This window comes from Streptomyces roseofulvus (assembly GCF_039534915.1).
Classification (GTDB): Bacteria; Actinomycetota; Actinomycetes; order Streptomycetales; family Streptomycetaceae; genus Streptomyces; species Streptomyces roseofulvus.
The window spans coordinates 7894437-7949657 of record NZ_BAAAWE010000001.1 but is presented as its reverse complement, the minus strand read 5'-3'; the positions used below and the strand labels follow the sequence as shown (position 1 = coordinate 7949657).

Here is a 55221-nt window from a genome sequence, read left to right as displayed (position 1 = left end):
GACGCTGTCGTGGCCCTGGTGCGCGGCGAAGGTGCCGGCCCACCACCGCTCCGCCTCGTCGAGGTTCGCGAGCCGTTCCTGCACGGCCTCCGCGAGGAGGTGGTCGGGCAGGGACTCGTCGAGGCGCGACCGCACGGTGTACCCGGCGGCCAGCCGGGCCTGCCAGTGCGCCCGTTCCGACGGGTCGGTGAGCAGGAACGCCCAGCCCTCGCGCTCGCCGGCGCCGATGCGCCCGGCGCGCCCGAACATCTGCTGGACCATCGACACCTCGACGCGGTCCAGGCCGAGGGTGGTGTCGCGGACGATCACCGCGCGGGCGGGGAGGTTGACGCCGGCCGCGACCGTGGAGGTGGCGACCAGGATCTCCGCCTCCCGGGCGCGGAACGCCTGCTCGGCCTCCCGCTTGTACGGCCAGTCCCGGTAGTGGAGCCGTACGCCGGCCTTGGTGCAGAGCCGTTCCACCTGTTCGGCGTCGTCGGCGTCGACGCCGGTGGTGGGCACGCCGCGGTCGGCGGCCAGCGCGAGCGCCGTGGCGCGGACCCCGCGCTTGCTGCCGCAGAAGACCAGGACGCTGCCGCCGTCCTCGGTGACCTGCCGGGCGATGCGGACGGCGGCCTCGGTGCGGACGGCGACCCGGGCCGCCCAGTCCGTCTCGTCGACCGGGGGCAGGTGGGGCAGTTGCCAGGTGAGCCGGGTGGGCCGCCAGGTGGTGCGGACGAGCCGGGCGCCCAGCCAGTCCGCGACCTCGTCGGCGTTGGCGACCGTCGCGGACAGGCCGACGATACGGGTGGCCGTGGCGTCCTCCCGTACGCGGGCGAGCAGCGCCTCCAGGACGGCGCCGCGCCCCGGGTCGCCGAGCAGGTGGATCTCGTCGACCACGAGGCAGCCGACCTCGGCGAGCGCGTCCCGCAGCGAGCCGGCGCGGCAGATCGCCTCGAACTTCTCGGTGGTGGCCACCCAGACGTCTGCCGTCCGGATCAGCTCGGTGTCCACGGCGGCCTCACCGGACAGGCGCACCACGCGGAGTCCGTGGCGCCGCCACAGCCGGAGTTCGCGGTCGAGTTCGTCGGTGAGCGAGCGCTGCGGCACCAGCCAGGCCGCCTTGCGTCCGCGGGCGTGCGCCGCGAGCGCCGCGACCATGCCGATGGGGGTCTTCCCCGCGCCCGTCGGCGCGACGACGACCAGGTGCCCGGTCTCCTCCAGCACCGCGGGCACGGCGGCGGCCTGCACCGGGTTGAACGTCGGGTGCGGGAGCAGCCCCGCCCACGCGGCCGGCACCAGTTCGCCGACGGGCACGTACGCGTTCCCGTCGGCGTCCGCGTCGGGGAGGTCCTCCAGCGCGTCCCACTGGGCGGCGAAGGCGTCCCGGGCCGCGACGGCCCACGGTCCGGCGGCGGGCGCCGCGCCGTCCGGACCGGACGCGACCAGTTCCGTACGGCCGCCGGTGTCGCCGACCGTGCCGACCTGTCCGGCCTCCTCCCAGTAGCGGCTCACCCGGTACGGGACGCCCCGCTCCTCCAGCCACGCGCGCAACGCCTCGTACCCCGGTGCGTCGGGGAGGATCACCCGCGCGTCGTCGGCGGCGGCGAGCGCGGCCTCGGCCGGGCGCCACGCGGGGTCGGCGGTCGTGCACCAGAGCAGGGCGCGCCGCTCGGTCCCGTCGGGTACGACCAGGTCCTCGGGCCACGCCGGTCCCCGCTCGGCGCGCTGCCCCGGGAGCCGGACGCGCGCGGTCACGGTCGCGGCGGGCCGCCGCCGGTCCGGCCGGGGCTCGCGCGGTGCGGGCGCGGGCGCCGGGGCGCTCCCGCGCGAGGCGGCGCCGGTCAACTCGTCGTACCGCCGCGCCCCGAGGTCCGCGAGGGTGAAGGCGGTGGCGCAGGCGGGACAGACGAGCGCCGTGTACCGGTAGGTCCGACCCTGCGACTCGTACGGCCTGCGCAGGGCGTGCAGGGTGCCGTCGCAGCCGGGACACCGGCGCTTGACCGTCTCCCCGTAGCTCCACCCCGGCTCGGCGAATCGCGCGGGCAGCTCTCCGCCCAGCGTGATCTCCCACCGGTCCCGGGCCAGGTCGGCGACGGTTCCCTGCTCGACGGTCTCGTCACTGCGCATGGCACGACTGTCTCAGACCATGATCATGATGCGCTCGCGAATCCCGCGTCTGCCCCGGGACAGGGTGTGGCGGCGACGACCGCGACGAACCGAAGCCCGTTCAGGAGGTCGCGGGTGGGGCGGGACCCCTGTCGATCCGCGTTCCGGTCGGGGAAGGCGTCTCAGGAGGTGGCGGAGAGCAGGTCCACCACGAAGACGAGCGTCGAGTGCGCGGGGATCGACGACGACGGAGACTGCTTGCCGTAGCCGAGCCGCGGCGGCACCACGATCTCGCGCCGGCCGCCCACCTTCATCCCCCGGATCCCCCGGTCGAAGCCCTTGACGGCCCGGCCCCCGCCGAGGGCGAACTTGAACGGCTCGTCCCGGTCCCAGGAGGCGTCGAACTCCTTCCCGGACGCGAAGGTGACCCCGACGTAGTGGACCCGGACGACCATGCCGGGCTTCGCCTCGACGCCGTCCCCGACGACCAGGTCCCGGACGGTCAGCTCGGTCGGAGCCTCCCCCGCCGGTACGTCGACCTCGGGCTTCGTCGGTTCGCTCATCGTGCCTCGTCACTCTCCGCGGGACGCCCGCACGCGGACCGCCCGGGCCCATGGACGCTCCATGCGGCGGACTCCCACGCTACCGAGCGCCCGGCTCCCGCGGCACATCGGAGTCCTCGCGCGGGGCCGGCAGGACGGGGCCGGTGAGCCCCGCCGCCGCGACGCCGGGACGCTCCTCCGCGGCGGGCGGACGGCGGACGGTGATCCCGGCGTCGGTGAGGATGCCGAGATCCAGCTCCCACACGAGCCGCGAGCGGCGCCGCCACGTCGCGAACGCGGCGTCGACGTGGCCGCGCGCCGTCGGCCCGTCCATCCCCGTGACCCGGGACAGGTGGGCGAAGGCCTGCGCCTCCAGGCCGCGCACCTGCGCGTACCCGAAGTGGGTGACGGTGTGGCAGTCCGTGCAGAGGCAGATCAGCCGCCGCAGCCGCTGGACACGGGCCGGCTCGTCGTACACCCACCGCTCGTGTGCCTCCAGCCACCTCCGGGCCTGCCGGTCCTCGCCGGCGCCGCACGCCTCGCAGCGCCTTCCGGCCCGCCGGGTGATCATCCGGCGGAGCCGTTCCCAGTCGCCGGGGGACACGCAGGACCGGACGTTGGTGAACCAGCAGCTGGACGGCACCAGATCGACGAACAGGCCGTCGCCGAGCGTGCGGTCCTCGCCGGGCAGCAGCTCCGGTACGTCCGGGGCCGCGGCCCACGGCTCCAGCGCGGCGATGCCCGCGCGGGGTGCGTACCAGCGCTTGGCGGCCGGATCCCAGCGCGCCCCCGCCGCCTTCGCGCGGTCCTTCTCCGCGTACGAGACGTCCAGCCAGATCCGCTCGGCCACCGCCGCTCCCCTCCCCGTCCTGCGCGGCGCCACGGGGCCACCCCGCGGCACGGGGCGACGCTACAGGCCGCTCCGCTTCTCCGTCCCCGTCCCTGATCAGCGAGGGCCCGGGCGCTGCCCCCGCTCCGCACGTCGGCGCTCGCGGAGCCCGCAACCACACCTACCACAGGGGCAGTTGAGGCCCGCGACGAGACCGTCCCCTCGCCCCCTCCCAGGTCTGGTAGGAAACCTGACCATCGGCTAGCATCCCCGCAGCGGCTCGGCGCGGCGGACTCCTGTGGAGGACGTGACGCGCTCAGCGAGAGCTCTGACCCGGCCGCCGTGCACCACCCCGATCGTCCGCGCGTGACGCGGCCGGTCCGTGGCGTGGTGCTCCGCGCCGGTGTCCAGCTCTCGCCCGTCTCAGGCCAGGGAGCCCAGGTATGCGTCCCTTCGCATCCGTCCCACCCCGCCGCACCACCTCCGCCTCCCCCTCCCCCACGACCACCACCTCGCTCTCCCTCCTCCTCGCCGTCGTCCTGCTCCTCGTCGGCGGGCTCGCCCTCGGTCTCCCCGACCGGGCGGGCGCCGGTGTCCTCGCCGACTCGCTGATCTCACAGGGCCGTCCGGCCACCTCGTCGTCCGTCGAGGACAGCACCTTCGGGCCGGAGAAGGCCTTCGACGGCCTCGCCACCACCCGCTGGGCCAGTACCGAAGGCGTCGACCCGCAGTGGATCCGGGTCGACCTCGGCCCGTCGGCGACCGTCTCCCGCGTCAAGCTCGTCTGGGAGGTCGCCTACGCGAAGGCGTACCGGGTCGAGATCTCGTCCGACGGCACGACCTGGACCCGCCTCGCCACCGAGACCGCGGGCAACGGCGGCACGGACGACTGGACCGGGCTGACCGGCACCGGCCGCTACCTGCGCGTGTACGGGACCGCCCGGGGCACCCCCTACGGCTACTCGCTCTGGACGGTGGAGGTCTACGGCACCACCTCGACCACGCCCCCGCCCGGCGGCGCGTTCACGGTCGTCGCGGCCGGAGACATCGCCGCCCAGTGCACGGCCTCCAGCAGCTCCTGCGCCCACCCCAAGACCGCCGCGCTCGCGCAGCGCATCGCACCGTCCTTCTACCTGACCATGGGTGACAACCAGTACGACGACGCCCTGCTCTCCGACTTCCGCGCCTACTACGACAAGACGTGGGGCGTCTTCAAGGCGAAGACCCGGCCGGTGCCCGGCAACCACGAGACGTACGACCCGGCGGGTCCGCTCGCCGGCTACCAGGCGTACTTCGGCGCGATCGCCTATCCGCAGGGCAAGCCGTACTACAGCTACGACCAGGGCAACTGGCACTTCGTCGCCCTGGACTCCAACTCCTTCGACGACCCCGCGCAGATCCAGTGGCTCAAGGACGACCTCGCCCGGAACACCAAGGGGTGCGTCGCCGCCTACTTCCACCACCCGCTGTACTCCTCCGGCGGCCACGGCAACGACCCGGTCTCCCGCCCCGTCTGGCGGATCCTGTACGCCGCCAAGGCCGACCTCGTCCTCAACGGCCACGACCACCACTACGAGCGCTTCGCCCCGCAGGACCCGGACGGGCGGGCCACCGCCGACGGCATGGTCGAGATCGTCGGCGGCATGGGCGGCGCGGAACCGTACGACATCGAAACCGTGCAGCCCAACAGCCAGAAGCGGATCAGCGGCACGTACGGCGTCCTGAAGCTCGACCTCACCGACACCACCTACACCTGGCAGTACGTCGGCACCGACGACCAGGTCAAGGACTCCGCCCCGACCTACACCTGCCACTGATGTACGTCGCGACCACCGGTCGCCCCGACGCGCCGCCCGCCCCCTCGGGGGTCCGGCGGCGCGTCCCCGGCACCGTCCTCGCGCTCGGCACGGTCAGCCTCGTCGCCGACGTCTCCTCCGAGATGGTGACCGCCGTCCTGCCGCTCTACCTGGTCCTCGGACTCGGCCTCTCGCCCCTCCAGTTCGGGCTGCTCGACGGCCTGTCGACCGGCGCCACCGCGCTCGTGCGGCTCCTGGGCGGCGCCACCGCCGACCGCGGCGGGCGGCACAAGGCGGTCGGCGGACTCGGCTACGCGCTCTCCGCCCTCTCCCGGCTCGGTCTGCTGCTCGCGGGCGGCGCGACCGGCTGGATCGCGGGGGCCATCGGCGCCGACCGGCTCGGCAAGGGCGTGCGCACCGCCCCGCGCGACGCGCTCATCACGCTGCACAGCCCGCCCGAGGACCTGGGCCGCGCCTTCGGCACGCACCGCGCCATGGACACCACCGGGGCCCTGCTCGGCCCGCTGGCGGCCTTCGCGCTGCTGTGGGCTACGGCCGACGCGTACGACGCCGTCTTCGCGGTCAGCTTCTGCGTGGGGGCGTTCGGGGTGGTGCTGTGGGTGCTGTGCGTGCCCGGCCGAGGGCGCACGCCCTCCGCCGGCGGGCCGGAAGGTCGCACCGCGCGGCGCGCGCGGGGCGGGCTGCTCGCCGGGCTGCGCTCGCCCGGCTACCGGCGGATCGTCGGGTGCGCGGCGCTCCTCGGCGCGGCCACGATCGGCGACTCCTTCCTGTACCTGCTGCTCCAGCGCCGGCTCTCCTTCGACGCCACCTGGTTCCCGTTCCTGCCGTTGGGCGCCGCCGCCGTCTTCCTGCTCCTCGCCGTGCCGGCCGGCCGGCTCGCCGACCGCCTCGGACGGCGACGGCCCCTCCTGTACGGGCACGGGGCCCTGGCCCTGGCGTACGGGCTGCTGCTGACGCCGCTGCCGGACATGGTCGTCCTGCTCGGCGTCCTGGCCCTGCTCGGCCTGTTCTACGCCGCGACCGACGGCGTCCTCATGGCCCTCACCGGCCCGTATCTGACCGAGGGGCGGCAGGCGGGCGGGCTCGCGCTCGTCCAGACCGCGCAGGCGCTCGCCCGGCTCGGCTCGGCGGTCGCGTTCGGCGCCCTGTGGACGGCGACCGGCCCGGAGACCGCGCTCGTCGCCGCCCTCGTCACCCTCGCCGCCGCCGTCTGCTGCTCCGCGCGCCTGCTCCCCCGGGGCGTCGCGGCTCCCGCCGGGCCGAACGCCCCCGAGCCCTCCGAGAGGACCGACTGACCCATGCCCGCCCTGACCGGTGCCTCCACCCGTACCCGCGTCTGGATCATCGTGCTGGCGCTGCTGCTGCTCGGCGGCGGCGCCACCGCCTACACCCTGCGGGCGGCCTCGGGCCGCGACGCCGCGGCCGCCGGCACCGCCGACCCCCGCTTCGCCCTCGCCGCGGGCGGCGGCGCGCTGTACGCGCGGGACACCGCGACGGGGCGCGTCGCGCGCGTGGATCCCGCCGCGCCCGGCGGACGCGTGGCCGGCGGCCCCGTCTGCGACCGCTTCCACGCGGCCGGCGACACCGCGCTCTGCCTGCGGCGCCGCCCCGGCGTCCCGGCCCGCTCGTACGTCATCGTGCTCGACCGCGAGCTGCGCGAGGTGCGCCGCATGAGCCTGCCGGGCATCCCCAGCCGGGCCCGCGTCTCCGCCTCGGGGAACATGCTCGCCTGGACGATGTTCGCGACCGGCGACTCGTACGCCCGCTCCTCCTTCTCCACCCGCACGTCCGTCCTCGACCTGCGCACCGGCTATCTGGTGAAGAACATCGAGCAGATCCCGCTGACCCTCGACGGGCGCCGCTACCACGCGCCCGACGTCAACTACTGGGGCGTCAGCTTCGCGGCGGACGACAACCGCTTCTACGCCACGGTCTCCACGAACGGCCGCACCCACCTCGTCGAGGGCGACATGGCCACCTGGTCCGCCCGGACCCTGCGCGCGAACGTGGAGTGCCCGTCCCTCTCCCCCGACGGCACCCGGATCGCCTTCAAGAAGCGCGTCTCCGACGGCCCGCGCGAGCCGTGGCGGCTGTACGTGTACGACCTGACGACCGGCCGCGAGCACCCCGTCGCGGAACGACGCGGCATCGACGACCAGGCGCTGTGGACGGACGGCGAGACCCTGGCGTACGGATACGGCGGCGGCATCTGGTCGGTTCCCGCCGACGGCACGGGCGCGCCCCGACAGCTCGCCCGGGGCGCCTCCTCCCCGACCCTCGCGGACTGAATCCTCCGGCGCGTGAGGCGGCCTGCGGCGGCGCGGGACCGATGAGTCCGCCGTCCTCGGACGGTCTACCCGGCGAAGCGATCCGTTCCCGTGCGAGGAGTGCCCATGTCGACCCTTCAGCCCGTGATCCTCACCGCCGACCTGGACGCCCTGCGCGGCTTCTACACGCGGTTGTTCGGAGCCGAGGAGATCTTTCGGGTCCCGGAGGAGGGCCCGGTCTTCTACCTCGGCCTGCGCATCGGCGACACCGACCTCGGGTTGGTGTCCAAGGAGGACGCGCAGGTCGGCGCGGCGGCGCCGCGGATCCTGCTCAGCGTCGCCGTCGACGACGTCGACGACGCACTCGGGCGGGTCGAGGCGTTGGGCGGCGCGGTCAGCGGTGGCCCCGACGACATGCCGTGGGGGCAGCGGGTCGCTCACGTCCGGGACCCGGACGGCAACCCGCTGAACCTCACCCAGCCGGTCCCTACCCGGTGACGCCGTCCCGTGCCACCGCCGCCGACGCCGTGCCGGCCCGAGCGTCGACGAACGGTTCGGTCAGGTGCGGCGTGGCGAGGTGGAGGGTGTCCGCGGACCGGCCGCGGCGCAGCAGCCGTTCCCTGGAGGTCCTCGCCCGGGCCGGGTCCGTCTCGTGCGCGTAGGCGAGTTCGGGATGGAGGAGTTGGATCGCGTGCACGAGCAGGTCTCCCGTCACCGCGACGAGTTCGCGTCCGGCCTCGACGAGCACGCTCTGGTGTCCGGGCGTGTGTCCGGGCGTGGCGAGCACCCGCTCGCCGCCGCGCAGTGCGGCTTCGCCGTTGAGCAGCCGGAGCCGATCGCTCGCCCGGAGCGGGTCGATCAGGCTCGACCGCAGCTGCGGGTTGAGCGCCTCGATCGCGTCCGACTCGGCTCGCTGCAACAGGTACTCGGCGTTCGGGAAGTAGGGGCGTGCCTGCTCGCCGCCGACGACCGCCCAGCCCACGTGATCGGTGTGGAGGTGGGTGAGGACGACGGTGTCCACGTCGGAGGGTGCGATGCCCGCTGCGGCCAGCGAGGCGGGGAGCACCCCGGGCACGGGCGCCCAGGAGGCCGCCGGGCCGTCGGCCGGGCCGATCCCCGCGTCGACGAGCGTCACGCCCCGGTCGCTGCGGATGGCGAAGGCCCGGAACTGGAGCCACCAGCGCCCCTCGGCGTCGAGCGCACCGGGATCGAACCGGTCGGCCGCCGCCCATTGTTCGCTCGTGGCGTCGGGGAACGCCTCGGACCGGGCGGAGAAGAAGGGCCCTTCGCCGTCGGCGAGCGCGATGACGGTGTACGGGCCGACCTGGAGGGTGGGGAGCATGCCGCCGATACTGCCACCGCCGGGCGCGCCTCGACCACCGCGTCAGGGATGCCGGCGGTACGCCGGCCTCCCCCCGTCGGCCGTGAGTTCCATGCTCAGCTGGGAGCCCAGTTCCGCGAAGCCCAGCGAGGCGGCGACGCGCCGGGACGCCGGAGGCCGCGCCCGCCACTGGGGCAGGAGCCCGGCGGCGAGGGCGTGTGCGACCGCCGCCGAGCCCGCCACCCGTGCCAGCCCTCGCCCGCGCTCGGCGGGCGCCGTCAGGACGCTGTGGTGGGCGGTCCGGCTCGGCCACGCCCGGTATCCGGCGGCGGCGACGACCCGCCCCTGCCGGCGGACGACGAAGGCGGGGGAGGTGATCTCGTCCAGCGCCGCCTCCACGGCGTCCTCGTCGCCGGCCGACTCCTCCAGCCGGCCCAGCTCGGCGTGCCCGGCCGGCAGTCGTTCCACCGCAGGCGCGCCGGCGTCCGCCGGCCGGAACCGTCCCGGGGACACGTACGCCAGCGCCGCGGGCCCGAGCGTCGCCGCGACGGGCAGCACCGCGCGCACCGAAACGCCGTCCACGAGCGCCTCCACGGACAGGTGCGCCAGCGCGTCCCGTACGACCGTGGCGGTGTGCGCGTCCGGTACGGTCACGAGCGCCGCGTCGCCGAGGGCGACCGCCCCGACCCACCCGGCCGGGCAGAGTTCCGACGTCGGCGAGACCACCACCTCCACCCCGCCGGCCGGCGGAAACGCCGCCGGCACCCGGGCCAGCCGCCCCCACAGCGGGGTGGGGCGGGTCATGGCTCGTTCACCTCGTCGTGTGCGGTGGTCGGCGGTTCGCGGTCACCGACCGTAGCCGAGACGGACCCCGGCCCGCCCCCGACTCACCTGAACGGATGACAACAGCGGCACCGAAGCCGGCTACGACCGGGTGGCGGTGCCGCAGCCGTCGCGTCCCTCGCCCAAGGGGGCCGTGCGGTCGTACGGATCGACCGTGTGGCTGCCGTCCGGGCCGGACTCCGCCGGTGATCCTCCGCCGAACTGCGGGCGGAAGAAGCCGGTGGGGGCGCCGCAGCCGCCGTTGGTCATGTCGAGCTTGTAGGACAGGAGGGTGAAGGTGCCCGCCTCGGTGGCGACCTTCGACGGGTCGTCCCAGCTCACCACGGTCTCCCTGCGCACGATCACCCGTACGACCTCGTCGCCGCCGCCGGCCGGGGCGACCGGGTACACGAAGGTGACGTCGGCGGTCACCTCGACGGCTCCCCGCTCCCCCTCCCGGTAGGTCAGGCGGCCCCTCGTCCTGACCTCGTCGCCGGCCGGACGGGCCTGGGCCGGGTCGAAGCGGCTGAAGAGCATCAGCGGGTCGTGGTCCTCGCCCGGCGTGCTGAGCGACGTGGTGACGAAGGTGGTGACGTCCTTCTGGTGCGGGTTCATCAGGGCGATCGCCTTGTCCGGGCGTCCGCCGCGCAGCACGGCGGGGTCCAGGCTGGACGCGGCGAGGAAGTCGCGGGTGCGCGCGAGCGCCCGCTCGACCTCCGGCTTCGTCATCCAGCCCGTCGCCTTGGCGGCGGGCACGGTGATGCCGGCGGTGCCGCTCGCCCAACGCGCCGCCGGAGAGCCGCGGAACGGCTCGGCGAGCGTGGCCCGCCCGTCGGCGTCGGCCGGCGGCGCCTGCTCCGGCCGCGCCGTCTCCTGCGCGAGCGGAGCACCCGTGCCCCCGTCGTCGGACCAGCCGACGACGCCACCCGGGTCCACCGCCACGAGCAGCAGGGCCACCGCGGCCGCGAAGCCCGCCACGTACCAGCCCTTCCGGCGCCGGGGCCGTACGGACGCGGACGTGGGACCGCGCCACGGCGTCGGCTCCACCGGTTCCGTGCGCAGTCCGGCCGCCGCCTCGCGGGCGCGCGCGGAGGGTTCCTTCGGCGCGGTGACGCCGCTCTCGGCCGACGTGCGCAGGAACGCCTCCCACACCTCGTCCGGCACCGAGGCCCCGTCCTGCTCGCCCTTCACCGCTGTCCCCCTCGTGTGCGCGCCTCCGGCCCTCGCCGAGGCCCTGGCATGATCGCACAGGAGAGCGATCCGCCCCGCCTCCGGACGTCAGGTGCCGGTGACGGTGGCGCGGGGGGTCTCGTCGACGTGGAGGGTGAAGACGTCGGGGCGGGCGTAGTGCCCGGTGGTGTCGAGGTCGAAGCGCGCGCGGGCGAGGTCGTCGAGGTCGAGGTCGGCGGTCAGGATCCCCTCGCCGTCGCGCAGCGGACCGGCGAGGACGTCGCCGAGCGGCGAGACGATGACGGAGCCGCCGCCGATGAGGACGGTGTCGGGCTCGTCGCCCTGGACGGGGTGGAGGTCGGCCGGCAGACCGTCGCGGCGGAGGAACTGGCAGGCGCTGAGGACGAAGCAGCGGCCCTCCAGGGCGATGTGCCGCATCGTGGCCTGCCAGGCGTCGCGGTCGTCGACGGTCGGCGCACACCACAGGTCGACGCCCTTCGCGTACATCGCGGTCCGCAGCAACGGCATGTAGTTCTCCCAGCAGATCGCCGAGCCGAGGCGGGCCGTGCCGGTGTCGACGACGGGGAGGGTGGAGCCGTCGCCCTGCCCCCAGAGGTAGCGTTCGGCGGCGGTGGGCATGAGCTTCCGGTGCAGGCCGAGGTAGCCGTCCGGACCGAAGAAGAGCGCGACGCAGTACAGGGTGCCGCCCTGCCGTTCGACGGCGCCGACCACCGCGTGGACGCCGAGCTCGCGCGTGACGGCGGCCAGGGTCTCGGTCTCCGGGCCCGGGACCTCGACGGCGGCGGCGTGATACCGGCGGAAGAGGTCGCGTCCGGCGGGCGTGCGGCTGCCGACCGTGATGCCGAAGTCCAGCCCCTTGGGGTAGCCGCCGATGAACGCCTCGGGCAGCACGACGACTTCGGCGCCGCGGCCGGCGGCTTCGCGGAGGAACTCCTCGGCCCGGGCCACCGCACCGGGGGTGTCGAAGAGCGGGGCGGCCGCCTGGACGACGGCGACGGTCACGGTGCGGCGGGGGTCGGGGGAGGCCGTGCTGGGGGTGGAGGTCATGCCCCGACGCTAGACGAGTCGCTCCGGATCTCGCCCCCGCCGCGTGATCCGCGCACCGGGCCCGGCGAGCCGGGCCGGCGGGAGGTGCATCGGCCGTCAGCCCGCCGCCGACAGGTCCGGGGCCTCCCCCGCGGATTCCGCGTCTGTTCGCGGCGGGTCGAGGGCCGGGCCGCGGGTGCCGACCGGGCCGCCGGGCAGCAACCGGTCCAGCCACTTCGGCAGCCACCAGTTGGTCCGGCCCAGGAGGGTCATGGTCGCCGGGACCAGCACCATGCGGACCACCGTGGCGTCGATGAGGATCGCGGTGGCCAGGCCGAGCCCGAACATCTTGGTGGAGGGGTCCTCGGCGACGGCGAAGGACAGGAAGACCGCCACCATGATGAGCGCGGCCGAGGTGATGATCCGGGCGGTGCCCGAGACGCCCTCGACGATCGCCGTGACGTTGTCGCCGGTCCGCAGGTACTCCTCGCGGACGCGGGAGAGCAGGAACACCTCGTAGTCCATCGACAGGCCGAACAGGATGGCGAAGAGGAACATCGGGATGAACGACACGATCGGAACCGTCGCTTCCACCCCGATGAGTGCGCCTCCCCAGCCCCACTGGAAGACGGCGACCATGACGCCGTAGGCCGCGCCGATGCTCAGCAGGTTCAGCAGGACCGCCTTCAGCGGGACGAGGACCGAGCGGAAGACCAGCATCAGCAGCAGGTACGACATCGCCAGCACGGCGGCGACGAGCAGCGGCAGGCGCCGGCTGGTGCGCTGCCCCACGTCGGACAGGCTCGCGGCGGCGCCGCCGATGTGGGCCCTCGCCGGGCCGTCCCCGATCGCCGTGGGCAGCACGTCGGTGCGCAGCCGGGCGATGGTGTCGGCCGTGGCCTTCTCCTGGGGGCCGGTGGTCGGGAACACCACGAGGGTGGCGATGCCGGTGGCCCGGTCGACGTGGGTCGGCGCGACGGACGCGATGCCCGGATCCGCCTCGACCGTCGCGACGAGCCGGTCCAGCACTCCCGGAACGCCGGCGGGGTCCGCGGCGATGACCAGGGGGCCGTTGGTGCCCGGGCCGAACCCCTCGGCGACGAGGTCGTACGCGCGGCGCTCGGTCCGGCTCGGAGGCAGTGAGCCGTCGTCGGGCAGGCCGACGCGCAGGCCGAGCACGGGCAGCGTCGCGGTCAGCAGCAGCCCCGCCGCGCCGACCGCGTACGGCACGGGGTGCCGGCTGACGTGCCCGATCCAGCGCCGCCACCCGGCGGTGGTGACGGCGTCCTCCTCCGTGCCCCGCCGTCGCCCGGGCCGCCCGGCCCCCAGCGCCCGGCTGATCCGGCCGATCCAGCCGGTCCGGCCGATCCGGCCGATCCGGTTGGGCGTGGCCAGGCGCGGGCCGGCCGCGCCGAGGAAGGCCGGCAGCAGCGTCACCGATGCGAGCACCATGATCAGGACGACGATCGAGACGGCGAGCCCGCCGACCGTCATGAACGGCACGTTCGCGACGGCCAGGCCGAGGATCGACACGACGACGGTGCCGCCGGCGAGGACCACCGGCCGCCCCGCCGTGGCGACCGCCCGTCCGGCCGCCGCCTGCGGGTCGAGCCCGCGCGCCAGGTGCTCCCGGTGCCTGGCGAGCACGAACAGCGCGTAGTCGATGCCCACTCCGAGCCCGACCATGCTCCCGAGGACCGGGGCGAAGGTGGGGACGTCCGTCACCCCCGCCAGGACCGTCATCGCGGCGACCCCGACGGTCAGTCCGAAGACCGCCATGCCGATCGGCAGCGCGGCGGCGACGAGCGAACCGAAGGCCAGGAAGAGGATCGCGGCCGCGGCGAGGAGGCCGATCAGTTCGCTCACGCCGCCGTCGGGGTCGGAGAAGGCGTAGAAGAGGTGCCCGCCCATCTCGACGCGCAGGGGCAGTTCGGCGCGCAGCCGGTCGCCGAGCGCGACGAGGGCGTCGAGGTCGTCGGCCGACAGCAGGCTCTGGTCGGGGTACTGCACCCGGACGACGGCGACCCGCCCGTCGGCCGAGACGAGGCCGCCGCGCACGGCGGTGTCGCCGCCCGCGTCGAGCGCCCCCGCCGGGTCGCTGGTGCCGATCACGTGCGGCAGCCGCCGCACCTCGGCCCGCAACCGCGTGAGAGCGGTGCGCGCGCCGTCGTCGTCGATGAACGTCGCCGCGCCGTCGAGGGGGGTGACGACCACCTGGGCCGTCATCCCCTCCTCGCCGGTGCCGGCCCGCTCGATCAGTTCCGCGGCCCGCTGGGAGTCCAGTCCCGGAGCGGTCATCGCGTCCGCGTTCCGCCCGCCGAAGGCGACGGCGGCGAGGACGGCGAGCGTGGCGGCGACCAGCCATGCCGCGATCACCCGCCAGGGGTGGCGGGCGGCGCCTGCGCCCAGGCACGACAGGGCTTTCGTGAGCATCGGGTCCTCCAACCACCTCGTCGACCGACCTTGTACGGCCGCCGCTACCGAGGCTCGTCGCCACCGCGCTCGGCGGCATCGGCCCGCGGGCCGCGGATCCGTCGGCCCCAAGAGGGAGGGAGATCCCGTCCTTTCGGCCGATGCGCGGCACGGCGCGGTCCCTACGCTGAGAACCGTGCTCCGAGACGACCTGCGCACCCTGTGGACCGAACCCCGGCCGCCCGACGCGCCCGCCCGGGTGCGTCGGGACTGGGCGCTGCTCGCCGCGGGCCTCGCCGGGGTGGCGCTGGAGGCCACCCTGCGCGAGGACGTCGTGTGGCGGCCGGTGGCGGTGGTGTTGGCGGTATGGCTGTGGCTGCTCCTGCTGTGGCGCCGTACCCGCCCGCTGGCGACGGTGACGCTGGCGTTCGGCGCGGTGCTCCTGCTTCCGGTGGCCTCACTCGTCGCCGCACCCGGCGAGTCCGTCGGCCTGCACACCGGTGCGGCCGTGCTCGTGCTGGTGTACGCGCTGCCCCGGTGGGGATCGGGACGCGAGATCGTGCTGGGCGGCGCGGTCGTCGTCGCGGTCGGCGCGCTGTGTGTCGTCACGGACGGAACGCCGGTCGTCGAGAAGGTCGTGGGCTTCGTCTTCCTGCTCCTGCCCGGCGTGGTCGGGGCTGCCGTGCGGTTCCGGATGACCGCGCGCGAGCGGCAGTTGGAGCAGCTGCGCTCCCGCGAGCGCGAGCAGCTCGCCCGGGAACTGCACGACACGGTGGCCCACCACGTCTCGGCCATGGTGATCATCGCCCAGGCGGGCCGGGTGCTCGCGGGCACCGATCCGTCCGCCGCCGTCGAGGCGCTGGAGGGCGTCGAGGAGGAAGGGGCGCGCACGCTGGAGGAGATGCGCGCCATGGTCGCCGCGCTGCGCGACCGCGGAATCGGCGCCGACCTGGCGCCCCCTGCCGGCGTCGCGGATCTGGAGCGCCTGGCACGCACCCCCGGTGGTCGCCTCCGGGTCGACCTGGGGCTCGACGGCGAACTGGACGCGCTGCCCCCGGCCGTGGACGCGGCCGTCTTCCGGATCGTGCAGGAGTCGGTGACCAACGCGCTGCGGCACGCGGTCGACGCGACCGAGCTCGTCGTCCGGGTCGCCGCGGAACGGCACACGGTACGGGTGAGCGTGCGCGACGACGGCCGGCGCACCGGCCGGGGTCGCGACGGATACGGCCTGACCGGCCTGCGCGAGCGCGCGACCCTGCTCGGCGGCACGCTCCGAGCGGGCCCGGGTGCCGACCGGGGCTGGCACGTCGACGCCGAACTGCCGAGAGTGAGGAGCGAGCGCGGTGTCCATTCGCGTCCTCGTCGCTGACGACCAGACGATCATCCGCACCGGGTTGCGGATCATGCTGAACGCGCAGCCGGACATCGAGGTGGTCGGCGAGGCCGCCGACGGGCGGGAAGCGGTCCGTCTGGCCCGCGAACTACGCCCCGACGTCTGCCTGTTCGACATCCGCATGCCCCTCCTCGACGGGCTCGAAGCCACCCGCCTGGTCGCCGGCCCGGGCGTCGCCGACCCGCTGGCCGTCGTCGTCATCACCACGTTCGACCTCGACGAGTACGTCTACGGCTCACTGCGGGCCGGCGCCCGGGGCTTCCTCCTCAAGGACACGGGCCCGGACCTTCTGGCGCAGGCCGTACGGTCGGCTTCCGACGGCGAGGCGCTCATCGCGCCCAGCGTCACGGTCCGTCTGCTCCAGGCCTTCGCGGACCTGCCCGCCGGCCGGCCCGTGGCCCAACCGGTCTCCCCCGTCACCGCCCGCGAGGAGCAGGTGCTCCTCGCCGTCGCCCGCGGCCTGACGAACACCGAGATCGCCGACGTGCTGCACATCAGCCTCAGCACGGTGAAGACGCACCTGGCCAGCCTGATGGCCAAACTCGGCGCCCGCAACCGGGTCGAGATCGCGATGTGGGCCTACGAGACGCGCCGGATCCTCCCCGGAACCTGAACCGGGACGATCCGATGCTCACGACTCGACTCGACCCCCGCGCTCCAGGGGCATGCCCCCATGAGGGCTGTTGACCACCAGGGACAGTGACCCGTCGGCGAGGTAGGCGTGCCCGGGGAAGTAGTCGATGTGGAGGTGCCCACCGTCCTCGGCGGTGGCCATGGCCAGCAGCTGCTCCGCGAGGGCCGCCCTGCCGACGGAGTCACCGCCGATGACGAGGATCTGCCGGTCGGCGTCCCACTGGACGAGGACGCCCGGCCCGGAGGTCGCCCTCACCGCGACCCCGCCCAAGACCTCGCCTCCCGGCACCGGGGTCGCGTCGAGCAGCCCGTTCCCCTGGGCCACGGCATGCGCCAGGCATGTCAGTTCTTCCGCCGATCCGGACAGATCCACCTCACCGAACCCTGGGTCGGACACCAGCTTCACACGCCTCACTCCTTCTCCGGGACAGGGCCTGAAGAGTAAGCAGTGGCCAGCAAGGTTGTGCGCCCGGGGACGGTCGCGAAGGTGAAGGCCCGTGCGGGGCGCGCTGCCGCTTCAGGTGCCGAGCCAGACGATGTTGAGGACGGTCAGGTGGCGCAGGGGCCGGTTCACCCAGTAGGTGAGGGACAGCCGGCCCACGGAGGCGAAGCGGACGTCGTGCCCTTCGGGGTCGTCCGCGTTCCACTGGCGGAAGCCCCACGGATCGGACGCCGCCGCGTCGAGGACGTCCCAGACGGTGTCCTCCACCCGGTCGGGCAGGGTGTCGAGCACCTTGGCCGCCGTCGAGGAGAGACGGACCGCGTACGGGGCGCCGGTCACCGGCGCCTGCCTCGCAGTTCCGCCATGTCGATGGCGTCGCTGTCGTCGTAGCCGGAGGTGATGAACGCGTCGACCGCCGAGGCATGGGCGACCCGTCCCTGCCAGTCCTGGACGACCTCGTACAGCCCGGCGAGGGAGAACGTCCGCCGGGACTCCTCCAGCGCGGCCGTCCACTCCCGCTCGAACGCCACCACCCACCGCTCGGCACGGGCACTGGACCGCAGCCGGGCGAGCAGTTCGGCCGGCGCGCCGGGGGCGGGCGCGTGGGGCGTGAAGGACGTGTGGTCGGACTCCGCACTCATCGGCACCTCCGTCAGGGACCCGGTCTCGCCACTGTACGGGCGGGCGCGGGGTGGCGGGGACGGACAGCGGGGGAAACCCTTCGTTCGGGGGCAGTTGTGGCGGGTGGGTCGATCGAGGCGGACTGGCTGACGTCCGTCTCGTCGGGGAGGGCGTTGCGGCGCCGCCCGCGGCCCGGTGGCGCGGATCTCGGTGACCGGCAGGTCATGCAGGCAGTGAGGCGAAATCCCGTCCGGTGACGTTCTCGGGGATGCGGGCTCCAAAGCAAGCGAGCGCTCGGTGCAACGGGAACGACAGCACGTAGAAGACGTGCTGGACGTTCACCAGGCACGCCGGGGCCGCGACCGAGGCGGGGGCGCCCGTCGCTCGCCGCATAGAGTGCTGCCTGGCTGATCCACGTCGTTCGTCCCCCATCGATCTGGTACGCCCGCGTTCTCGTCTCCGCAGGCACCGCCCCTTGGACCGCACCACCAGGAGGAACCCGTGTCATCACCGCAACCGCTCACCCCCGAGGAGAGGCTCGTCGAGGCGAAGAAGCAGCTGAACCTCCCGCGTATCGTCGTGATCTGCGGCTCCACCCGCTTCATGTCCGAGATGACCGAGGCCGATGTGCGGGAGACCAGCGCGGGAAAGATCGTCGTCAAGCCGGGCTGTGACATGAAGTCACCCCACGCACTCTGGTCCGATCCGGTCGAGGCCGAAGCGCTGAAGGTCCGACTCGACGACCTGCACCGGGCGAAGATCCGGCTCGCCGACGAGGTACTCGTGGTCGGCGACTACATCGGGGACAGCACCCGCGCCGAAATCGCCTACGCCCGCTCACTGGGCAAACCACTGCGGTTCACCCATCCCGAAGTCGACCCCGACGCCTGACCACCTGGCCCGGCCCTTGCTGGAGCGGCGATCAAGAGGGGAAGGCGCTCGTGCCTGGCGTTCACGCAGCTGTCGCCGCACCCAGGTCGGGGGCGAAGTGCTGGGCCACCTCCGCCGCCACCGCCGTCGCGTTGCGCGTGCCGTCGGCTTCGATGCCCCTCTTGATGGCCTGCATATCGGGCGGGACCAGCGCGACGGTCGTCTCCGACAGGGTGGGGACGCGGCTTCGCGAGGGGGCGGGGACGCCGGGTGCCTCCGACCGGGGGGGGGACAGCGGCAGCAGCTCCGACGTGGACTCGGGCGGCGTCGACGGCGACTGGGCGGCGACCCTGCGCATGATCCGGATCCCCCGCGCGCCCGCTCATGCGGGATCGATCGCCTCCATCCCTAGACCAGGGTCAGGAGGTGATCCGTGGGCAGGTAGTCGATCTTCCAGTCGGCGTAGACACCGCAGAAGCCGTCCTCGACGCATCGCAGACCGACGGTCACCCAGCGTACGGACCCGTCGCCGCCCAGCGAGAACGCGACCGCGGCTTCGAACTCCTCGCTCCCGCAGGAGGGGCAGCCTGCCGGGCCGGGCTCGTCGTCCTCCCAGGACTCCTCGTCCCAGTACTCCCCGCTGTCCGCGACGAAGGCGCGACTCCCGCAGCCGGCGCACGCTCGTTCCGCGCCGGATCCGTTGACGAGCACGAGGAAAACCCGGCCGCCGCATCCCCCGCAGACGCACGCGGCGATCCGCACCGGGCGGCCGTCGACCGCCTCCAGCAGGAAGTCCGCCAGCTCCGCAGGAACCCCCGCGCCCACCTGAGTGCCGTCACCCGTCTGAGCGCCACCACCGGCTCGATCGTCATCGTGCACCGCCCCATCGTTGCAGACCCTCCTCCCCCCCCGTCGGACGGCGGCACTCCCCCGCCCCCCGCCGGCGCGCATGACCCCTTTCGTGATGGGCAGGGGCGCGAAGAGAGCGAGTCGGTGGTGGCAGGGCCGGGGCCGCCGGCGCGGCGGTGTGTCCACCGGCCCCGGGAGGCGATCATGGGATTTCCGCTGCCCGACACGGTCGAGGACCTCAAGGCCCTCCTCGGTGAGGAGGTGGCCAGTCTGCGGTCGGCGGTCCGCCGGACCGCCGACCGGACGACCGTTCCCGTCCCGGGGGAGGAGGTCACCGCCTCCGTGCAGACGCTCTCGCCGGCTCCCAGCCTGCCCGTCCGGGGCGATTCCGGGGACGACTGCATCTGCAGTACGCACGACCCCGGCGCGACCGGTACGTGCTCCGTCCTCGACGCGATCCCCGCCTCCGCCGTGCTGCTCGAAGCGGTGCGCGACCAGGGCGGGGCGGTACGGGACTTCCGTATCGTCGCGGGCAACAGGATCCGGTCCGCCGAATGGCTGGAGGCGCCGCACCGGCAGGTCGGGCAGCGGTTCCTGGAGGCCCGGCCGGGGGCGGCGACGAGCGGGCTGCTCGCGGGGCTCGCGGACGTGGTCGCGGGCGGCGGGCCGCTGGAGGGCCGGGTCGTCGACTACACCGAGCAGCGCCTGGGGCGGCTGCACCGCGCCCCGCTCCTGTACTCGGCGGCGCGCTGCGGCGAGCAGGTGCTGGCGACCTGGCGGCCGGTGCAGAGCCAGACCGAGCTCCTGACGATCGACGCCCAGTTCCTCGCCTCCCTGGGCTGGGGCAACTGGGACCTGCTGTCCGGGAAGGTGACCTGGTCGGAGGGGCTGAGCCGGATCTTCCACGCCGAGATCCGGATGCCCTGGTCGCTGGACCAGCTCTGCGACGCCCTGCTCCCGGACGACCTCACCGCCTTCGCGGAGTTCCTCACGTCCGTCCTCGCCGGCGAGGAACCGGCCTGGACGCGCATCCGCTTCCTCGTCCTCGGAGAGGTCCGCACCCTCGACCTGCTCGGCCGGCCGGTCGCCGGGACCGACGGCCGGCCCTGGGCGCTGAACCTGGTGGCCCGTGACCTCACCCCGCAGATCCGCAGCCGTCGCAGGCTCGCCGAGACGGAGCGCGAGTCCGACCGGCTCCGGCGTCAGGCGCGCGCCGAGCGGCGGGTGGCGGACGCCCTGCGCGAGGCGCTGCTGCCGACGCACTCCGAGGCCCTGGCGGCGGTCGGGCTGACGGTGGCGGCCTCGTACGGGCCCTCCGAACCGGACGCGGCCGTCGGCGGAGACTGGTACAAGTGCCGGCTCCTGCCCGACGGGCGGGTCCTGATCGCGATCGGCGACGCCGCCGGCCACGGCCTGGACGCCGTCGCCCGCATGTCGCAGCAGCGCCACGCCCTGGCCGGTCTCGCCCAGACCGGGGCCTCGGCCGGGGAGATCACCACCTGGCTCAACGAACTCGTCTGCAGCGACCCGACGGAGCAGACCGCCACCATGGTGACCGGCCACATCGACGACGCCCGCGACCTCCACTGGGCCGACGCCGGCCACCCCGCGCCGATCCTCCTCCGCGACGGCCGGGCCCGGCCCCTCCAGACGAGCGAACGCGGCCCTCTGCTCGGCGCGTTGCCGGGGTACGCGTACCAGACCACCACGACGCACCTGCTCCCCGGCGACGTGCTGCTGCTCTACACCGACGGCATGGTGGAGCGGAGGGGCGAGGACGTCACCAAGGGGATCGAGCGTCTCGCCGACCTCGTCGCCGGCGTCCCGGACGCGACGCCCCAGGCGCTGATCGACGCGATCCTCGCGGACCCGGAGCAGCAGTCCGGTCACGAGGACGACGCCTGCATGCTGGCCATCCGCGTCGACTGAACCACCCAGCCGCCGGGGGGTCTTCCACCGAGGGGGCATGAAGGTGGCGAATCGGCCCCGCGCCGCCCGCACCACTCGCTAGCGTGGCAGTCTCGGCGGAAAGGGGACAGAAGTGACGCTGACGGTGGGCTTCCGGCTGGGCAACGACATCCTCACCCGGCAGGTGACGGTCCTGGTGACCGAGAGCGGCGTCCTGCACCGGGCCCAGGGCCTCTACGGCAAGCTGCCGCGCGTCTCCCCGCCCGTGCCGTCGGTCGCGCTGACGACCTCCCTGCCGGACTTCCGGGGGGAGAACCCCCTGGCCCGCCCCATCGCCGACCTGCGCCAGCAGCACGCCTCGTACACGCGGAAGGGGTACCAGCGGATCCTCATCCCGCCGTCGGTCGTGCGGGTGGACGTGCGGGAGTACCCGCCCCGGCCGGTGGTACGCCACCGTGAGCTGATCCACGCGTTCGTCGCCGCGGCGACCGCGACTCCCGTGACTCCCGGGCCTTCCACGCCGTCCCCGTCGCTCGAGGCGGCCATCACGGCGTTCCGGAGCGCCCTCGGGCTGCCCTCCCGGCCGGAGCGCGTCGCCGGCGCGACCGTGCCCCGCCCCCGGGGGATTCCGCCGCGCGTCGCGGCGATGCTGCGCACGCTGGCGCACGGCTCCCCGCTCACGCCGTCCCGCCGCCTTCCCGTCGGCTGGACGGTGACCGGTCAGGGCGTACGCCTGCGGGTCGGCGCGATGGGCGAGGTCCTCGACCGGGCGGACGTGATCGAGCTGCACGCCGCCCTGAACGCCTGGCTGCTCTTCACGAGGGACGGCGGGCCGCCCGTCCTGGAGGGCGGGGAACGGTCGGGCCGTTCCCGGCAGGGGCCGTCACGATCGGGTTCGGCCTGAGGGGTGCGTCCCTGCCGGGGTGGGGGGCCCGGCGTCGAGGTGGGCCGCGATGCGTGCGACGGTCCGGGCGTTGTCCTCGAACAGGTGCGCCTGCATGCCGAACGCCCGTGCCGCCTCGACGTTCGGCGCGGCGTCGTCGATGAACAGGCATGCCTCGGGCCGTACGTCCAGGGCGGCGCACGCGGCACCGAAGGCGCGGGGGTCGGGCTTCTCGACGCCGATCTCGTGCGAGTAGACGATCTGTTCCACGAGCTCGTCGAAGTGGTAGAGCGTCGTCTCCCGCTCCCGGGCACCGACGAAACTGTTGCTCAGGATGCCGAGCCGGCAGCGTCCCCGCAGTCCTCGGACGTGGTCGATCAGCTCCTCGTTCGGTGTCCCCAGGTACTCCGCCCAGAGGTCGGCCATGAAGGCCTCGACCTGGAGGGCGTCGAGTGCCAGACGGGACGCCACCTGCTCGCGCACGTCCCGCTCGCCGACGCTGCCGACGCTGCCGGCCCGCCATATGTCGTGCATGCGCGCGTGGACGGTGCCGGGCGCCAACCGGAGCCGTTCTTCCCACCGTTGCACCCAGCCCGTGTCCGGCGTGAACTCCAGCACGCCGCCGATGTCGAGAAGGACGCAGGTCTCGGTCATGGGCACATCTCCTGTCGTCGGCGGAAGGTCGGCCCGCCTGTGCGGCCAGGAACCCTTGGTGGACGGACGGGGCCGACCGGATTCGAACCGGCGTCCTCGCGGCTTTGGAGACCGCGCGCGTCGACCTCTGCGCTACGGCCCCGCCCGCCGGCCATCCTACGAGCCCCGGTACGGCAACGTCCGGACGGCCGACGGGGACGACGCCCGAGCGGTCGGCGGGGGCCCAGGACAGGTGTGCGCCGCACCGACTAACGTACTTGCGAGTAGGGCGGGGGCGACCGTGTCGCACGGAACGAGGGAGCGGGCCATGGAGCGGCAGTGGAGCCTGGAGGAGAGCGTGAAGGTGGACGCGCCGCCCTCCGTCGTCTACGGGTGGGTGTCGGACCTGCGGAACATGGGGCGGTGGAGCCCGGAGTGCCGGTCCGTGTGGGTGCTGCGGCCGCCGGCGCGTGCCGGTTCGCGCTTCGTCGGGTTCAACCGGCGCGGGCTGTTCGTCTGGCCGACGTTCGGGCGGGTGACCCGGGCCCGCGCGGACAGCGAGTTCGTCTTCGACATCAGCGCCTTGGGGCTGCCGATCGCGCGCTGGGGGTACCGGTTCGAGCCGGAGGGCTCGGGCACGCGGGTCACCGAATTCTGGGAGGACCTGCGGACCGAGGGGTACCGCGGCCGGATCGCCGTGTTCCTCGGCGTGCTGTTCGCCGGAACCGATGCCGCCCGCCGGGCGGAGGTCAACCGGGCCGGCATGCGCACCACGCTCGAGCGCATCGCGCGGACGGCGACCGCCGGCAGCTGAGGGACGAGGCCCTCACCGGCTGGCGTCGGCGACCGGGGCGGCGGTACGCGGACCGGCCGTCGCCCGGTACAACACGCAGCGGCGCAGCGGGCCTTCGGGGACGCTCGGGTCCTCGAAGTCGTCGGCCGGATCGTGGGTCATGCCGATCCTGCGCATCACGGACTGGGACCGGACGTTGCCGACGGTGGTCGACGCCAGTACCTCCGGCAGTCCGAGGACGTCGAAGCCGTAGGTCAGACAGGCCCGGGCGGCCTCGGTGGCGTACCCGTGCCCCCAAGCCGAGCGGGTCAGGCGCCAGCCGATGTCCACCCCGGCGAAGGGCATGTCGTCGCCGACCACGTCCAGGCCGACGCGGCCGATGAACGCGCCGGTCGCGCGCTCTTCCACGGCCCACCAGCCGAAGCCCCGCCGGTCGAGGTCCGCCCGCATGCGCGCCGCGACGGCGTCGCTCTCCGGGCGGGTGAGCGGGGCGCCGAGGTGTTCCCGGACAGCGGGATCGGCGTTCATGGCCGCCCACGGGTCGAGGTCGGACGCGCGCCACCCGCGGAGCAGCAGTCGTTCCGTGCGCAGCTCTGTCATGCCGTGCAGCCAACGGCACGACAGGGCCGGGTGTCGACCGGTTTTACGGCGCCGCCGCGGTCCCGCAGGTCGGGTCGTCGAGCGCGGTGACGGTGTACGGGGGCCGGCCCGGCGGCTCGTCGAGCTGGCTGTTGACCACGTAGAGGCGGCAGCCGTGTCGTGCCAGCGTGGTGGGCAGGTCGAAGGGGTGGTCCGTCAGGCGGTGGGTGACCGTGCCGGTGCGCAGTTCCTCGTCGAGCCGGGCGATGTAGACGCCGTGCGGGGCGCCGTAGTTGAGGACGGCGTACAGGGTGCGGTCGCGCAGCACCATGCCGTCGGCGCCGAAGGACTGGTCCCCGAGGTCGAGTCGGCTGACGGCCTTGTCGGTGGTGGAGATCCGCCAGACGGCCTCGGTGCCGTTGGACGCCACGAGGAGGGCGGTGCCGGTCCCGTCGGCCACGATGCCGTTCAACAGCCAGTACTGGGCCGGGAACTGAGGGAAGGCGGATCGGATGTCGAGCCAGGGTTCGAGCGGGCCGATCGCGTCGCCCCGGATTTCCGCCCGGTGGACGACGGGGTTGGCCCAGTCGGTGACGTACACGGCGTCCTTCGTCACGGTCAGGTCGTTCAGGTGGGGCGCGCCGAGCGGTCCGTCCTGGGCCGTCCGGGTGGCGAGGAGGCGCCCGTGGCGGTCGTGGACGGTCAGGGTCGCGCCTCCCACGGAGAGGATCCGGCCGCGGCGGTCGGTGTGCACGCCGAGGGTGCTGGGCCGGTCCGCGAGACCGCGTGCCGGGAACTGCTCGAGTTCGGGGTCGCCGACGCGGCCCCGGTAGAGGGTGCCGAGGCCGTCGGAGGAGACGTACACGGTGCCGTCCGGGGTGACCGTGATCCCTTCGGGCAGGACGCCCGGCTCGTGAGAGACGACGTACGTGTCGGGCAGTTCGCGCGCGCCGACGGGGGCGGGTGCGCCGGAGGCGAGGGTCGTGAGGAGGAGCGTGGCGGCGAGGCAGGCTGTGCGGGCGGGAATACGGCGCATCGGGGCGGCCTCCGGCGGGTGGTCGGCGCAGGACGAGGGGTGGTCGACAGGAGAGTGCCGCCCGTTCGCGCGGAACGCACTGCCTTTCATCCCTGGGTGAAAGGGTCCGCCGGGCGGATAATCGGTCGGCATGATCCGTCTTCACTTCACGGCCGCCGACCTGTGCCGGATCACGCTCGCTCCGACGGCCAACGCGTTGTCGGAGACCGTCCTGAGCGTGCGGGCCGCGCTGCGGCCGGGGCCGCGTCCGCAGGGGCGGCCGGAGGTGCGGCCGGGGGCGCGCGACGGCGTGGGCCGAGGCGCCGGGCCGCTGTACCGTCCGCGGTCCGCCGTACGGGAGTGGCACCGTTCCCTGCCGGGTGGTGCGGTGGCCCGGGCGGGTGTGCTCGCCGAGTTGGTCGCCGAGGACGGCTTCGTACCGGACTTCCTGCTGCAGCCGGCGACGCCCGACTTCGCCGGCGGTCTGGCGGCGGCCGCGGCGACGCCGGCGGAACGGCTGGCGCTGGATCTCGGCATCCCGGAGGTGTCCGGCTGGAACGGCGGTCTGGCCCGGCCGGGCCGGTGGGCCCACGAACTCGCGCAGGGGTCGCCGGTCGCGGCCCGCGCCCTGCTGGACGACACCCGCCGCTACTTCGAGTCGTCCGTACGACCGCTCTGGCCCCGGATCCGCCGGGACGCGCTCACCGATCGCGCGCTGCGGTCGGAGATGCTGCTGCGCGGTGGTGTCGACGCCCTGCTGACGACGCTCGGGACGACCTGGCGGTGGCAGGCGCCGACGCTGCACCTGCCGTCGGCGTCGACGTACGACATCCCGCTGTGCGGGCGCGGACTGCTGCTCGTCCCCTCGTGGTTCGCGACGGGACCGATGGTGATGTACCGCCCCGAGGCCACGACGGTCCTCGTCTACCCGCTGTACGACTCCGGCGACGCGGCCTCGTCCGGCGAACGCCCGGAAGCCCTGGCGGCGCTGCTCGGGGGCACCCGGTCCCGGATCCTCGCCCTGCTGCGCTCGCCGGCCACCACGACGGCCCTCGCCGAACGCGCCTCCGTCTCCCTCGCGGCGGCCAGCCAGCACGCCTCGGTCCTGCGGGGCGCGGGTCTGATCGACACGGTCCGCACGGGGACGGCGGTGCTGCACAGCCTCACGCCCCTCGGGGAGGCCCTGCTGGCGGGGGCGGCGGACTGAGCGGGACGATCGGCGTCACCACGCGCGGCGGGGCCCGGCATCCCGGGCAGGCCCCGCCGGGCGGGGCGTCAGGAGCCGGCGGTCGGGAGGCTCAGGAAGAGGTCGAGGTAGGTGCCGACCGACAGGAGCAGCCCGAGACCGCCCAGGACGGCGCCCGCGACGGCGATCGCGCGGACCCAGTGGGGGCGCCGCGGCAGGGCCAGTACGACAGCGGCGACGATCACGGCGAGGAGGGCGAAGACGCCGTTGACCAGCGCGGTGCTGTGCCAGGCGTCGCCGTAGATCTCGCTGATCTGCTGGGCGGGGGTGCCGCCGCCGGAGGTCTTGATCTGCCCGATGAGCGTCTCGCGCTCGGCGACGACCCTGCCCGTCCAGGTGCCGGTGAGCGCGACGACGGAGAGGGCGGCGGAGACGACGGCAGCGGCGGCGGAACCGACACCGCCGGCCTCCGGCCCGGCGGCCGCCTCCTCGGCGTCGTCCCCCTCGTCCCTGGCGTCGCCCTCGTCGTCGTGCGGCCCGTCGGGCAGCTCGGCACCGTCGTCGACGGCGGCGTCCTCGGCGAGGTCGCCGTCCGGTCGCGCTGCCGTCTCTTCGGTCTTCTCGGTCGTCTTCGTGTCCATGCGGCGCACGCTAGGCGGCCCACATGAGAGCCGCCTTAACCGATCGCCCGATCCGCGCCCGCTCGGTCAGTGGACGTGGACGAATCCCGCGGCCTGGAGCAGGACGGCGACTCCGACGACGGTCAGGGCCGTCGCCAGGAGGTAGCCCACCGGCGCCTGGGCCCGGGTGCCGGGCGGTGCGGCGAGGGCGCCGGCCGTTCGGGTCTGCCACCAGGCGTAGACCGCGAGCAGGAGGACGGCGGTCGGGAGGAGGACGATCTGGCCGGTGAAGTGCGGTACGGCCCCGCTGACGCCGGCGACCGCGGCGGCGCCGAACAGGACGCCTGGCCCGTCGAAGCGGAGGCCGAGACGGCCCGGACGGTCGTGCGCCGAAGCCGCCGCCGCGATCGCGGCGCCCACGGCGAAGGGAACCACGGCGAACAGGCACGCACGCCAGTTCAGGGTCATGGGGAGCCACCAGGTCGCCGTCAGGCCGAGCACCGGACCGCCGCCGGCCGCGATCGCGAGGTAGATCCCGAACGCCTTGCGGCGCTCCTGGAGGCCGGTGAAGGAAGTGGACACCAGGGCGGGCGCGGACGACGAGACGAGCGCGGCGAAGGCGCCCTGGAGGGCGCGGGCCGTGATCCAGACGCCGGACGAGGGCGCCATGCCGCCGAGCGCGGCCGCCGCCGCGAAACCCGCCAGGCCGATCACCAGCATCCGCTTGCGGCCGAGGAGGTCCGTGATCCTGGCGCCGCACAGCAGCACCCCGACGAAGGCCAGCAGGTACGTGAGGGGCACCACGTCCAGGTAGACGGTGGACGACACGCGCCAGCCGTCGCCGGAGATCCCGAGGTCCTCCTGGGCGCCCGCCACCATCGTCGCCGTGTGGGAGAACACCGCGTCGAAGAGCACGACCCCCTGGGCGAGCCCGAGCGCCACCAGACCCCACCACCGCCGGGGCGACGGGGCCTCCGGCTCCGGCAGGCCCGCCGGGGATGTGGCGGCGGCCCACGCTCCGGGCGACGGGAGCGGGGGCGCGCCGAAGCCGGGGGCGACGCCGGCGTGCGCCGGGGCGGTCGGGACGTACGCGGGCGACGCGGGCAGGGGCGAGCGGGCGGATGGCACGCGGGGGTCCGCCGGTACGGCCACCCCGGCGCCGGCAGCCACCCCGGGGGCCGTGGGGGCGGCGGGCGCGTAGTCCAGCAGGTGCGCGGCGCGGCGGCCGAGCTGGGCGAGCACCGCTCCGGGCAGCCACTCCCCCGCCTGGTCGGTCGCCGTGCGCGCGGCCACCTCCTGCGGGGTCGGCCGCTGCGCCGGGTCCTTGTGCAGGCATGCGCGGACGAGGTCGAGGAGCGTGTCCGGGACGCCCGTCAGGTCCGGCTCCTCCTCGGCGATCCGGAAGAGGTGGGCGTTGAGGCCGGTGTCCGTGGCACCGAAGAGCAGCCGTCCGGTGGCGGCGTAGACGAGGAGGGCGCCCAGGCAGAACACGTCGGACGCGGGGGTGAGGTCGAGGCCGCGTACCTGTTCGGGCGACATGAAGCCGGGCGAGCCGATCAGCATCCCGGTGCGGGTGTGCAGACTGTCCCCGGTGAGCCCGTCCATCGCCCGGGCGATGCCGAAGTCGATGACGCGGGGGCCGTCCACGGTGACCAGGACGTTGGACGGCTTGAGGTCACGGTGGATCAGGCCGGCGTCGTGGACGGCCTGGAGGGCGAGGGCGAGGCGGTTGGCGAGGGTGCGGACCGAGTGCTCGGGCAACGGCCCGAAGTCCCGGGCCACGACGGAGGTGAGGTCGGGCCCGGGGATGTACTGGGTCGCGACCCACGGCACGGCGGCGTCGGTGTCGGCGTCGAGGACGTCGGCGGTCCAGGCGCCGCCCACCCTCCGGGCGGCGGCCACCTCGCGGGCGAACCGTCTGCGGAACTCCGCGTGCTGGGCGTGTTCGGCCTGGACGACCTTGACGGCGACGGTCCGCCCGAGGTCGGAGCGCCCGAGGTAGACGAGGCCCATGCCGCCCGCGCCGAGGCGGGCGATCAGGCGGTACGGGCCGATGTGTGCGGGGTCCTCCCCCGTCAGCTGTTCCACGGTGGAGGTCAGCCCTTTCGGTGCCGGTCGTCCGGCCCGCCGGGTGCGGTGAGCGGGGCGGAGGCGTGCGGTTGCGCTGAGCGGAGTGCGTCACGGCCCATGTGTGGTGGTTCCCCTGGATGGATGCGGCGATCACAATCTAGAACAGAATTCCAGAACGTGTCGCGCGGCGCCAACCTCGGGTCGCCCCAGAGCCGTTGACAGCGACGCCGGCCGGCGCGCCCGCGGCCGGCGGCTCCTCACGTCGGAGCGGGCCGCGGCCGTCGTCACCACTGACCCGGAGCTCACCTCACGGACGCGCTCCACCCGTCCCCGGCGGCGACGTACAAGGCCCCCTGGTGCAGATCGAGACCCCGGCCCGCGGTCGGCGTGCCCTCGTGGACGAGCGGGCCCGCGCCCTCGAACGCGACAGCCCGGAGGCGGAAGGCTTCGGGCTCGTCGCAGCCGACCGTGCGCAGCCGCCAGCGCCCCGGAGCGTACGCGTCGGGGCGTGGCGGCAGGGCGAGTTGGAGCTGCGCGGCAGCCGGGCGTTCCACCTGGTCATCGGTGTGCGCCGCCGTCCAGGAGGCCATGACGAGCGCGGCTTTCGACGGCGTACGGACCACGGGTGAGCCGGCCGCGAGGGAGGGCGGCGTTCGGTCGCCGACGCGCGGCGGCTCGATGAGGTCCGAGCGACCCACCCTCTCCCTGAGGACACGGGCGAACCAGTGGGCGAGGTGCGGGCCGCCCTGGGCGGCCCACCCCCGGATCAGGTCGCGGAAGGCCGCTTCCTGACCGTGCGCGTCGGCGTGCGCCCCTGCGGCGAGGATCGCTCCTCCCGTCCCGGACAGGGCGCGGCACAGCGGCAACACCGGGACGCGGTCGGCATGTTCGGGGTACCGCACGGAACGCAGCTCCCACATCACGTGCCGCAGGAGCGTGGCCGCCGCGTGCGCGTCCGGCGCCAGGTCTCCGCCCGGCGGCTGACGCAGGCGCTCGGACCTGCCGGGCCGGGGAGGCGTGACCGCGTCCACGCGCCGCCCGGCGGCCGACAGATGCCATGAGCGGTCGTCGAGGTGACACTCACCTCCGGCCCCGCGCAGCAGACCGTCGCCGCCCAGGAGCACCGCGGTCTCACCCGTCCCGGCGTCCAGGACCACCCCACCCGTGCCGGGGGAGACGAAGTCGACGTCCGTCACTCCGTCCAGCCACACGTTCAACAAGGCGGGTGGGGCGGGCTCTTCGGCGGCGAACCCGCGGCCGACGACGAACTGGAGGAAGGCGGTGAGCCGGCTGCCGGCACGCTCCACCCGCAGGCGCCGTACGGTCGCCGTCGCCAGGTCGTAGTCGGCGCCCAGCTCCTCCACGTACTCCCGGGTGAGCCGCCGTTGCGGCGCCATGACGTGTCCGAGGTAGTTCCGGCCCGGCCTGTGCGCCTCGGCCGGTGGCAGCAGCGCCTCGACGTCCTGCCCGGCGAGGGCGGCCTGTTCGACCATCCACGCGCGCCGCCGCTCGCCGAGACCGGCCATCCACTCCAGGACGCTCGCCGCCCGGGCTTCGCGCGCACCGGCGTTCGACGCGCTCGCGGCCCAGAAGAGCGGGAACAGGTTGTTGTCCCACACGTCCGCCGCCTCGCGTATCGCTTCCCGGTCGAAGAGGCGGACGTCCGCCGCGGCCTCCGCCATCCGCTCCACCGAGCGGTCCAGGAGCGCCGCCAGTACGGACAGGGGCGAGGCGGATCGCACGGCCGAGCGCGGCACGTCGGGCATCGCGGAATCAGAAGGGGTCATCCCGCGATGCTCGCAGACGGCGCCGTCCGCCCACCTCGCGCCCCGCGCCGCGCATCCGCCGCCCGCCCGCGCCCCGCACCGGGCTATGGGCCGACCCCGCACCCCCGCGCCGCGCATGCGACCTGAGGGCGGGGTGGCCCGCGCTAGAGCCCCCGCGCGGCGGCCTCGGTCGCGGCGTACGAGGAGGCGAAGGTGAAGGCGCGCGGGGACGGCCCGTTCGCGCGCAGGTCGGCCAGCCGGTCCAACGCCTCGCCGACGGTGGGGACGTGACCGGCGGGGATCCACCAGAGCACCAGGTGCGCCGCGACGTGCCGCTCGAACCAGTCGCGGCGACGGCGCATCACCTCCAGGTGCCCGCTGCGGTAGGTGAAGTCCCAGAGCGCCTCCTGGGACTCCCAGACGGTGAGGTTGACGATGACGTTCTCGCCCGCGGGGCGCAGCCCGGTGGCGTCGTCCGTCCCGTCCTCCACGAGCCGCCACACGAAGCCGGGCGCGCTGTCGGCGGCGGCGTTGACCGGGTCGAGCATCTCGACGAAGGGCGCGATGCGCGGGTGGTCGATCGGGTGGCGGAGGGTGGCCACGTTGAGCTGGGCGAGGTGGAGGGTGGGAGCGGCGGGCTGGGATGCGGTCATGGCCTCATCCCAGCACGGCGCGCTTTTCTATGTCAATCGCCATTGTTTTTAGAAGCCTCGACCACCACACAGCACTCCCCCGGCCGGGCGTCCATGCGGGCGCGGACGGGGCCGCCGACACCGATCAGCCCCTCGAGGAGCGCGAGGTTCATGCCGCAGACCAGCGGCGGGAAGCGTTCGGCGACGGCATGGAACGGGCAGTTGCGCATGCGGACGACCGACGCGCCCTCCCCGGCTCCCTCCCCCTCCGGAGCGGCGGCTTCGAGGTGCGGTTCGTAACCGCGTGCGGCCAGCACCGCCATGGCCTCTTCCAGCCCCGCGCAGGGCGCGTCCGTGCCGCGCAGGGCCTCGCCCCGGCGGCGCGCGGCGGCGTTGAGCCCGGCGTCGAGGCCGGCCCGCTCGGCTGCCTCGGCGAGCAGTTCGGCCGCCGTGCGGTAGTCGCGGCCGGGCAGCGACACCGATCGCTCGCCCGGCGCCCGCGCGTACACCTTGGCGGGACGCCCCGCGCCCGGTCCCGAGCGCCCAGAGAGGCGGCGGCTGCCGCTCTCCAGCAGACCGGCCTCGGCCAGCCGGTCCAGGTGGTGCGCGGCGAGCGTCCGCGCCACCCCGACCCCCTCGGCCGCCTCGTTACGCCCCACCTCGCGGCCCTGCGCGACCACGTACTCGTAGAGGCGGCGGCGCACCGGGTCCTGCAGCACCGCGATCGCATCGATGTCCTTCATCCGGACATTCTAGTGACAACCTCGATTGACATAGAAGGCCGTGCGGCCGGAGTAGGCTGCTGCCGGGTTCTCTCAGACCTCCGTGACCAGCGGAGCGACCCACAGCCGGGGGGCATCGCGTGCGTGTGCGCAGAATGATCGTTACCGTCCTCGCCGTCACCACGGTGGCGATGGCGACGGGATGTTCGTCGTCCGAGGACGGGCAGGACGGGGACGACAGGCAGCGGTTGGCCCAGACGCGGACGCCGTACTGCGAGGCACTGGGCAAGTGGCAGGACACGATGCGCGCCGAGGGCGCGAAGACGCCGGGCAGTCCGGCGTACGAGAAGATCGGCCCGGCCGCCGAGCGCGTCTACACCGCGGCGCGCCCCCACGGCGACGAGCACGTCAGCGGAGGCCGCACGCTGGCCGAGGAGACCTCGCTGGCGGTCAGGTACGGCGATGCCGAGGCGGAGATCCGCGTCACGGCGTACTGCGACGAGGCCGGTCTCGAAACGCTGGTCGGCTGACCGTTCCCGACGCCCGGCTCCCGGGCTCGGGGGGTCCGTCCCCGGCGCCCGGCTCGCGGGCGCGGGGGGGGCGTCACCGAGGCCCGGCTCCCGGGCTCGGGGTGCGGTTCCGGCCCCGGAGGCGCCGGCGTGCCGGGCGGGATCGGGTTCGTCGGGGGCGCGGGGCGGGGCTTCGACGGCTCCAGCGGGTCCCCGGGGCCCGTCGGATCGTCCGGTTTCGGCGGGGTCGGGCGGGTCGGAGGTCCGGTCCGTGCGGCGCGTTCCATGCTCACACCAGCTCACGAGGTCAGCTTCTCCAGCCGTCCGCGGGCCGCCTTCAGGGAGCGGCCGCGGGGCAGCTCTCGCTTCCAGGGATCCTCGCCGTCCAGGCGTTCGTCGACCGTGGTCAGTGTCCAGCGCCGCGGGGTGAGGTCGGGGTCGTCGAGTTCGGTCCAGCGCAGCGGAGTGGCCACCGGTGCGCCGGGCCGGGCGCGGACGGCGTACGGGGTGACGGCGGTCTGGCCGTAGCCGTTGCGCTGCACGTCGAGGTAGAGCCGACCCTTGCGGGCCTGCTTCCGGGCCGCGGTGGTGAGCTCCTCCGGGTGCCGCGCCGCGAGCAGTTCGGCCACGTCGCCGGCGAACGCCCGTACCTCGTCGAAGGCGGTACGGCGATCGAGCGGAACCACGACGTGCAGTCCGCTCGAACCGGTGGTCATCAGGGCCGCCGGCAGGTCGAGCTCGTCGAGCAGCTCGCGCAGCAGCGCCGCGGTCCGCCGGACCGGTGCGAAGTCGTCGCCGGAAGGGTCGAGGTCGAAGACCAGGCGGTCGGGGTGGTCGGGACGGTCGGCCTTGGACAGCCAGCGGTGCGGGGTGATGCACGCCTGGTCGACCAGGTAGAGCAGGGACGCCAGGTCGTCACAGACCGGGTACGTGACGGTGCCGCCGGCCTTGGGCAGCTCCGCGCGGTGGATCCAGTCCGGGAAGTAGTCGGGGGTGTCCTTCTGCATGAAGCGGCCGTCTCCGATGCCGTCGGGGTAGCGCTCCAGCATCAGCGGACGTCCGCGCAGATGCGGCAGGATGCGCGGGCCGACCCGGCGGTAGTAGTCGGCGAGGTCGGCCTTGGTGATGCCGTCGTCGGGGAAGAGCTCCTTCCCCGCTCGTTTGATCTCGACGGTCCGGCCGCTCACGCGGATGTCGGTGGTGGTCATGGCGTTCCTCGCTCGCGGATGACGTCGGTGGGCCGCTTGTCGTCGCGCAGGCCCTTGAAGCGGGGGTGGCGGAGCCGCCCGGCGCCGGTCCACTCGGTGAAGTCGATCTGGACGACCAGTTCGGGGCTGACCCAGTGCACGGCCCGCTCCCGGACCTCGTCGGCGAACGGCGAACGGTCCCGCTCCAGCCGGCCCAGGCGTCCCCGCAGGCGGCGCAGAGTGGCCGTGTCGTAGCCGGTGCCGACCTTGCCCGCGTACCGGAGCCGCCCGTCCTGGTAGTGGCCGACGAGCAGCGCGCCGAACCCGAGCCGGCTGCCGGCCGGTTCGGTGAAGCCGCCGACCACCAGCTCCTGGCCGGCGGCGCACTTGAGCTTGAGCCAGTCAGTGGAGCGCCGGTGCAGGTACGGTCCGTCCGCGCGTTTCGCGATGAGCCCCTCCCAGCCGCGTCCGCAGGCGTCGGCCAGCAGCTCCCGGCCGTCGCGGCCGACGCGGTGGGGCGTGTACCGCAGCGGGAGGCGGAAGTCGAACGCGACGCGGAGCAGCGACATGCGGGTGCGCACCGGCAGGGCGGTGACGCTCCGGCCGTCCAGCCGCAGCAGGTCGAAGAGGTAGGAGCGGACGGAGACCCGGCCGGCCCGGACGTCCTCCGGGCGTGTGAGCTGCATGCGCCGCTGGAGGAGGGCGAAGTCGCTGCGCCCTCCCTTGACGGCGGTGATCTCGCCGTCCACGCAGAAGTCGGGACGGCCCTGCGTGGCGAGGGCGTCGACGACCTCCGGGTACGTGCGGTTCAGTTCCCTCCCGGTGCGGGAGAGCAGCCGCGGCCGCCCGCCGTCGCGGCGGGTCGCGACGACGCGTACGCCGTCCAGCTTGCGCTCGAACAGCATCGCGTCGGGGAAGGTCCGGCGGTCGCTGAGCACGGCGAGCATCGGCTGCTGCTCGCGGACGCCGCTCTCCGCGAGGCGCAGCCGGCCGCGGTCGGCCTCGGACAGCCGGTCCAACAGGCTCATGCGGTCTCAGCCCCTCCCTCCTCGTCGTCCCTCTTCCCTTCCGGTTCGCCTCGCCTCCTCCGTCTCGCCTCCTAGTCCGTCCTCGCCCCTGCGGCGGCCTCTGCGGCAACCGCCTCGGCGCCCTCCTCGGCGACCTTCCTGAGCGTCCGCCCGCTGCGCGCCGAACGCGCCCGCCGGGGATCGGGCGTACCGCCGCGTGCGGTGTGGCCGTGCCTGACCAGCAGCCACGCCTCCCGCTCCCCGTCCGTCCCCTTGCGGAACCGGGTGAGGGCCCAGTCGCCGTGCAGTTTGCGCCCCGCGAGCCGGAAGGAGGCGTGGCCGGCGTCGAGCGCCTCGGCGAAGGGGATCTCGTGGCCGCGCTTGTCGGTGCTGCGGTTCTCGTACCGGCCCTCGTCCCAGATGATCACCGTGCCGGCGCCGTACTCGCCGAGGGCGATCGTCCCCTCGAAGTCGCGGTACTCCAGAGGATGGTCCTCGGTCGGCATCGCCAGCCGTTTGTCGTGCGGATCGCCCGAGGGGCCCTTGGGCACCGACCAGGACTTGAGCACCCCATCCACCTCCAGGCGGAAGTCGAAGTGCATGGTGGTGGCGTCGTGGATCTGCACCACGAACACGGGCTCGCGCCCGTTCCCGCCGCCGCCCTTCCCCTCGGGCTCGCGGGTCTTGCGGAAGTCGCGTTTCCGCCGGTACTCCGTCAGCGTCCTGTCCGATCCGGCCATCGCCGTCCTTCCTCTCCTCTCCGTCCCGCGACTACCCGCGAGTCCGGGGACGACACGCCCCGTGTGCCGGCCCGCCCGGTGTGCCGACCGCCCGGTGTGACGGCCGCGATGCGGGGCAGCCGCCCTGAGGGGAAGCCCAGAAGGGTGATGCCGAAGCAGAAACTGCCCTCCGTACGAAGGCGAGGTGCGTGGGCGATGACCGCCGACACGATGATCTCCCGGCTGTTGTCCGAGTACGGCCGGACCTACGCACAGCAGGCGGGCATCACCCTGCGCGACAAGCCCTCCCCGCTGTACCGGCTCCTGGTGCTCACGGTGCTCTGCTCGATCCGGATCAGCGCGGACACGGCGGTCGCGGCCGCGCGCGAACTGTCCCGGGCCGGGTTCCGGACGCCCGGGGCGATGGCCCGCTCCGGCTGGCAGGACCGGGTGGACGCCCTCGGCCGGGCCCACTACGTGCGGTACGACGAGAGCACCGCCACGGCCCTCGGCGACGGGGCGCACCTCGTGCTCGAACGCTGGGACGGCGACCTCCGCCGGATGCGGGACGAGGCCGACGGCGACGCGGGCGCCCTGCGCGAACTGCTCCAGGAGGTTCCGCGGATCGGTCCCGTCGGCGCGGACATCTTCTGCCGGGAGGCGCAGGCGGTCTGGCCGTGGCTGCGCCCGTACTTCGACGACCGCGCGTGCGAGGTGGCGAAGGACCTCGGCCTGCCGCACACGCCTGCCGGTCTGGGGCGCCGCGTTCCTCCGGAGGACCACGCGAGGTTCGCCGCAGCTCTGGTCCGCGTCGGCCTCTCGAAGGACGCGGCACGGGAGCTGCAGGCCGCGTGACCCACAAGGCGGAGAAGCCCCCTTACGCCTCCGGTTCCGTCGGCGTGTGACGTCAGGCAGGGCCGGCGAGGGCGGCACCACGCGGCACGCGGCACGCGACACGCGACACGCGACACGCGACACGCGACACGCGGCACGCGGCACGCGGCACGCGGCACGCGGCACGCGGCACGCGGCACGCGGCACGCGGCACGCGGCACGCGGCACGCGGCACGCGGCACGCGGCACGCGGCACGCGGCACGCGGCACGCGGCAGGCGGCACGCGGCAGGCCGAACGCGGTACCGGCCTCACACGCCCCCGGGGCCGCCAGATCGTCCCCGCCCGCCGTCACCATCGAGCGACGAGCGGCTCCTCCGGTTCGTGCCGCCGCCAGGCTTCCGTCAGCCGGGCGAGGCGGGCGGGCGCCGCGATCCCTCGCACGGTCGCGATCCTGCCGTGGGCCAGGTCGAACGTCACCGAGCCGACGACCCGGTCGTCGACCACGAACAGGACGGCGGGACCGCCGTTGACGACCGCGTAGTGGACGGACGGCGTCCCGCCGGCCAGCCGCCGCTTCGCGGGGCTCGGCGTGAAGCCGGCGCGCGCGACGGTGGCGATCCGCTCCGCCGTGTCGAACCGCAGCAGCTTCGCGGCCAGACCGGCGCCGTCGGAGATCGCGGTCGCGTCGTCGGTGAGCAGGGCCACCAGCCGGTCGGTGCGCCCCGAGGAGGCGGCGGCGAGGAACTCCTCGACGACCTTCCGGGCCGACGCCGGGTCGACCTCGTCGGCGCCGCGCCGGCGTTCGGCGGTGACCCGCCGCCGGGCGCGGTGGAGGTGCTGCTGGCTGGCCGACTCGCTGATGTCGAGGATCCCGGCGATCTCGGCGTGGCTGTACGAGAACGCCTCGCGCAGGACGTAGACGGCGCGTTCGAGGGGCGAGAGCCGTTCCATCAGCGTCAGCACGGCGAGGGAGACCGACTCGCGCTGGACGAAGGTGTCGGCCGGGCCGAGCATGGGGTCGCCGTCGAGGAGCGGCTCGGGCAGCCAGGCGCCGGCGGTGCGCTCGCGTCGCGCCTGGGCCGAACGAAGCCGGTCCAGGCACAGGTTGGTGACGACCTTCGTCAGCCATGCCTCCGGCACCTTGATGCGGTGCCGGTCGGCGGCCTGCCAGTGCAGGAAGGCGTCCTGGACGGCGTCCTCGGCGTCGGTGGCGGAGCCGAGGAGACGGTACGCCAGCGAGGCCAGCCGGTTCCGGCTGGCCTCGAACCGGCTGGTGTCGAAGCCGTCGGCGGGGATGCGTTCCACGTCGATCACCTTAGATTCCCCAGGCCCCTCAGGCTCTCCGAGTTCCCCAGGCCGTTACGCAACGACCTTCTCCCCCGCTACCGCCGAGGCCGCCGATGCGGGGGACGCGGTGGACGCGGTGGACGCGGTCGCGACCCGACGGCTGCGGCGCGGCATGCCGAACGTCGGGTGGGAGGTGGCCCACAGCGACATCCAGACGATGAGGGCCTTGACCCGCGCGGCCCTCCGCCCGCCCACGTACCCGTTCTTGGCAAGGCCCTCGCCGTCGACCATCTGCAGGATCCCGTCCTGCCGCCCGAGGCTGATGTGGTTGGCCACGTAGGCCAGCTTGGCGTGGGCGACCTTGCCGCCGCTCAGACCTCCCACGATCGTCTTGACGGCCTGCATGCCGGTCGCGCCGGCGGTGGCGCAGGACATCGGCAGCGGCAGGCCGTTGTCGCCGAGGGCGTACGCGCTGTCGCCGACGGCGTAGACGTCCGGGTGCGAGACCGACCGCATGGTGCGGTCGACGACGATCCGGCCGTGCTCGGTGACGTCGAGCCCGGCGGCGGCCGCGAGCGGCCCGACCGCGAAGCCGGCCGTCCACACCGTCGCGTCGGCCGCCAGGACGGTGCCGTCCGCGCAGCGCACCCGCGCCGCCTCGACGGCCTCGACCTCGGTGTGTTCCAGGACGGTGATACGGAGCCGGTGGCAGGCCCGCCGCAGGTGGCCGCGCGCTCCGGCGGAGAGCCTGGCACCCAGTTCCCCGCGGGCGATCAGCGTCACGGACAGGCCGGGCCGGGACTCGGCGATCTCGGTGGCGGTCTCGATCCCGGTCAGCCCGTCACCGACGACGACCACGTTCCCTCCCCGGCCCGCCGTGTCGAGGGCGGCCAGCCGCTCGCGCAGCCGCAGCGCGGACGGTCGTCCACTGACGTCGAAGGCGTGCTCGGCGACACCCGGCACTCCGTTGACGGCGAAGTGGCTGCCGAGCGCGTACACCAGCGTGTCGTAGCCGAGTTCGCCGCCGCCGTCGGCATCGGCCACGGCGACGGCCCGCCGCTCGGGGTCGACGCCGGTGACGCGGCCGAGGCGAAGCCGCACCCCGGTGCCCGCGAAGACGTCGGCGAGCAGCGGGGCCTCGATCTCCTGCCCTGCCGCCAGCTGGTGCAGCCGCAGCCGCTGGACGAAGTCGGGCTCGGCGTTGACCACGGTGATCTCGGCGTCGCGCGGGGACAGCCGGCGGGCCAGGGTTCCGGCGACGTGGGAACCGGCGTAGCCGGCGCCGAGGACGACGATGCGGTGCTTCATGAGAGTCACTCCTGTCGGTTCGTTCGCTAGGTTCGTTCGCTGCCGACGGTTTGAGCGGGACAGCACCCCGATTCCTGACAGGCAATCGATGTGATACAGGTCACATGCGGCGAACGTCGATCCACGCCCCCGTGAGCCCGGAACTGCAAGAATGATCATTCCCCTGCGAGGTTCGAGCCGCCGACGGGAACCAGGATGAGCGCACAGCCCCCACGCCCCACCCCACCGAGCACGGCGTTCCTGGCCTCCCGCGCCCTGATCCGCGAACAACAGCTCACCCGCGCCGAACGAGCCGCGCGCGACAGCGTCACACCGCCCAGGAACCGCGGTGAGGCCCCCGGCGAACGGATCGCCCCGTTCGGTCCCGTACTGGCGGAGGCGGGCTGGAAGGTCGAGACGACCGTGCATCCGCTCCGCGCCCGCCTGGAGGCTTCCACTCCTCCGGAGCCGTCGTCATGATCACGTCGGACGTCCGGAGCTCCAAGCGCGGCGGGGTCCGCGCGTACTTCCTCCGCCGGCCGGGGGTCGGCTGGTGGCGACGCCTCCGCACCGCCGACCTCCCCTACTTCGCCGAACACGCGGACCTGCCCCCGAGCGCCCCGGAACAACCCCTGGTCGGCACCAGCAAATGCCGCTGCGGCAAGGTGCAGCACCCGACGGCCGCACGCGCGGCAGCAGCCCTGGAGGACGTCACCACCGTCCGCGCCGCCCAGCCGGACTCCCGCCCCCCGGAAACCCGCTCCTACCGCTGCGAAGCCGACGACCGTGTCTGGCACCTCACCAGCAAACCCACCGGCTACACCCACCCCACCCCCCTCGCCGACGCCTTCCCCCACTCACGCCACGACCGCCCCGAGGACCCCACCCCGGACGGCGGACCGGGCCAGGGCGCATCCGGCCGATCGTGAAGCCGGGGAGCTGACCGCTCGCGCACCCCTCACGGCACGGGCTCCCCCCGGCTCTCCACTCCCCCGCTCTCCACGGAACTCCTGTTGGCTGCGAAGACCACCACCACGCCCGCCTCGTTCCGCATCGACCGGATCCTCGGCGACCGACCCTTCGCCGAAGTCGGCGAGCCCGCCCTCACCGTCAGGGACGAGAACCGTGGCCTACTGGCCGTGGCAGGCACGCGCACGGCGGTGGCCGGGATGCCGGACTTCGGCTTCATCACCCCGGTCGGCGTCTACCGGGTGGAAGACCTGACCTGCACGACTCTTCCCCATGCGCACCACCCCGTGCACGCCATGGCGTTCCACCCCACCCTCCCCGTCCTCGCCGTCGGCTCCGGCGCCTACGACGGCGCTACTTCTCGGAGGGAGAGTTGCTTCTCCTGGGCCTGGAGGCGGGGAGCACCACGTCGCTGATCGAGCACCCGCTCGGCCGCCAGGTCCTGGGCCTCGATTGGCTCGGCGAGCACGAACTGCGCCTGCTGACGGACCGCCGGACGAGTGGCAGGACGACGCCGCGTGGCACGAGGGCCACATCGCGGTGATACGTCGGTCGGACTGGCGGGCCGTACCACCCCGATCGCTCGACGGAGGCGACCTGGCCGGCCACGGGTCGCGGCCCCGCGCGGCGACCATCATGAAGAGGCCCCAGTGCCGACGGGGCAGCTCGACCACCTCGTCCCCGCCGCCTCGGCGTCCCTGGTACGCAGTGCCGACGGCCTGCCCGCCCTCGCGCCGGCCGGGGCGAACGGGGAGCGAAGCAGGCTCCGCATCCGGCGCGGCAGCCGGATCTGCAATCCGGACGACCGTCGCACACAAGCCCGGCCGACATGACGAACGTGGCGAAGGCTGGCTCGCGGCGGCGGACCTGGGGGCCGTACCGAAGGCCGGACGTCCGCGTGAGACGAGCGAGCGAGACGTCCGCGTCGTGTGCCCCTACTCCTGGGAGCCAGGTGAGACGCACTTCGCCGGGCCTGGCGTGGAGACCGCCGACGGCGACCTGATCCACGCCGGGACCGTCCACGACGGCCGCGGTTTGCAGCCGGGCGGTTCGTTCGTCGTCCGGCGCGAAGTGAGCGGCGAACGGCCTGTCTGGGTCTTCAGGACCGACCGGACGGCCACGGACCTCGACCTCGACTCGACCTCGACCTGGGCCAGGGCGGGGTCTATGTGACGTACGACGATGGCGAGGTCGTGGCGCTCGACCAGCGGGACGGCAGCGTCCACTGGCGTCGACACCTGACCATCGCCGGAGTGCCCGCCGTGGCGAGCGCCCTGACGGTCGCCGAACCCGGCCGGCTGCTCCTCGGCACCACCGACGGCCGCCTCCTGGTCTGTTCCAACGGCGGAACCATCAGACTCCCCCCTCTTTCAAACTGATGATCGAAAAACGGCCCCGCTGTGACTATGATCCTCCGCAGCAAGGCCGTAGCGCAGAGGTCGTCGCGCCCACGCATCGAGCTGGAGGACGTCGGTTCGAATCCGACCGGTCTTGCGCCTCCTTGATGTCGACGCGGACGCCGGCCCCCGGCGGAGGACCGGTGGAGTGGGGATGAACCAGCCGACAACGCCCGTACGCTGCCCCGCGATCGAGCACCCCGACTTGCCGCTCGCCGACCCCGCGCTGCTCGCCCCCCTCGTGACCCGGCTCGCCGACACGCGCCCCGTCGCCGACGACGAGGCGTTCCCGCTCGGCACCCTGCGCCCCGACGGCCGGGTGGACCTGTGCAAGCAGGGCCTCGGCCCGGACGGCGCGGCGCATCTGCTGCCCGCGGCCGCCGGCTCCCCGCACGCCGCGCATCTCCTGCTCGGCACCAACTCCCTCGGGGACGAGGGCGCCCGCTCCATCGCCGACGCCCTGACCGCCGCACACGACACCGCACACGCCCACCCGCACACCCGCACCGATCCCGACGCCCTGACCGCCGCACACCACACCGACACCGCCCACGCCCACCCCCACACCCACACCCACACCCACACCCACACCCACGGCATCCAGACCCTCTACCTCGGCTGCAACCGCATCGGCCCCGACGGCGTGACCGCGCTCGCCGACGCGCTCGCCGAGGACACCACCGTGCGCGCCCTGTGGCTCAAGCGGAACCCGGTCACGGCGACCGGCGCCCGTGCCCTCGCCGGGCTGCTCCGCCGCAACAGCACGCTGCGCACCCTCGACCTCGTCAACTCCGGGATCGGCCCGGAGGGCGTACGCCGCCTCCTCGACGCCCTCCTGGACCGCGCGGCTCCGCTCGAACGGCTCTTCCTGGGAGGCAACGGGCTGACCGCCGCCGACGCCCCGCTGCTCGCCGCCCTCCTGCGCGACGCCGGCGTCCGCGAGCTCTACCTGCCGGCCAACCACCTCGGCGACGACGGCACCGCCGTCCTGGCCGCCGCCACCGACCCGACCCGGCCCGTACGCCTCGGCCTGGGCGGCAACGGCATCGGCCCCGACGGCGCCCGCGCCCTCGCCGACGCCCTGGACGGCATCGAGGTCCTCGACCTCGGCCGGGCCATGTCCGAACGCAGCCTCGGCTCCTCCGGCAACACCACCGGCGACGACGGCGCCCAGGCGCTGGCCACCGCCCTGCCCGGAAGCCCGCTGCGCCGCCTCGAACTGCGCCACACCGGCATCACCGGCCGCGGCGCCAAGTGCCTCCTCTCCGCACTCCCCGACGGGCACCGCCTCGAGTACGTCGGCCTCGGCCCGGGCACGCCCCGCCGCGTCAAGCGCGCCTTCGCCGAACGGCTGCGGCCGGCCCGGCCGACCCACCCCGACCTGCGGGCGATCGGGAGCGTGTACCGATGACCACGCGTCCGGCCCTCCCCGGCGGCCTCTCCCCCGAGGACCTCTCCTCCTGGGCCCGAATCCGCCGCTACGCAGTGCCCCGCTGGATGATCGAACGCGCCACGGAGGCCCGCGTGTCCGGCGACTGGCGCGCGGCCTGCGCCACGGCCGCCGTCGACGTGCCCCAGGACCTCGATCCCGAGCGGATCGCGGACCGTTACGGCGCCGACGTCGCCGCCCAGGTCGCCGACGATCTGCGGCATCTGGCGCCCGACCTGCTGCGCTGGCACCTTCCGCGCACCCTCGGCGGCCACACCACCCTCGCCCCGTGCACCCGCGTCGTCCTCGCCGCGTACGGCGGTTCCGGCCCCGTCCTGTCCCTGACGAACACCCCGATGCTGGCCGGACCCCAGCGCCTCCGCCTGCACTTCGGCCCCGCCGTCCCACCCGAGGGCGAAAAGCTCCACGGACTGCGGTACGTCACACAGGACTGGACCGCCGCCCGCCGCTTCTGGGACGCCCGCCGCACCGGCGAACTGCGCTGGAGCGCGGGCGCTCCGGACACCTTCGACGCCGGCGACCCGCTCGGCGCTCGGGAGGTCACCGCCGGCTCAGGCGGCTCCGACCGCGCACCCGCCGCCGCTCCCCACGCCCGCCTTCCCTTCCTGCACCCCGACGGTACGCCCCTCACCCCCGAGGAGCTGCCGGACGAGCCGCCGGGCAGCGGCTCCGACCCGGCCGCCCTCGCCGAATGGATCGCGGTCCTCCAGTTCCGCGGCGACCACACCGAGGCGTACGCCGCCGCCGGCCTCGGCCTCGACCTCACGCCCCCACCGCAGGAACCGCGTTCCTACCAGCAGCTCGACGTCGCCCGGCTCACTTCCTTCATCGCCCCGGACCTCACCCGCCTGGCGCACGAGACCCGGCTCCTCGCCCGCGCGGGACGCGGGTCGCGCTTCCGCCTCGACCTGGACTGGCGCGGTCATCTGCGGGTCGAACTGGACCCCGACGCCCCCGAGGGCGTCCCGCCGCGCGTCTCCGGCCACGACCGCGGCCAGCAGGCGGGCGTCCCGCGCCTCCCCTCGTACGTCTGGCAGCGACTGCCCGACATCGGTCTGCTGCGGGCCGGCCGTATCCGGCCCGACGAACTCCACCCGCTGGTCACCGCGGCCCTGTTCCCGAACGTCCCCGGGCCCGTGACCGGCCCGCCCGCCCCGCGGGCGCCCGAACCCGTCAGGGTCCGCTGCGGCGGGATCTGGCACGAGGTCGTCCAGCGCGACGGCGTCCTGGCGGGCCCGCACACCGAACAGGAACGGCAGCGCGAGCTGGCGCTCCGCGCGTTCGGCGGCACCATCAGCGGCTGCTTCGCCGCGCAGGCCGCGTGGACCAGCGGCCGGGGACGGCTGCCGCGAGCCCTGCGGGAGCAACGGAACGCGCTCTTCCTGCACGCCCAGCACGGTGACACGCCCGCCGTCGTGGCGCTGCTCGACGCCGGCACGGACCCGTACGTCCGCGATCTCAAGGGCCGCGGTCTGCTGCACGTCCTCCACCTGCTCGACCACCGGGAGCTGCTGCCGCGGCTGCTGGCCATCGGGCTGGACCTGGAGGCGAAGGACAAGGCGGGCCGCACCCCGCTCCAGACCGCCGTCCACGAGGGCGGTTCCGTCGAGCTGGTCAGGGAGCTGCTGGCCGCCGGAGCCAGGATCGACGTCACCGACGAGATGGAGCTGTCGCTCGCGCAGGCGATCCGCCGCTACGAGCGGACCGATCTGATGTTCCTCCGCCGCCGCGTACTCCGGGAGCATCCGGGCCTCGGCTCCGGCTGGTTCGACGCTTACATGGACGAGCGGAACTCCTCCGACATCGACTGGAGCATGGAGGCGGAGGAGGAGCCGGCGGACGACAAGGAGATCCACCGATGACCTCACCCTCACCCGCATCGGGATCCGCATCCGGATCCACATCCGGATCCGCAGCCACGTCCACATCCACCCCGATGGCCGCCTCCACACCTGTTCCCACACCCATACCCGCGTTCGTCTCCGCGCCCGTTCCCGCAACCCTGGCCGCCGCCGACGCCCTCAACGCCCGCCTGAGCGTCACGCGAACCGAGCCGGCGGCAAACCCCCAACTAGAAGCTCTGGCACTGGCGGTGATCGCCAATCAGCCGGTCCTCCTCTGGGGCGAGCCAGGCATCGGCAAGTCGGCCGGCATGGAGCAGCTCGCCACCGCGCTCGGCGTGCACCTGGAGACCGTCGTCGCCAGCGTCCACGAGCCGTCCGACTTCGCCGGCCTCCCGATCGTCGGAGACGACCCGGCCACGTCGGGGGTACCGATGGCGCCACCGGACTGGGCCGTCCGGCTCGCCCGCACCGGCCACGGCCTGCTGTTCTTCGACGAACTGTCCTCGGCACCGCCGGCCGTGCAGGCCGCGCTGCTGCGCGTGGTGCTGGAACGCCGGGTCGGCAGCCTCTCGCTCCCCGCGTCGGTACGGATCGTGGCCGCCGCCAACCCTCCCTCCAGCGCCGCCGACGGCTGGCATCTGAGCCCCCCGCTCGCCAACCGCTTCGTCCACCTCGACTGGACGCACGACCCCCGCACCGTGGCGCGCGGCATGGCAGGCACCTGGCCCGAGACGGCCCTGCCGACGGTGGAACCGGGCCGGGTGTCCGGCGCGGTCGCTCGCGCCCGAGGCGTCATCAGCGGCTTCCTGACCGCCCGCCCAGGCCTCGCGCACCACCTGCCGAAGGAGGCCGAGGGCCGCGGCCGCGCCTGGCCCTCACCCCGCACGTGGGAGATGGCGCTGCGGCTTCTGGCGACCTCGTACGCGTCGGGCGCCGGGCGCGAGGCACGGGCCGCGGCCCTGATGGGCGCCGTCGGCGAGGCGGCCGGCATCGAACTGCTGGCGTACCTGGAGAACCTCGACCTGCCCGACCCGGACCGGGTGCTGGCCGACCCGTCGGCCTTCGCGCTGCCCGAACGCGGCGACCGGCAGCTGGCGTTCCTCATCGCCGTGGTCGCCGCCGTGCAGAGCGAGCCGACCCGTCCGCGCTGGGAAGCGGGCTGGGAGGTCCTCGCCAAGGCCGTGGACGCCGGGGTGCCCGACGTGGCGGCGCGGGCGGCCCGCGACCTCGCCGCGATGCGGGAACCCGAGTGGCCCATCCCGCCCGGCATCGACGCCTTCCTCGAACTGCTCCAACTCGCCGGCGCGCTGCCGGGCGCGCGCTGACAGGCCGCCGCGCATGCCCCCGCACCCCGCTGCAGCGACCGGCTCCGCCCGCCTCGACCGCGCCAAACTGCTGGCCGCGCGCTACAAGGCGGCGGAGGCACGCCCGTACCTCGCCTCCGCCCTGTACGCGCTGACCGTCGTCCCGTCGGAGCAGGTACGCACGATGGCGGTGGACCGGTACTGGCGCTGCTACGTCGCGCCCGCCTTCGTCGACGCGACCGGCGTCGAGGAGCTGGCGGGCGTGTGGATCCACGAGGCGGCCCACCTCCTGCGCGACCACCACGGCCGCGCCGACCGCCTGCCGGCCGCGGACCAGCGCGACCGGCTCCGGGTCAACATCGCCCAGGACTGCGAGATCAACGACGACCTCGTCGCCGACGGACTGCGGCTGCCTCCGGGTCTCATGGAGCCACGCCTCTTCGACCTGCCGCCGGGCCGCCTCTTCGAGGAGTACGTGCGCGACATCCCGGCCTCCTGCGCCCACACCCTGGACTGCGGCTCGGGGGCGCACGGCGTCCCCGCACCCTGGGACCTGGGCGAGCACGGCACCGGCGCCACCGCGGGTCTGGGCCCGGTGGAAGCCGAGGCCCTGCGCCGCCAGACGGCCCAGGCCATCCGCGCCCACGCGCGCCTGCGCGGAACGATCGCGGCAGGCTGGCAGCGCTGGGCTGAGGAGGTCCTGGAACCCACCGTCGACTGGCGCAAGGCGCTCACAGGTGCGGTCCGCGAGGCCGCGGCCTGGGCGGGCGGCGCGGTCGACTACACGTACCGCCGCCCCTCGCGCCGCACCCCGGCCCTCGGCGGCCGGGTCGTCCTGCCCAGCCTCCGCCGCCCGCTGCCCCGCGTGGCCGTCGTCGTCGACACGTCCGGCTCGATGACCGAGGAGGACCTGGCAGCCGCGCTCGCCGAGGTCTCGGGGGTACTCCGCGAGGTGGGCGTCGGCGGCAACCGCGTCACCGTCCTCGCGTGCGACGCCGACGTACACGCCGTCGCGCGCGTGACGACCGTGGACCAGGTCGAACTGGCGGGCGGCGGGGGAACGGACATGACAGTCGGCATCCGCACGGCCCTGTCCTCCCCCGACCCCCCGAACATCATCGTGGTCCTCACCGACGGCCACACGCCCTGGCCCCCGGAACCCGTCAAGGCCCGCGTGATAGCCGCCCTCATAGGCCCGGACGCCCCCCAGCCCCCGCCCTGGACGGAGACGATCAGAATCCCCCCACGCCCCTGACCGTCCCGACGGCGTCGAACACCGCCTCTACGAAGGCCCCCGGCGGCACGTACCCATGCGCCTCGACATAGTGAGCGATCAACTCGGGCGCCGCATAAGCAACACCCTCCCCACCCCTCACCCATATCTCGGCACTCCCCTCCGGCCCCCCTTTCCGACGCCCGAAGACCAGCGAAGCGCAGAACGGACAGGGGTGCCGACCGCGGCTCTGCTGAGCCCGATGCGTGACGGCCATACGACGCAACGCCACAGCCAACCCCGCCGGAGCGACCCCCCGCCGATACCGCCGCCCCCGCGCGAGCCACCCCACATTCACCAACGACACACCAGGCCACCGCCTGGCAACCTCCACCACCGAGCAGTCCCCGCCATACGTATACGGCGTCAAATCCGCGAAGTACGTCACGCCGCCTGTCTACCAGCACGGAGCAGCAACATCGGCGGTGCAAGAAGCACCCCTACCAGCGACGCAGCGCCCCAGCCCCACAACGAGTGGCCCAGCCACCCGCCGCCGACAGCCGCTCCCCGCCACCCGACACGACGACCAACTCCCGGTCACCGACCGCCACCCGATCGCCGGCAGCCAGAAAAACGGGCCTCGCCAACTCGAAGGCATACCCGTCATCAGTCAGGAGCTCGCCGACCAGCACCAACCGCGAGACCGGCGTGACTCCATCAGCCACCAGACGCATGCCCAGATGCTCCCACACGGCCCGGGGCCGTTCCCCGACCACCGGCTCAGACGAAGCCTCGCGAAGTAACCACCTTCGAGGCACCCATACGGCTCAGCGGCTCCGTCCGGCACGGCAGCGGTCGGCGAGCGTGGCGAATCTGGTCGCGATCGCGTGGAACTGCTTGAGGCATGCTCAGTCTCGTCCGACCACGTTGCGCTCGTGGGAGATCTCCTCGTCGAAGGCGGGCGGCCGGCAACCGAGGTGCGCCCTCAGCGCCGGCCGTTGGCTGCTTGATCGCTTGATCGCGACGCTCGGGGATCGTCACGGCGATGTCGCAGCGCCGCAGCACGCGCCGGATCGCTGGGCTGGAGGAGGCCTTGTCGCCGAGGAATCGTGGCGATGCCCTGCGCGGGCGGCCGATGCCCACTCGGAACGCGGATCCTGTCGAGGACCCGACCGAAGGCGGTGGCGTCGTTGACGTTGCCGGGCGTGAGCACGACGAACAGGGGCAGCCCCGGCCATGGAGGGCGAGGTGGACCTTGCTGGTCAGCCCGCCCCGGGACCGGCCGAGGGCCCGGCGCGTGTGCGAGCGAGCCCGGACTCCCCGTTCGTCCACACCTGCGGCCCCGATTGCGGCCGCTGGCGCATGGTGATGAGCACGGTCGACCGCGCAGTCGACGGCAACGGTGACAGACCACTCCACCCGGCCCCGGTCCGTACCGCGCGGGCAGATCGCGCCACGGAACCCGCGTCCGCAGCCGCCACAGCACCCGTTGACCACCTGGCCGATGGATCACGCCACGCCAGGGACGACCACGGCCACCCACCCACCCACCCACGACGACAGGGGTTCCGTTCGCTGCCCCACCTCATCCGTCAACTGACCTCGACCAGCCACAAGATCAATGATCAGAGTGCTCGTGCCCGTGTCCGCGCGCGGGGTCCCGCACGAAACGGCTCAGCCGGTAGGTGGTCGGCACCGCCAAGCGTCCACACAGCGTGTCGATCCGGATCATCGCCCCCTCGACTCCTTCTTCCCGAAGACGGCGCAACCTCATACGCATCTCCGCCTGGTCCGAAGTCTCAACGACCACTTCCCACTGTCCCGCGTCCGGCGGGGTGCGAGCAGCAAGCCGCTGCCACGCGCCCTCTTGCCGCCGCCTTCTTTTCCCCTTTTCTGGCACCTGCCCAGAATCACGTGCTGGTGTCAGGACGGCAAGGCAATCGGATCGAGCACGCACCCTCTCGGTGATCATTCGCCACAGGCCCCAGACCGCGGAGAAGGCACCCCCGTTCACGGTGTACGACATCGCGGATTCCGGCCGCATCGAGAGAGCGTCGATCGTCACAGAAGGCCCGCTCGTAGCGCCCTCGGCGCGACGGTACTGGCAGTGGGCGAAGCGGCCCCACCGTACAGCGGCCGGCTCCCACTGGACGTCACCATCGAATCCAGCCGCATCCACCGACCTCCCCGTGTCCCGGATCATCCGAGCGATCTCCACACCGACACCCCTTGACCTCAACCTCACTTGAGGTCGCAACATCATCTGCATGACCACCGAAACCGCAGACATCAAGGCCATCGAAGACATCGTGGCCACCGTGGAGCGCACTCAGCGTGCCAAGGACGCCGAGGGCTTCCTCTCGCTCTTCCACCCCGACGCCCTCTGGACGACCGCCCACGGCAAGGTCCTCATAGGCTTCGACGCCATCGCCGAGTTCACCCGCGCCGTCCTGCCCCAGGCAACCTGGGACGGCGAGGTCACGTACGAGGCAGTGCACATCCAGTTCCTCCGGCCGGACGTGGCAGCCGTGAAGGTCCGCCAGGTCTACCACTCGCCAGAGGGCGACACGGAGGGCGCTCCTCTCTACGTCATGACCAAGCAGCAGGACGGCAACTGGCTGCTGCACGCCTGTCAGAACACCGAAGTGCGGTCCGCCTGAGAGGCACCAGGGCTCCTCACCCTCGCCCCTGACCTCGCATGCGTGACGTCAGTCATCCCCTCTGCCCTCAAGCCGGCGCGGTCCATGAACCGGCTCGGCGCTCGCCGGCCTCGGCGAGCACCGCAGCTCTGGCTCCCTCTCCGGCATCGAACGCCGCCGGAGAGAACCGAGCACTGACCCTGACGTGCCGCTCCCAGTCATCCCGCCAGAAGTCCACCGTCCAGCCCGGCCACAACTCCGGTACGTGGTAGGCCTGGGGCGAGGAGTAGAGGGACCACCAGCCCAGATGGCGACGCTCCGGATCGAGATGGATGCCGGAGTTGACGTGCAGCCGGCAGTTTCCATGCCCCGGGGCGTGCGCAAGACGGTCAAGAAGGGCGACACCTTCGCGGACAGGATGATCGAAAGCGTCAGAGGCGACGTGGCAGCGCCCGGCGCCGACCGTGATCACCACACCACCCGGGTCGGGCCCGGCCAGATCCTCGTCGTCGGCGGCAAGGAACGGGGCCAAAGAAGGCTCCACATCACGGCAGCGAACGTACTCCGGGTCCAACCCGACGTACTCCCGCACCTCGGCCGGCCCGTCATACAACCAGCGAACCTCCCACCCAGGCCATGCCTCTCGGATCAGCTCGAACATGACCGCGCGTCGGCGAAGCTCCGTACTAGGCCCCTCCCAGGCGAAGAACAACAGCACCTTCCGCCCGAGATCGAGCAGTATCCCGCCCTGGGCCATGGAATCGTCCAACCACCAGTCGTCTCGACGAAGCCCGGGCAGCATCGCAAGAACCGCCGCCGGCCCTCCCAGCAAGTCGAGGTCGATCCCGACCGCCCACCCAGTCCGGTACAGCTCATGTGCACCGTGCTCGCGGACAACAACGACGTTGGCTCTAGCTCCCATCGGGTGAGAATGCCCGAGCAGAGAGCTCCCGGGCCATCCGTTTCCAGAGAGCACATGGTGCCGCCATGATCGGGGCAGTGTCGGCGTACGCGTGCATGTCCTCACTCCGGTACGGATGAACGGGCACAATGTCAGCTGCGCTGCGCCTCGGTCCCAGGATGTCCTGGCGGCGATGGCTCGGGACGTCTCGAAGCCGGCAGGCCCCTCTTACCTGTGGTCGAGACTCCGGGCGATTCGCCGCGCAAGTCCGGTCATGCAGTCCGGCCACTCCGCTGCGGTGATCGCGGAGTCACGGACGAGGCCATCCTCGCCAGGGGCCCACGACCGTGACCAGTTCCGCAGCACGCCTTCGAAACGAGCGCCTACCCTTCGTTCGCCGCCCGGCGACGGGCCCTGCCACTGCCTGGGGCGGTCCGGTGACCCGGCCCCCGGACCGCCCTCCAGTACCCCCGCCCTTCGACCTAACCCCCCGAATCAGTCGCGGCGTTGTTGACCGCGAAGACCTGATGGCCCGCCGCGCAGGGGTGGTCGGCGTACTTGCCGGACGTACCGCCGCCCAGAGTGACCTTCTCGCCTTCCTTGGCGAAGACCTCGCCGTCCGGCTCGTACACGACGGCCTTGCCGTTCTCGATCCGGGCGGTCCAGCCGTACCCCCAGCTGAGGGGGACGACACGTCCGTCCAGAGACGACTTCGCCGCCACGCAGTTCGTGTCGGTGACCACAAGGGCTCCCGGCAGGGCCGCCAGGAGCGCGGCCGTGGGGTCGTCCTTGGCCCGCAGGATCATCCGGGGGGGCGTCGCGGGGGCGGGCGTGGCGGTGGAGGTCGCCCGCGAGGCCGGGGTGGTCGGAAGGGTCTCGGTGGGGGAACCGCAGCCCGCGACTCCCGTCAGCAGGAGCACTCCCGCAGCAGCGGTCGCCGCTCGGCGTGGTGTCGTGCGCGTTCTGGTGCCGACCTGGTGCGTCATCGCATCCCGTCCGTTCGCCGGGCGCACGCCTGGGGTGCGCTCCAGAGTGGGACGGCGGTCCAGCCGCACGGGTTCCGTGCAGCGGCACCGCCGCGTGTCAGCCGACTTCCAGGGAGACGCCCCCGGGGGTTCAGAACGGCGCTGACGGGCACGCAGTTGACCCAGCGCGAGCAGCCGACGTTGTAGGCGTCGGGGTGCACGGAGCCGCACACGGTGGTCATGGGGCCGGCGTTGATGTCCGCACTGATGGGGACGCCCCGGGCCTGTACTCCGCCGGTCACCGTCTTGAACAATCGGACCGCCGCTGTCGCCGCAGCCGCCCATGATCTGGCCGGCCGGGTCCGCCACCTGGATGACGCCGATGCGCACGTCGTGTTCGTTCACGTAGCCGTCGCAATCGTCGTAGACGGTGCCACAGAGGCCGCACCTCGCCGATGGCCCGGGTGATGGAGGAGCGGTCCACGCCGAACCAGCAGGCCAACACGTCACGGGTGACCCCGTGACGGAGATGGACGAGCGTGGCCAGGAGCCGGTCGACGAACACCAGCCGGTGCTTCGCGCCGGCTCCCACACGCCGCTGCCGCGGCCGGAGGCCAGCTTCGCCTCTTGACGCTCATGCCATAACCGGCCCAGCTCCGTGACGAGTTCAGCGATCACACCGGCCGACAGACCCGTGATCCGACGGCTGCTAACGATCCCTGCACGATTCACAGCCCCCACCACCCCACCATGAACGACTATCCGTGGACCGACGTCTCACCGCTTACCGTGCACGAGCTCGTTAGGCCGTCGTCCACCTACACAACTCACCCTCACCGCATGGTCAAACCAGCCCTAAGCTGCCTACAGTGAGCTCTTTCCAACTTCACACTGAGCTGGTCAGATGTAGGGCGAGGACGGCTTGGACGAGTGCGGTGATGCGGACCGGACGGCGGCGTGCACGAGCGCCGATTTGGTCACGGGTGAACGCCCGCCTGCGCAGCCAGATACTCGACGCCGCGGTGGCCGGACTCCTTGGACACGTGGACGTGGACCGCGTGCCGGCCGGACGGCAGTGCGGGGTCGGAGTGGTCGCCGCAGAAGACGACCTGTACCGCGTCGTGGCGCGAGCCGTGCAGGCCGTGCTCGGGTCTGTCCGGCCAGCGGCCTGACCATACGAGGAAGACCGCGTTGCCGTTGTCGCCCAGTGCCGCGATGACCTGGTCCTCGGCCGTCCCCGGTGCGAACCGTCCCGACACTTCGAGCGGCAAGTGTGCCTCCAGTTCACGGTCGTCCATGACCGGCACGTCCGGTTCACAGCCACCGGCGCCGCAGGAGGGTCGGGCGCCAGGGTAAGGGCGGTGCACAAAAAGGGAGTTCGGCAGCACTGCCGCCATTCGGCGGACCTCGTCGACGTTCTCCAGCTGCGTCAGCAGTTCCGCCTCGTCGCCGCAGTGTTCCATCAGCGCGCACAGTCGCATGGCCTGGCGGTTTGCGTCGACGGCGTCAGCGGTGACGTGGACACAGCGTGTGTAGCCGGCCAGGCAGTCTTCGCACATGGCCGCATGGTGCCACCTGCTGGTTCGGCCTGTCACCCGGAATGATCGGCGGACTCCGAGGGCGAGGGGCTGCCGTCGGCATGGCTCCCGCGATGCCTTGACGAGCAGGGCGCACAGGCGGTGCAGGCCGATGGAGTCGAGGTGGAGAAAGGCCGTCGCGAGCAGGCCGCCGACCTGGGTCTTGAAGAACTGAATCGGTTCCCCATCGGCAACTGTGTAGCCCAGTTGGACTGACAGACGGTCGAAGCCCCTGCTAGACGGGGCTTCGACCGAGGAACCCGTCTTCTATAGAGGCGTCGCGCGCTTGTGTACCTGTCCGGGGTCGACGCGTCCAGCTCTGCCCTGCGCTTCCTGTCCGCCAAGCTCCGCCAACACCGCTGGGAGCTCGGTACCCGGTGGCGACGCCTGAGCCCAGGCCGGCAGGCCCTGCTCACACGCGCCCACCTCCGCAACGGCACCCCTACGCCCAGCTCGCGGCCGGGTTCGGCGTCGGCACCACCACCGCCTATCGATACGTCGCCGAGGCTGTGGACCTCTTGGCCGCACTCGCCCCGACCCTCGAGGAGGCTGCCCGTACGGCATCGAGGAAGGCGTTCGTACTGCTGGACGGCACCCTGTCGCCTATCGACCGCATCGCCGCAGACCGTCCCTTCTACCTCGGCAAGCACAAGAAGCACGGGATGAACGTGCAGATCCTGGCCGACCCCTCCGGGCGGCTGCTGTGGGCCTCACCTGCCCTGACCGGAGCCGTCCACGACGTCCGGGCCGCCCGCGAACACGGCATCGTCCGCATGCTCACGGACGCCGGCATCACGTGCTGGGCCGATAAGGGATACCGAGGTGCCGGAGGCATGGTCCGCATCCCGTCCTGGGAACGCTGGGAGACACTCTCCCAAGGCCAGAAGGCCGTCAACCGGTCCCACGCCAGGCCGTCGCCACCCTCAAGTCCTGGCGACTCCTCCTCCAACTGCGGTGCTCGACCGTCCGCATCACAAGCTTGGTCCAAGCCGTCCTGACCCTGCATGTGGCCAGCTCAGACCGATGATGGAAAGAACTCAGTGAGCTGTTTCCAACCTCAGCTTGAGCAGGTCAGATACAGGGTGAGGATTGCACCCGCAGCAACCGCTTCAAGCGCTGAACACTTCGCGAAGCGCTGCAGGCGGTCGCGAGCTGGCAGGTCGGCAACGACGACGAAAGGCGGATCAGCGCGCCGGTTCCGACGTGCCTCGCGCCTGGTCGCGGCCGGCGACCACCAGGTATCCATCGCTCTCGGAGTCGAAGGTGGTGGACTGCACCGTGAGCCCGACACTCCGCAACTGCGCCACGAGGTCCTCGTACCGGTAAGGCCAGATGGACAACCGCTCCGAGCAGGCTCGCACTGCCCCATCCGGCTCGATCTGGGCGACCACGATCTCGAGGAAGTGTTCCTGCTCCCAGCGCTGCTCGATCTGCCAGTAGTAGCTGACGACCGCATTGCGGTCGTTGCGGCGGATGAGTCGATCGCGGACGTCTACCCGCGAGCCGGCGGAGCGCACGAGCGCCCAGTTGCGTGAGTGGAGCACAAGGCGTCCGCCCGGATTCAGCAGCCGCGACATCGCTTCCAGTGCGGTCAGACGCCCGGCTGCGCCCTCAGCGTGCCCGAGCGAATTGCCGACGCAGAACACCAGATCGAACGTGGAGTCCTCCAGGTGGTCGGGCAGCTCGTCCCAACTCGCGCGGAGAGCTCGAAGCGAGACACCCTGCTCGTCGGCCACCTTCTCGGTCCGGCGAACCATCCCATCACTGGCGTCTGCGGCGACCACGTCAAGGCCAAGACTCGCGAGACCGACGGCGAGCTGGCCGGTTCCACACGCGCAGTCGAGGACGCGCGCGTTGGGCGGCAGAGAGCCCACGACATCGCTGTAGTAAACCGCGGCTGCCTTGGCGGGGGTCAACCTGTCGTCCCCGATCAGCCACTCGTACACGTCGGCAAGAGCCCCATAACCAGCCACCGCGATAACCTCCATCACTCGACGACGCGCGGGCTAGACCGCGCCTGCGATTCGGACCTTGCGCCTCGCACTGTGCCGGGCCGTGTCAGCGAAGCATTGAGCAGGACCCAACCACTTCCGGCCGCTGAGACTCCACCAGATTTCATGGGAAACCGCGGCACGCCGCACCGACGCAGGTCCCCACTCCACCAGCGCCCCATCGGCCACGATGGGGACAATGAGCCCTT

Annotated in this window: 55 protein-coding genes, 1 tRNA gene and 3 pseudogenes (1 of these 59 cut by a window edge); 25 read left to right on the top strand and 34 right to left on the bottom strand. The window is 73.5% G+C overall.

From position 1 onward, the window contains the following. From ABFY03_RS36650 to ABFY03_RS36640, 3 genes are all read right to left on the bottom strand, one after another. On the bottom strand, positions 1-2109 hold the 5' portion of the coding sequence (locus ABFY03_RS36650) for a DEAD/DEAH box helicase (RefSeq protein WP_346172068.1). The gene continues 1059 nt to the left of window position 1, outside the view; only the first 2109 of its 3168 coding nucleotides appear in the window; it begins with the start codon at positions 2107-2109; the stop codon falls past the left edge of the window. 161 nt (positions 2110-2270) lie between these two features. Continuing rightward, a complete protein-coding gene (locus ABFY03_RS36645) occupies positions 2271-2651 on the bottom strand; it encodes an FKBP-type peptidyl-prolyl cis-trans isomerase (RefSeq protein WP_319012837.1) in 381 nt (126 codons plus the stop codon). A 79-nt stretch (positions 2652-2730) separates the two neighbouring features. Beyond that, positions 2731-3480: a DUF5710 domain-containing protein gene (locus ABFY03_RS36640; protein WP_346172067.1), complete on the bottom strand. Its 750-nt coding sequence runs from the start codon at positions 3478-3480 to the stop codon at positions 2731-2733. Between the two features lie 422 nt (positions 3481-3902). Here ABFY03_RS36640 and ABFY03_RS36635 point away from each other — a divergent pair, with 422 nt between their 5' ends. From ABFY03_RS36635 to ABFY03_RS36620, 4 genes are all read left to right on the top strand, one after another. Beyond that, positions 3903-5276 carry a discoidin domain-containing protein gene (locus tag ABFY03_RS36635; protein WP_319012835.1) on the top strand — a complete coding sequence of 458 codons (1374 nt, stop codon included), beginning with the start codon at positions 3903-3905 and terminating at the stop codon, positions 5274-5276. Beyond that, complete coding sequence (locus ABFY03_RS36630; RefSeq protein ID WP_346172066.1) at positions 5276-6571, top strand: MFS transporter; 1296 nt, start codon at positions 5276-5278, stop codon at positions 6569-6571. Before ABFY03_RS36635 ends, ABFY03_RS36630 begins: the two co-directional genes overlap by 1 nt. A 3-nt stretch (positions 6572-6574) precedes the next feature. Then, positions 6575-7564: a TolB family protein gene (locus tag ABFY03_RS36625; RefSeq protein WP_346172065.1), complete on the top strand. Its 990-nt coding sequence runs from the start codon at positions 6575-6577 to the stop codon at positions 7562-7564. 105 nt (positions 7565-7669) lie between these two features. Next, positions 7670-8041, top strand: a complete 372-nt coding sequence (locus ABFY03_RS36620; RefSeq protein WP_346172064.1) for a VOC family protein — start codon at positions 7670-7672, stop codon at positions 8039-8041. On the opposite strand, the gene ABFY03_RS36615 is transcribed toward ABFY03_RS36620, so the two are convergent. The 5 genes from ABFY03_RS36615 to ABFY03_RS36595 all read right to left on the bottom strand — a co-directional run bounded on the left by ABFY03_RS36615 (position 8031) and on the right by ABFY03_RS36595 (position 14336). After that, positions 8031-8885: an MBL fold metallo-hydrolase gene (locus tag ABFY03_RS36615; RefSeq protein WP_319012831.1), complete on the bottom strand. Its 855-nt coding sequence runs from the start codon at positions 8883-8885 to the stop codon at positions 8031-8033. The genes ABFY03_RS36620 and ABFY03_RS36615 overlap by 11 nt on opposite strands. A gap of 42 nt (positions 8886-8927) precedes the next feature. After that, positions 8928-9668, bottom strand: a complete 741-nt coding sequence (locus tag ABFY03_RS36610) for a GNAT family N-acetyltransferase (protein WP_346172063.1) — start codon at positions 9666-9668, stop codon at positions 8928-8930. Positions 9669-9788: 120 nt separating this feature from the next. Then, complete coding sequence (locus tag ABFY03_RS36605; RefSeq protein WP_319012825.1) at positions 9789-10877, bottom strand: hypothetical protein; 1089 nt, start codon at positions 10875-10877, stop codon at positions 9789-9791. An 87-nt stretch (positions 10878-10964) separates the two neighbouring features. Continuing rightward, positions 10965-11924 (bottom strand): nitrilase-related carbon-nitrogen hydrolase, encoded by a 960-nt coding sequence (locus ABFY03_RS36600; RefSeq protein ID WP_346172062.1) that lies wholly within the window; start codon positions 11922-11924, stop codon positions 10965-10967. Positions 11925-12020: 96 nt separating this feature from the next. Continuing rightward, positions 12021-14336: an MMPL family transporter gene (locus ABFY03_RS36595; RefSeq protein WP_346172061.1), complete on the bottom strand. Its 2316-nt coding sequence runs from the start codon at positions 14334-14336 to the stop codon at positions 12021-12023. Positions 14337-14511: 175 nt separating this feature from the next. On the opposite strand from ABFY03_RS36595, the gene ABFY03_RS36590 reads away from it, so the two are divergent. Then, entirely contained in the window at positions 14512-15684 is a 1173-nt protein-coding gene (locus tag ABFY03_RS36590; RefSeq protein ID WP_346172060.1) for a sensor histidine kinase, read from the top strand. Next, entirely contained in the window at positions 15659-16321 is a 663-nt protein-coding gene (locus ABFY03_RS36585) for a response regulator transcription factor (RefSeq protein WP_319012821.1), read from the top strand. The genes ABFY03_RS36590 and ABFY03_RS36585 overlap by 26 nt, the downstream gene beginning before the upstream one ends. An 18-nt stretch (positions 16322-16339) precedes the next feature. Here ABFY03_RS36585 and ABFY03_RS36580 read toward each other — a convergent pair whose 3' ends face one another. The 3 genes from ABFY03_RS36580 to ABFY03_RS36570 form a co-directional block, all read right to left on the bottom strand. Continuing rightward, on the bottom strand, positions 16340-16666 hold the full coding sequence (locus ABFY03_RS36580) for an Imm32 family immunity protein (RefSeq protein WP_346172059.1): 327 nt from the start codon (positions 16664-16666) through the stop codon (positions 16340-16342). 192 nt (positions 16667-16858) lie between these two features. Then, positions 16859-17122 (bottom strand): hypothetical protein, encoded by a 264-nt coding sequence (locus tag ABFY03_RS36575; RefSeq protein ID WP_319012819.1) that lies wholly within the window; start codon positions 17120-17122, stop codon positions 16859-16861. Continuing rightward, positions 17119-17424 carry a DUF6247 family protein gene (locus tag ABFY03_RS36570; protein WP_319012818.1) on the bottom strand — a complete coding sequence of 102 codons (306 nt, stop codon included), beginning with the start codon at positions 17422-17424 and terminating at the stop codon, positions 17119-17121. Before ABFY03_RS36570 ends, ABFY03_RS36575 begins: the two co-directional genes overlap by 4 nt. A gap of 481 nt (positions 17425-17905) precedes the next feature. On the opposite strand from ABFY03_RS36570, the gene ABFY03_RS36565 reads away from it, so the two are divergent. After that, entirely contained in the window at positions 17906-18295 is a 390-nt protein-coding gene (locus ABFY03_RS36565) for a hypothetical protein (RefSeq protein ID WP_346172058.1), read from the top strand. 61 nt (positions 18296-18356) lie between these two features. Here the strand turns inward: ABFY03_RS36565 and ABFY03_RS36560 are convergent, their stop codons facing one another. Then, positions 18357-18632 (bottom strand): hypothetical protein, encoded by a 276-nt coding sequence (locus ABFY03_RS36560; RefSeq protein WP_346172057.1) that lies wholly within the window; start codon positions 18630-18632, stop codon positions 18357-18359. Positions 18633-18682: 50 nt separating this feature from the next. Next, positions 18683-19153, bottom strand: a complete 471-nt coding sequence (locus tag ABFY03_RS36555; protein ID WP_346172056.1) for a hypothetical protein — start codon at positions 19151-19153, stop codon at positions 18683-18685. 174 nt (positions 19154-19327) lie between these two features. On the opposite strand from ABFY03_RS36555, the gene ABFY03_RS36550 reads away from it, so the two are divergent. Further along, positions 19328-21052, top strand: a complete 1725-nt coding sequence (locus ABFY03_RS36550) for a PP2C family protein-serine/threonine phosphatase (protein WP_319012815.1) — start codon at positions 19328-19330, stop codon at positions 21050-21052. 112 nt (positions 21053-21164) lie between these two features. Continuing rightward, positions 21165-21935 carry a hypothetical protein gene (locus ABFY03_RS36545; RefSeq protein ID WP_319012814.1) on the top strand — a complete coding sequence of 257 codons (771 nt, stop codon included), beginning with the start codon at positions 21165-21167 and terminating at the stop codon, positions 21933-21935. On the opposite strand, the gene ABFY03_RS36540 is transcribed toward ABFY03_RS36545, so the two are convergent. Then, positions 21915-22568 carry an HAD family hydrolase gene (locus ABFY03_RS36540; protein WP_319012813.1) on the bottom strand — a complete coding sequence of 218 codons (654 nt, stop codon included), beginning with the start codon at positions 22566-22568 and terminating at the stop codon, positions 21915-21917. The two genes, ABFY03_RS36545 and ABFY03_RS36540, sit on opposite strands and share 21 nt — an antisense overlap. A gap of 67 nt (positions 22569-22635) precedes the next feature. Beyond that, positions 22636-22710 (bottom strand) — tRNA-Trp (locus tag ABFY03_RS36535). A 165-nt stretch (positions 22711-22875) separates the two neighbouring features. Between ABFY03_RS36535 and ABFY03_RS36530 the strand changes: the two genes are divergently transcribed. Then, on the top strand, positions 22876-23361 hold the full coding sequence (locus ABFY03_RS36530) for an SRPBCC family protein (RefSeq protein ID WP_319012812.1): 486 nt from the start codon (positions 22876-22878) through the stop codon (positions 23359-23361). Between the two features lie 12 nt (positions 23362-23373). Here the strand turns inward: ABFY03_RS36530 and ABFY03_RS36525 are convergent, their stop codons facing one another. Continuing rightward, positions 23374-23940 (bottom strand): GNAT family N-acetyltransferase, encoded by a 567-nt coding sequence (locus tag ABFY03_RS36525; RefSeq protein ID WP_346172055.1) that lies wholly within the window; start codon positions 23938-23940, stop codon positions 23374-23376. Positions 23941-23983: 43 nt separating this feature from the next. Then, positions 23984-24955 (bottom strand): SMP-30/gluconolactonase/LRE family protein, encoded by a 972-nt coding sequence (locus ABFY03_RS36520; RefSeq protein ID WP_346172054.1) that lies wholly within the window; start codon positions 24953-24955, stop codon positions 23984-23986. A 130-nt stretch (positions 24956-25085) separates the two neighbouring features. Between ABFY03_RS36520 and ABFY03_RS36515 the strand changes: the two genes are divergently transcribed. After that, positions 25086-26141: a winged helix-turn-helix domain-containing protein gene (locus ABFY03_RS36515; RefSeq protein ID WP_346172053.1), complete on the top strand. Its 1056-nt coding sequence runs from the start codon at positions 25086-25088 to the stop codon at positions 26139-26141. A gap of 68 nt (positions 26142-26209) precedes the next feature. Here ABFY03_RS36515 and ABFY03_RS36510 read toward each other — a convergent pair whose 3' ends face one another. The 5 genes from ABFY03_RS36510 to ABFY03_RS36490 form a co-directional block, all read right to left on the bottom strand. Beyond that, on the bottom strand, positions 26210-26761 hold the full coding sequence (locus ABFY03_RS36510) for a hypothetical protein (RefSeq protein ID WP_346172052.1): 552 nt from the start codon (positions 26759-26761) through the stop codon (positions 26210-26212). Positions 26762-26827: 66 nt separating this feature from the next. Further along, positions 26828-28828, bottom strand: a complete 2001-nt coding sequence (locus tag ABFY03_RS36505) for an MFS transporter (RefSeq protein ID WP_346172051.1) — start codon at positions 28826-28828, stop codon at positions 26828-26830. Between the two features lie 284 nt (positions 28829-29112). After that, positions 29113-30597: a hypothetical protein gene (locus tag ABFY03_RS36500; RefSeq protein WP_346172050.1), complete on the bottom strand. Its 1485-nt coding sequence runs from the start codon at positions 30595-30597 to the stop codon at positions 29113-29115. A gap of 143 nt (positions 30598-30740) precedes the next feature. Continuing rightward, complete coding sequence (locus tag ABFY03_RS36495; RefSeq protein WP_346172049.1) at positions 30741-31229, bottom strand: DUF3291 domain-containing protein; 489 nt, start codon at positions 31227-31229, stop codon at positions 30741-30743. Between the two features lie 32 nt (positions 31230-31261). Further along, complete coding sequence (locus ABFY03_RS36490) at positions 31262-31951, bottom strand: helix-turn-helix transcriptional regulator (protein WP_346172048.1); 690 nt, start codon at positions 31949-31951, stop codon at positions 31262-31264. A 119-nt stretch (positions 31952-32070) separates the two neighbouring features. Here ABFY03_RS36490 and ABFY03_RS36485 point away from each other — a divergent pair, with 119 nt between their 5' ends. After that, positions 32071-32460, top strand: coding sequence for a hypothetical protein (locus tag ABFY03_RS36485; protein WP_319012803.1), 390 nt, complete (start codon positions 32071-32073; stop codon positions 32458-32460). A 278-nt stretch (positions 32461-32738) separates the two neighbouring features. Here the strand turns inward: ABFY03_RS36485 and ligD (ABFY03_RS36480) are convergent, their stop codons facing one another. The 3 genes from ligD (ABFY03_RS36480) to ABFY03_RS36470 all read right to left on the bottom strand — a co-directional run bounded on the left by ligD (ABFY03_RS36480) (position 32739) and on the right by ABFY03_RS36470 (position 35373). Next, positions 32739-33647, bottom strand: a complete 909-nt coding sequence (gene ligD, locus ABFY03_RS36480; protein ID WP_346172047.1) for a non-homologous end-joining DNA ligase — start codon at positions 33645-33647, stop codon at positions 32739-32741. Then, positions 33644-34654: a non-homologous end-joining DNA ligase gene (gene ligD, locus ABFY03_RS36475; RefSeq protein ID WP_386723605.1), complete on the bottom strand. Its 1011-nt coding sequence runs from the start codon at positions 34652-34654 to the stop codon at positions 33644-33646. The genes ligD (ABFY03_RS36480) and ligD (ABFY03_RS36475) overlap by 4 nt, the downstream gene beginning before the upstream one ends. Positions 34655-34725: 71 nt before the next feature. Continuing rightward, a complete protein-coding gene (locus ABFY03_RS36470; RefSeq protein ID WP_346172046.1) occupies positions 34726-35373 on the bottom strand; it encodes a DNA polymerase ligase N-terminal domain-containing protein in 648 nt (215 codons plus the stop codon). A 195-nt stretch (positions 35374-35568) separates the two neighbouring features. On the opposite strand from ABFY03_RS36470, the gene ABFY03_RS36465 reads away from it, so the two are divergent. Further along, positions 35569-36207: an endonuclease gene (locus ABFY03_RS36465; protein ID WP_346172045.1), complete on the top strand. Its 639-nt coding sequence runs from the start codon at positions 35569-35571 to the stop codon at positions 36205-36207. Between the two features lie 329 nt (positions 36208-36536). Here ABFY03_RS36465 and ABFY03_RS36460 read toward each other — a convergent pair whose 3' ends face one another. Together ABFY03_RS36460 and ABFY03_RS36455 are read right to left on the bottom strand one after the other, a co-directional pair. Continuing rightward, positions 36537-37493, bottom strand: a complete 957-nt coding sequence (locus ABFY03_RS36460) for a sigma-70 family RNA polymerase sigma factor (protein WP_319012799.1) — start codon at positions 37491-37493, stop codon at positions 36537-36539. A 54-nt stretch (positions 37494-37547) separates the two neighbouring features. Next, positions 37548-38783 carry an NAD(P)/FAD-dependent oxidoreductase gene (locus tag ABFY03_RS36455; protein ID WP_346172044.1) on the bottom strand — a complete coding sequence of 412 codons (1236 nt, stop codon included), beginning with the start codon at positions 38781-38783 and terminating at the stop codon, positions 37548-37550. Positions 38784-38978: 195 nt separating this feature from the next. Here ABFY03_RS36455 and ABFY03_RS36450 point away from each other — a divergent pair, with 195 nt between their 5' ends. From ABFY03_RS36450 to ABFY03_RS36405, 10 genes and pseudogenes are all read left to right on the top strand, one after another. Further along, the gene (locus ABFY03_RS36450) at positions 38979-39242 is read left to right on the top strand and encodes a hypothetical protein (protein WP_346172043.1); all 264 of its coding nucleotides are present in this window, start codon (positions 38979-38981) and stop codon (positions 39240-39242) included. Then, complete coding sequence (locus tag ABFY03_RS36445; RefSeq protein ID WP_346172042.1) at positions 39239-39691, top strand: hypothetical protein; 453 nt, start codon at positions 39239-39241, stop codon at positions 39689-39691. The genes ABFY03_RS36450 and ABFY03_RS36445 overlap by 4 nt, the downstream gene beginning before the upstream one ends. 84 nt (positions 39692-39775) lie before the next feature. Further along, the gene (locus ABFY03_RS36440) at positions 39776-40147 is read left to right on the top strand and encodes a hypothetical protein (protein ID WP_346172041.1); all 372 of its coding nucleotides are present in this window, start codon (positions 39776-39778) and stop codon (positions 40145-40147) included. A gap of 562 nt (positions 40148-40709) precedes the next feature. Continuing rightward, positions 40710-40904 (top strand): hypothetical protein, encoded by a 195-nt coding sequence (locus ABFY03_RS36435; protein ID WP_346172040.1) that lies wholly within the window; start codon positions 40710-40712, stop codon positions 40902-40904. Then, a complete protein-coding gene (locus ABFY03_RS36430; protein WP_319012795.1) occupies positions 40901-41110 on the top strand; it encodes a hypothetical protein in 210 nt (69 codons plus the stop codon). Before ABFY03_RS36435 ends, ABFY03_RS36430 begins: the two co-directional genes overlap by 4 nt. Before the next feature lie 42 nt (positions 41111-41152). Next, a pseudogene (locus tag ABFY03_RS36425) lies at positions 41153-41225 on the top strand. Between the two features lie 57 nt (positions 41226-41282). Continuing rightward, the gene (locus ABFY03_RS36420) at positions 41283-42539 is read left to right on the top strand and encodes a leucine-rich repeat domain-containing protein (RefSeq protein WP_346172039.1); all 1257 of its coding nucleotides are present in this window, start codon (positions 41283-41285) and stop codon (positions 42537-42539) included. Further along, positions 42536-44440, top strand: a complete 1905-nt coding sequence (locus tag ABFY03_RS36415; RefSeq protein WP_346172038.1) for an ankyrin repeat domain-containing protein — start codon at positions 42536-42538, stop codon at positions 44438-44440. Before ABFY03_RS36420 ends, ABFY03_RS36415 begins: the two co-directional genes overlap by 4 nt. 74 nt (positions 44441-44514) lie before the next feature. Next, complete coding sequence (locus tag ABFY03_RS36410; RefSeq protein WP_346172037.1) at positions 44515-45747, top strand: AAA family ATPase; 1233 nt, start codon at positions 44515-44517, stop codon at positions 45745-45747. 13 nt (positions 45748-45760) lie between these two features. Beyond that, the gene (locus ABFY03_RS36405) at positions 45761-46981 is read left to right on the top strand and encodes a vWA domain-containing protein (protein WP_346172036.1); all 1221 of its coding nucleotides are present in this window, start codon (positions 45761-45763) and stop codon (positions 46979-46981) included. Here the strand turns inward: ABFY03_RS36405 and ABFY03_RS38030 are convergent. Beyond that, on the bottom strand, positions 46959-47387 hold the full coding sequence (locus ABFY03_RS38030) for a DUF7919 family protein (protein ID WP_446697016.1): 429 nt from the start codon (positions 47385-47387) through the stop codon (positions 46959-46961). The genes ABFY03_RS36405 and ABFY03_RS38030 overlap by 23 nt on opposite strands. A 1819-nt stretch (positions 47388-49206) precedes the next feature. Here ABFY03_RS38030 and ABFY03_RS36395 point away from each other — a divergent pair. Next, positions 49207-49599, top strand: coding sequence for an SgcJ/EcaC family oxidoreductase (locus ABFY03_RS36395; protein WP_346172035.1), 393 nt, complete (start codon positions 49207-49209; stop codon positions 49597-49599). A 67-nt stretch (positions 49600-49666) separates the two neighbouring features. On the opposite strand, the gene ABFY03_RS36390 is transcribed toward ABFY03_RS36395, so the two are convergent. The 5 genes and pseudogenes from ABFY03_RS36390 to ABFY03_RS36370 form a co-directional block, all read right to left on the bottom strand. Then, positions 49667-50500 (bottom strand): hypothetical protein, encoded by an 834-nt coding sequence (locus ABFY03_RS36390; protein WP_346172034.1) that lies wholly within the window; start codon positions 50498-50500, stop codon positions 49667-49669. A gap of 207 nt (positions 50501-50707) precedes the next feature. Then, a pseudogene (locus ABFY03_RS36385) lies at positions 50708-50866 on the bottom strand (GNAT family N-acetyltransferase); the annotation flags it as partial. A 95-nt stretch (positions 50867-50961) separates the two neighbouring features. After that, on the bottom strand, positions 50962-51399 hold the full coding sequence (locus ABFY03_RS36380) for a hypothetical protein (protein ID WP_346172033.1): 438 nt from the start codon (positions 51397-51399) through the stop codon (positions 50962-50964). Between the two features lie 343 nt (positions 51400-51742). Continuing rightward, complete coding sequence (locus ABFY03_RS36375) at positions 51743-52009, bottom strand: helix-turn-helix domain-containing protein (RefSeq protein ID WP_346172032.1); 267 nt, start codon at positions 52007-52009, stop codon at positions 51743-51745. A 412-nt stretch (positions 52010-52421) separates the two neighbouring features. Next, the gene (locus ABFY03_RS36370; RefSeq protein ID WP_346172031.1) at positions 52422-53003 is read right to left on the bottom strand and encodes a hypothetical protein; all 582 of its coding nucleotides are present in this window, start codon (positions 53001-53003) and stop codon (positions 52422-52424) included. Between the two features lie 306 nt (positions 53004-53309). Between ABFY03_RS36370 and ABFY03_RS36365 the strand changes: the two are divergent. Further along, positions 53310-54048 (top strand): annotated as a pseudogene (locus ABFY03_RS36365) (transposase family protein). A 157-nt stretch (positions 54049-54205) separates the two neighbouring features. Here the strand turns inward: ABFY03_RS36365 and ABFY03_RS36360 are convergent. Continuing rightward, a complete protein-coding gene (locus ABFY03_RS36360) occupies positions 54206-55009 on the bottom strand; it encodes a class I SAM-dependent methyltransferase (protein ID WP_346172030.1) in 804 nt (267 codons plus the stop codon). Positions 55010-55221: the final 212 nt, after the last annotated feature.

Excerpts from the sequence above, each read along its gene's own strand:
- ABFY03_RS36515 (WP_346172053.1), top strand. The coding sequence starts at position 25,086 with ATGATCCGTCTTCACTTCACGGCCGCCGACCTGTGCCGGATCACGCTC.
- ABFY03_RS36560 (WP_346172057.1), bottom strand. The coding sequence starts at position 18,632 with ATGCGCAGGGTCGCCGCCCAGTCGCCGTCGACGCCGCCCGAGTCCACG.
- ABFY03_RS36525 (WP_346172055.1), bottom strand. The coding sequence starts at position 23,940 with ATGACAGAGCTGCGCACGGAACGACTGCTGCTCCGCGGGTGGCGCGCG.
- ABFY03_RS36610 (WP_346172063.1), bottom strand. The coding sequence starts at position 9,668 with ATGACCCGCCCCACCCCGCTGTGGGGGCGGCTGGCCCGGGTGCCGGCG.
- ABFY03_RS36455 (WP_346172044.1), bottom strand. The coding sequence starts at position 38,783 with ATGAAGCACCGCATCGTCGTCCTCGGCGCCGGCTACGCCGGTTCCCAC.
- ABFY03_RS36625 (WP_346172065.1), top strand. The coding sequence starts at position 6,575 with ATGCCCGCCCTGACCGGTGCCTCCACCCGTACCCGCGTCTGGATCATC.
- ABFY03_RS36520 (WP_346172054.1), bottom strand. The coding sequence starts at position 24,955 with ATGCGCCGTATTCCCGCCCGCACAGCCTGCCTCGCCGCCACGCTCCTC.
- ABFY03_RS36510 (WP_346172052.1), bottom strand. The coding sequence starts at position 26,761 with ATGGACACGAAGACGACCGAGAAGACCGAAGAGACGGCAGCGCGACCG.
- ABFY03_RS36405 (WP_346172036.1), top strand. The coding sequence starts at position 45,761 with ATGCCCCCGCACCCCGCTGCAGCGACCGGCTCCGCCCGCCTCGACCGC.
- ABFY03_RS36635 (WP_319012835.1), top strand. The coding sequence starts at position 3,903 with ATGCGTCCCTTCGCATCCGTCCCACCCCGCCGCACCACCTCCGCCTCC.
- ABFY03_RS36630 (WP_346172066.1), top strand. The coding sequence starts at position 5,276 with ATGTACGTCGCGACCACCGGTCGCCCCGACGCGCCGCCCGCCCCCTCG.
- ligD (WP_346172047.1), bottom strand. The coding sequence starts at position 33,647 with ATGACCACCACCGACATCCGCGTGAGCGGCCGGACCGTCGAGATCAAA.
- ABFY03_RS36615 (WP_319012831.1), bottom strand. The coding sequence starts at position 8,885 with ATGCTCCCCACCCTCCAGGTCGGCCCGTACACCGTCATCGCGCTCGCC.
- ABFY03_RS36420 (WP_346172039.1), top strand. The coding sequence starts at position 41,283 with ATGAACCAGCCGACAACGCCCGTACGCTGCCCCGCGATCGAGCACCCC.
- ABFY03_RS36645 (WP_319012837.1), bottom strand. The coding sequence starts at position 2,651 with ATGAGCGAACCGACGAAGCCCGAGGTCGACGTACCGGCGGGGGAGGCT.
- ABFY03_RS36530 (WP_319012812.1), top strand. The coding sequence starts at position 22,876 with ATGGAGCGGCAGTGGAGCCTGGAGGAGAGCGTGAAGGTGGACGCGCCG.
- ABFY03_RS36395 (WP_346172035.1), top strand. The coding sequence starts at position 49,207 with ATGACCACCGAAACCGCAGACATCAAGGCCATCGAAGACATCGTGGCC.
- ABFY03_RS36620 (WP_346172064.1), top strand. The coding sequence starts at position 7,670 with ATGTCGACCCTTCAGCCCGTGATCCTCACCGCCGACCTGGACGCCCTG.
- ligD (WP_386723605.1), bottom strand. The coding sequence starts at position 34,654 with ATGAGCCTGTTGGACCGGCTGTCCGAGGCCGACCGCGGCCGGCTGCGC.
- ABFY03_RS36470 (WP_346172046.1), bottom strand. The coding sequence starts at position 35,373 with ATGGCCGGATCGGACAGGACGCTGACGGAGTACCGGCGGAAACGCGAC.
- ABFY03_RS36540 (WP_319012813.1), bottom strand. The coding sequence starts at position 22,568 with ATGACCGAGACCTGCGTCCTTCTCGACATCGGCGGCGTGCTGGAGTTC.
- ABFY03_RS36495 (WP_346172049.1), bottom strand. The coding sequence starts at position 31,229 with ATGACCGCATCCCAGCCCGCCGCTCCCACCCTCCACCTCGCCCAGCTC.
- ABFY03_RS36570 (WP_319012818.1), bottom strand. The coding sequence starts at position 17,424 with ATGAGTGCGGAGTCCGACCACACGTCCTTCACGCCCCACGCGCCCGCC.
- ABFY03_RS36500 (WP_346172050.1), bottom strand. The coding sequence starts at position 30,597 with ATGACCCCTTCTGATTCCGCGATGCCCGACGTGCCGCGCTCGGCCGTG.
- ABFY03_RS36360 (WP_346172030.1), bottom strand. The coding sequence starts at position 55,009 with ATGGAGGTTATCGCGGTGGCTGGTTATGGGGCTCTTGCCGACGTGTAC.
- ABFY03_RS36450 (WP_346172043.1), top strand. The coding sequence starts at position 38,979 with ATGAGCGCACAGCCCCCACGCCCCACCCCACCGAGCACGGCGTTCCTG.
- ABFY03_RS36390 (WP_346172034.1), bottom strand. The coding sequence starts at position 50,500 with ATGGGAGCTAGAGCCAACGTCGTTGTTGTCCGCGAGCACGGTGCACAT.
- ABFY03_RS36370 (WP_346172031.1), bottom strand. The coding sequence starts at position 53,003 with ATGTGCGAAGACTGCCTGGCCGGCTACACACGCTGTGTCCACGTCACC.
- ABFY03_RS36445 (WP_346172042.1), top strand. The coding sequence starts at position 39,239 with ATGATCACGTCGGACGTCCGGAGCTCCAAGCGCGGCGGGGTCCGCGCG.
- ABFY03_RS36600 (WP_346172062.1), bottom strand. The coding sequence starts at position 11,924 with ATGACCTCCACCCCCAGCACGGCCTCCCCCGACCCCCGCCGCACCGTG.
- ABFY03_RS36410 (WP_346172037.1), top strand. The coding sequence starts at position 44,515 with ATGGCCGCCTCCACACCTGTTCCCACACCCATACCCGCGTTCGTCTCC.
- ABFY03_RS36465 (WP_346172045.1), top strand. The coding sequence starts at position 35,569 with ATGACCGCCGACACGATGATCTCCCGGCTGTTGTCCGAGTACGGCCGG.
- ABFY03_RS36415 (WP_346172038.1), top strand. The coding sequence starts at position 42,536 with ATGACCACGCGTCCGGCCCTCCCCGGCGGCCTCTCCCCCGAGGACCTC.
- ABFY03_RS36490 (WP_346172048.1), bottom strand. The coding sequence starts at position 31,951 with ATGAAGGACATCGATGCGATCGCGGTGCTGCAGGACCCGGTGCGCCGC.
- ABFY03_RS36595 (WP_346172061.1), bottom strand. The coding sequence starts at position 14,336 with ATGCTCACGAAAGCCCTGTCGTGCCTGGGCGCAGGCGCCGCCCGCCAC.
- ABFY03_RS36550 (WP_319012815.1), top strand. The coding sequence starts at position 19,328 with ATGGGATTTCCGCTGCCCGACACGGTCGAGGACCTCAAGGCCCTCCTC.